Origin of the sequence: Corynebacterium meitnerae (assembly GCF_027570075.1) — a bacterium.
Lineage (GTDB): Bacteria > Actinomycetota > Actinomycetes > Mycobacteriales > Mycobacteriaceae > Corynebacterium > Corynebacterium meitnerae.
Genome location: NZ_JAKMUS010000006.1, coordinates 54932 through 110090, shown reverse-complemented (window position 1 = coordinate 110090; position 55159 = coordinate 54932). Strand labels below are relative to the sequence as shown.

Below are 55159 nucleotides of genomic sequence, written 5' to 3'. Positions count from 1 at the left end.
CCAACGCTCCTCCACCGTCGCTGCTTTTTCGACCCAGGCGCGCTGGGCACGCTCGAGCATGTTGGCGGTGGCTGCCTGGTAGTCGATGCGCCAGCCAGCGTCGTTGTTGAAGGCCTGGCCGCGGTAGGTCCACCAGGTGTACGGCGCGTCCTCGGGGTGGAGGCGACGGGCAACATCGAACCATTGCGGGTCAGTGTTGGCGGCGCGGCGGTTGTCGCTTTCGTACTCGACGGCGCCGAAGAAGCCGGCCTCGTCCTTCGCATCGATATCCTGGGCCTCATCATCCGGGAAGGCGCCGAAAACAGCGTCCATGAAGGCACGCTCACCAGGCAGGAAGCCGGAGGACTTCGTGTTGCCCTTCCAGTTCTTCAGGTCCTCGCGGCGGTGGCAGATATTCCAGTCGCCGCCAATCACCATGTCCTTGTTCGCCGCAGCCCACTCGGCCAGCAGCGGCTCAAACACATCGAGGAAACGCCACTTCTCGTCCTGCTTCTCAGTGCCAGTGCTTCCCGACGGCAAGTACAGCGACGCCACCGTCGTCCCGCACTCCAAACGGCCTGAAATGTAGCGGCCGGAATCTTCGAATTGGGGGATGCCCACGGCGACGTCGATAAGCGGTGTGCGCGACAAAATGCCCACCCCGGCGCGACCCTTTGCGGCGGCCGGCGCGACATAAAGGTGCCAGCCGGCCTCGAGTGCCGGCGCGAGCGCGGCCTGAGACTGCTCCTCCGTGGCGCGAACTTCCTGCATAAGCACGACATCTGCCGAAGTGGTCTTCAGCCACTCCAACATGCCCAAGTTGTTTTCATTGCGCACCTTCGTGGCCGCGCGGATCCCGTTGACGTTGACTGATGCAATGGTGAGGCTCATGCCCGATCACCCTACCTGTGCCACGGTAACGCCGGGGATTGCCCAGCCCCGAGGGCACGATGGGCACGCTCACAGGCAAAGAGGTACGCTAGTGGGTCGAAACAAAGATCAAGATAGAACCATAATTTGTAGAGGTGACCCATGGCCAAGATCATTTGGACGAAGACGGACGAGGCACCACTGCTGGCAACGTACTCACTGAAGCCCATCGTGGAGGCTTTCGCGTCAAACGCAGGCGTAGACGTAGACACGTACGACATTTCCCTAGCCGGCCGCATCCTCGCACAGTTCCCGGACTACCTGAACGAAGAGCAGCGTGTTCCGGACTACTTGGCACTGTTGGGTGAGCTGTCGAAGACGCCGGAAGCCAACATCGTCAAGCTGCCGAACATCTCCGCATCGCTGGTGCAGCTGAAGAACGCCATCAAGGAACTGCAGGACGCTGGTTTTGCCATCCCGGACTACCCGGTGAACCCGCAGACCGACGAAGAGCGTGACATTCTCAGCCGCTACGACGCGGTGAAGGGCTCCGCTGTGAACCCGGTCCTGCGCCAGGGCAACTCTGACCGCCGCGCACCGCGCTCCGTGAAGAACTTCGCGCGCAAGAACCCGCACTCCATGGGTGCTTGGTCTGCAGACTCGAAGACGAACGTGGCCACGATGGATGCCAATGACTTCCGCCACAACGAGAAGTCCGTCATCCTTGACCGCGATGACACGCTGACGCTGAAGCTCACCGGCGCTGACGGCCAGGAGAAGGTCTTCCGCGATGACATGTCGGTGGACAAGGGCGATGTCGTGGACGCGACCTTCCTGTCCGCTAAGGCTCTGGATGCCTTCCTGCTGGAGACCGTGAAGCGTGCCAAGGACGAGGGCATCCTCTACTCCATCCACCTCAAAGCCACCATGATGAAGGTCTCTGACCCGATCATGTTCGGCCACGTTGTCCGCGCCTTCTTCAAGGACGTGTACGACCAGTACGGTGAGCAGCTCATGGATGCTGGCCTCGACGGCGAGTCCGGCCTGGGCGCTATTTACTCCGGCCTGTCCGAGCTGGAGAACGGCGAAGAGATCCGCGCCGCCTTCGACAAGGCCATCGCTGAGGGGCCGGATCTGGCGCAGGTGAACTCCCACAAGGGCATCACCAACCTGCACGTGCCGTCTGACGTGATCGTGGACGCCTCCATGCCTGCCATGATCCGTAACTCCGGCCAGATGTGGAACGCCGATGACAAGCCGCAGGACACCCTGGCTGTCATCCCGGATTCCTCCTACGCCGGCGTGTACCAGGTGGTCATCGATGACTGCCGCGAGAACGGCGCCTACGACCCCACCACCATGGGCACCTCCCCCAACGTCGGCCTCATGGCCCGCAAGGCTGAGGAGTACGGCTCCCACGACAAGACCTTCAAGATGCCTTTCGCCGGCACGATGCAGGTCATCTCCTCCACCGGTGAGGTCCTGCTGTCCCACGAGGTTGAGGCTGGCGACATCTGGCGCTCCTGCCACACCCGCGGCAACTCCATCGAGGACTGGATCAACCTTGCTGTTGACCGCGCACGCAAGTCCGGTATGAAGACCGTGTTCTGGCTCGACCCGGCACGTGGCCACGACGCCAACATCCAGAAGCTGGCCGAAGCACAGCTAGCCACCATGGACACCGACGGCCTGGATATCTCGTTTGCCTCCCCAGAGGAAGCAACCAAGATCACCGTTGACCGCATCCGCCGCGGCGAGGACACCATCTCCGTCACCGGTAACGTGCTGCGTGACTACAACACTGACCTGTTCCCCATCCTCGAGCTGGGCACCTCCGCCAAGATGCTGTCCGTCGTCCCGCTCATGGCTGGTGGCGGCCTGTTTGAGACCGGTGCTGGTGGCTCCGCCCCGAAGCACGTCCAGCAGGTACAGGAAGAAAACCACCTGCGCTGGGATTCCCTGGGCGAGTACCTCGCGCTGACCGAGTCCTTCTTCCACGAGGAAGACAAGCACGGCAACACCCGCGCTGGCATCCTCGGCCGCACGCTGGACCGCGCCATCGAGCGCTACCTGGATGAGGGCCGCTCCCCGTCCCGCAAGGCAGGCGAGATCGATGACCGTGGCTCCCACTACTACATCGCCGCCTACTGGGCTGATGAGCTGGCCAAGCAGGACGAGGATGCAGAACTCGCAGCAGGCTTTACCGCGATTGCTAAGGACCTCGCCGACAACGAGGCCAAGATCACCGAGGAACTCCTCGCCGTCCAGGGCAAGCCAGCCGATCTCGGTGGCTACTACTGGCCGAACGATGAGAAGACCACCAAGGTCATGCGCCCGTCGGAGACCTTCAACCGGATCATCGACCGGACTGAGGACAACTAGCTCCGTTTGCGTGAGTTAAGCGAAAGGGTGTGCCCGCTCGGCAGTGTGGCCGGGTGGGCACACCCTTTGCTCATTCGCCCCTTCTACGAGAAATAACCCTTCATGTACTCCTGAGAGCCGATACCCACCGAGTCGAAGAACTCGGCCATGTCGACTTCTTCCTGGAAGTACTCCAGCTCGCCCTCATCTCCGCTGGTCTCTGCTTCCCTCAAATCGCGCATCGCGTCTTGGAGAGCATACGGTTGCCATACGGTGAGACCTAGCTTTTCAAAGACATAGCTCGACGGCGCCTCCTCCTCATTGACCCTGGCACCATCATTGGATGCCATGAGCATCTCCGCACAGTCGATAGCGTTCATGCGCGAGAGGATGTGCCCTTCCCACTCAACGTCAATGCCGTCCTTCTTCGGGTTGGTAGCAAATTCCATGAACTCAACCCCGCCCCGGCCAACATGCACCTGAATACGCGCGGCGTTGAAGTACAGAGTGGTGTCAGTTGAACCTCTTTCGGGCTGCCCTAGCACCGCGCAAGCCTGCTCAGCGCTATCGCCGAAACGGACAGTGCCATCACCGAAAGGCGCTTGGAAATGGGCTCCTTCATGTGAGATCAAACGGATCGAGACTGGCATCGATTCTCCTTCGGAACGAACAGATTTTTTTCCGACGATACCTTTCATCATGAAGCCGTGCGCGGTCTCGACCTCACCCGCTACGCGAGATTTAAATTCACCCGCCCCAAGCTGGCACAGCACTTAAATAGACAGCTTGGTCCACTTTTTCCGTTTTCGTAAGAACCGACCACACCACAACTGCTTGCGCCCTCCACGGGGGACTCCTACTTTTGTGGGCATGTCTCAGTACGACAACACTGCCGTTAATGATTGGTCCTTCAACACCCGCGCCATCCACGCGGGCCAAGGCGTCGACTCCGATACCGGCGCACGCAACCAGCCGATCTACATGACCACGTCCTACGTGTTCGAGGACACCCAGAACGCACACGACCGTTTCGCCCTGACAAACCCGGGTCCGATTTACACCCGCATCACCAACCCGACCCAGGAGGCACTGGAGAACCGTCTCGCATCCCTGGAGGGTGGCGTGGCAGCCGTCGCTTTCGCCTCCGGCATGGCGGCAGAGGTCGCGGCAATCACGAACCTCGCTTCCGCCGGCGACCACATTGTCACCTCCCCACGCCTCTACGGCGGGACGGAGACTCTCTTTGAGGTCACTCTCCCCCGCCAGGGCATCGAGGTCAGCTTCGTGGACAACCCGGACGATCCGGAGAGCTGGCAGGCAGCCGTCAAGCCGAACACGAAGGCGTTCTACGGCGAGACCTTCGGCAATCCGATCGCGGATGTGCTGGACATCCCGGCTGTCGCGGAGGTCGCCCACCGCAACCAGGTACCACTCATCGTGGACAACACCATGGCCACCGCCGCACTGGTCAGGCCGTTGGAGCTCGGCGCGGACATCGTCATCGTGTCCACCACGAAGTTCTACACCGGCAATGGTGCAGCGCTCGGTGGCGCGCTTATCGACGGCGGCTCCTTCGACTGGACCGTCACCCGCGACGGCGAACCGGTCTTCCCCTACTTTGTTAACCCGGACCCGGCCTACCACGGCCTCGTCTACTCCGACCTCGGCCCGGCGGCTTTCGCCGTGAAGGCCCGCGCCGGCATCCTGCGTGACACCGGTGCCGCGATCTCCCCGTTCAACGCGTGGGTGACGCTGCAGGGGATTGATACGTTGGGGTTGCGCGTCGAAAAGCACAATGCAAACGCACTGAAGGTGGCTGAGTACCTGGCCGCGAAGGACGAGGTCGCACACGTCAACTTCGCGGGCCTGCCGTCGTCGCCGCACTACGCCACGAAGGAGAAGCTCGGCCTGAAGTACACCGGCTCTGTCCTCTCCTTCGACCTGGCCTCCGACGATCCGTCCGCTGCGCGCGAGAAGGCATGGGCGTTTATCGACGCCCTCAATCTCCACTCCAACCTCGCCAACATCGGCGACGTGCGCTCCCTCGTCGTCCACCCGGCATCGACCACGCACTCCCAGTCGAACGAGGAAGGCTTGAAGCGCGCCGGCATCACGCAGGCCACGATCCGCCTGTCCGTGGGCATCGAGGATGTTGAGGACATCATCGCTGACCTCGAGCGTGGGTTTGCTGCTATCTCATGATCACCCTCCCACCCGAAGGTGAACTAGCCACCCAGCGCATCGGTGATCTGACCACGGAGGCCGGCGCGGTCATCCGCGATGTGGAGATCGCCTACCAGCGTTGGGGCGAGTTCAGCGGCGACCCCCATGGCCGCAACAACCTCATCATCGTCGAGCATGCTCTGACGGGTGATTCGAATGTGGCCAACTGGTGGGGCGATCTCATCGGCCCTGGTGCACCGCTGGACACCGACCGGTTCTGCATCCTGTGTACCAACGTTCTTGGTGGCTGCTCTGGTTCGACTGGCCCCTCGAGTGAGCACCCGGACGGTGGTGCGTGGGGGTCTCGCTTCCCCGCTATTTCCATCCGCGACCAGGTACGCGCCGAGGCGATGTTCCTGGAAGCGCTGGGGATCAACAGCATGCACGCCGTCATCGGCGGCTCCATGGGCGGTGCGCGCGCCCTCGAGTGGACGCTCATGTACCCGGACTGGGCCAATTACTCCTGCGTCATCGCAATGTCCGCACGCGCATCTGCCTGGCAGATCGGCATTCAGACCGCCCAGATTTCCTCCATCGTGCGCGACCCGGACTGGCAGGGCGGCGACTACTACGGCACCGGCTCCTCCCCCGACGCGGGTCTGGCTGCCGCGCGCCGCATCGCCCACCTGACGTACCGCGGCGAGCAGGAGATCGACGAACGCTTTGGCACCATGGCCCAACCCGGCGAAAACCCACTGGGCACCCACCGCGACGAACACCAGCGTTTCGCCGTGCAAAGCTACCTCGACCATCAAGGTGAACAGCTGGTCAAGCGTTTCGACGCCGGCTCCTACGTCACCATCACCGAATCCCTCTCCCGCCACGACATTGGCCGCGGCCGCGGCGGACTCAACCGTGCCCTGGCACAGATCAACGTGCCCACCATGGTCGTGGGCGTGGACACGGACATCCTGTACCCGTTCCACCAGCAGGAACACCTGTCCCGCAATATCGGGAACCTACTGGCCATGAACAAGATTGTCTCCCCCGTCGGCCACGATGCCTTCCTTGTGGAGACCCGCCAGATGGGCCACATCCTGCGCAATTTCATCGCGCTGGCCGACCAAACCCCCTCGGCCACCGACCTGGCCAAGCAGCGCGGTAACTACGAGATCTAGCAGTTACGGGATGAGCTCAAGCGCCACACCGAGAGCGAAGTAATTTGTGTACGCACGCTTATCCAAACTGGCTAAAGACGCTTCATTTTCCAGCGCAGTAAGCGCAACAAGGCCGTCGTAGACTGCACCACCCTTGATTCCGACATTCGCTAAACGTTGGTGCACCTCCTGCGAAGCGGCTTCCGGAAGACAAAGAACCGTCTCAAAGGTCCCGTCTATGACTCTCACCGCATCGGCTTCCGTGAATCGACTGTCGCCAGGCAGTCTGGTCAGCACGGAATATGTCTCGGCGAGGGAGTGCGCACAAAGGGCAAGACTCTTTCCTCTCGCCCAACGCCTTACTCGCTCGTGACTGCTGTGATTTTGCAAGAGGAGCGGAACTGCCGCACTCGTGTCTAAAGCGATGACGCCCATTACATTCGTCCCGCATCAATGAGCGCCAGGATGTCCTCGTCCGTCACTGGCTGCGAGCCTCGTCCGACCAAACGTCCGTCTTCGGTCTCCACGACTTCAGCCGTCCGGCCACCGGGGATGATGGTGATTCCGCCCCCGTACGCTGATACATCCACGGTTGAACCAGGCGTCAGACCAAGGGCTTCGCGCAGAGCTTTAGGCAGTAAAATCCGTCCACCAGAGTCAATCGTTGCTTCCATGGGAACAGGCTACCATCTGGCTCCCACACCGAGCAGGGGCCGCTAGCTCCCCAGCGCGTCCACCGACACCGCCAGCCAGACGAGGGCGGCGCCGGTGAGTCCGGTGAAGATGGCGTCGAAACGCCTGGAGCGCACCGCGAGCAAACCCATCACCTGCGAATCGCAGGTCAGGCGGCAGGCGGTCAGCCACAACATCGCCGCGCCCAGGGTGAACGTCGCACGGCGCCAGTGTTCCGTCACGGAAAACAGGGTGGCCACCACGAACCCGAGTACGAACAACGCCACCATCACCTGCTGCACACGCACAGGCAGCTTTGATGGTGGGTTGTAGATGTCGTGCGGGTTGTCCAGACTCGGCGGCGGACTGGACGGTTGGTTACTGTGCGTCGGCAAGGCGCTCGGCACGCTCCACGATGTTGCGCACCAGGAAGGTGCGGGTCATGGGGCCAACGCCGCCCGGGTTCGGGGAGACCCAACCGGCCTTTTCCCAGACGTCGGGGTGGACGTCGCCGGTGGTTTTGCCGTCGACACGCGAAACGCCCACGTCGAGCACCGCGGCGCCTTCCTTGATCATGTCGGCGGTGATCATGTGGGGCTTGCCGGCGGCGGCGATGATCACGTCGGCGCGGCGCGTCTCAGCGGCGAGGTCCGTGGTGCCGGTGTGGCACAGGACGGCGGTGGCGTTGACGTCGCGCTTGGTCAGCATGAGGCCGATCGGGCGGCCGACGGTCACGCCGCGGCCGATGACGCACACGATCGCGCCGTTCAGGTCCACACCGAAACGCTCCAGCAGCGCCAGCGACCCGTTCGGGGTACACGGCAGCGGTGCCGGCTCGTTGAGCACGAGGCGACCCAGGTTGACCGGGTGCAGGCCGTCGGCGTCCTTGTCCGGATCGATAAGGCCCAGCACACGGTTCTCATCCAGGTGCTTCGGCAGGGGCAGCTGCACGATGTAACCGGTCACGGCCGGGTCGTTGTTCAGCTCCTCGATCACGGCGTCGAGTTCTTCCTGCGTGCAGTCGCCCGGAAGTTCCTTCATGATCGACGCGATACCCAGCTGCTCGCAGTCCTTGTGCTTCATGCGCACGTAGTTCTGGCTTGCCGGGTCCTCGCCCACCAGCACCGTGGCCAGGCCCGGCGTGATGCCGTGTTCATTCTTCAAGCGCGTGACACGCGCTTGAAGGTCCGCGAAAATCTCCTCGCGGTAGAGCTTTCCATCCAATTTGATCGCAGTCACGGCCACCATCTTAGACTTTGATGTGTGCTTCACGTGATCTTCGACAACCCCGTCATCCCGCCGAACACCGGCAACGCCATCCGCATGTGCGCGGGCACGGGTGCCACGCTGCACCTCGTGCGCCCTCTTGGGTTCTCGCTCGATGACAAGCATTTGCGCCGTTCAGGGCTGGATTATCACGATCTCGCGCATGTTGAAGTCCACGATGACATCGAGAGTTGCTTTTCGCTTATGCACGGCAACATCTACGCCTTCACCACCTCCGCCACCCACCGCTACACCGATGTGGCTTTTCAGCCGGGGGATGCACTGCTGTTTGGCACTGAACCCACTGGCCTTCCCCATGAGCACTCCCACCATGAGCGCGTGACTGACCAGCTGCGCATCCCCATGCTGCCGGGGCGCCGGTCCATGAACCTGTCCAATTCCGCAGCGGTGGCTACGTATGAGGCGTGGCGTCAGTTGGGCTTCCCGGGTGGCGTGTAGCCGCGGCGGGCGGAAGCTCACGGGCACTCAGGGCTTCGACGAGCTCCCACGCCTCGTGGAGCTCCAGGTCCCGCGCCGTCATCCGGACCGGGCCTGGTACGAGATCAAAGCGGACGCTCGCCACCTTAAGAGCGCGCTGAACTGGGCCAATGCGTAGCGTGACCTCCTGAATGTGGGGCACTTCCACGAATTCCACCCGCCGGCTCAACAGGCCGTGGCTGGTGGTGGCATAGGTGGTGTCCCCGAAATCCCCGATCGGGGTGAGGGCAAGGGCTTGGCCCGACGCATCAATCGGTGAGGCCACACGTGCCCGGCGCGGGGACTTCAGGTCCCAGTCCGGGCTGACAATCAGTTCGCGTGGCAGCGGACTGATGGCCTCGATGAGCTGGAGGGCTTGCTCGTAGGACCCCACCGGCAGCAGCCGCGATGTGCCGGATGCTTTGTTGGATTCACGGCCATAACCGGCAATATTCACGGTGACCGTCCACCACCCAAACAGTCGCCACAGCACCGGCTGGGACAGGCTGATCGCGTGGATGCGGTCCAGCGGCACCGCTTGGGTGCGGCGGTTGGCCAACCCATAGGACAGGTGCAGCACGTCCCCGTCAAGGGTGGCGTTATAGCGCCAAGACTGGTCGATCTGCCGCCAGATTTGCGGGATGAACCCCACGATCACCGGCAGAATCACGGTCACCGAAAAATCGGTGACGGTGGGGATGAGGGACCAGGTGAGGGCGAAGAGCGTCGATAAGCGAAGCCCTGCACCCACGAGCGAACGCGCAACGGGAATGGGTGGGACGAGGTAGTCTCCCTGCGGTTCCTCGGGCGGGGCGATCTTCTGCAGGATCTCGGCGCGGATGGCCTCGGCTTCGGGGCGGGTGAGGTAGCCGATTTCGATCGCGGAGTTCGAGCCGCCAGCCGCTTCCACGCGCACCTCGGCGAGCCCGAAGAGGCGCGGGGCGAAAGGCTCCACCACGTCCACCGCCTGGATGCGGTCATAGCGCGCGGACCGCACCTGCGTGGAGATGACACCGCGGCGCAACTCCAGCTCATCCTCCCCCAAGCGAAAACCCGTGCGCGCCCACCAGATCTGCGACACCGCGAAGACCAGTGCAAGCGCCCCCACCACCGAGCCTGCGATCTGCCCGAACAACAGGGCCGTGAACTGCTGATCCCGCAGCACGTCGGCCACGAAAGTAGCAAAATTGAACACCACGATCGTGGTCAGCGCCACCACCGTCGCCCACACGCGCAGCAGCGGGGTGAGGCGGTGAACCCGACGGTACTCGGTCACAGGCCACTCATCCGTTCGCGCGCGTTGATGGCCAGACGTTCACGCAGCGCGTCCGCCTCGGCGGCGGGCAGACCCGGGATCGTCGCATCCGACGTGGTCGACGCGGTGTGAAGGCTCACGCCCTTGAGGCCCAGGAGCCGCGTGAACGGACCACTGGTGACATCCACGAACTGGATGCGGCCATACGGCACCAGCGTGAATGTCTGGCGGAGTTTGCCTTTAGTGATCAGCAGCTCATCTTCGGTTTCCCACCACGCCGTGTTGCGCACGCGCAGGGGGATCATGATGAGTTGGAAGACGTACCAGACGCCGATAGTGGCGGCGCCTGACCACCACCAACCCCCGACGATGAGCTGTGGCACGACGAAACACGCCGCCAACACCAGCGCCCACAAGGTCTGGGAGGCATACCGCGCGATGATAAGCTTCCGCGACACCGGATTCATCTCCGCCGCCGTGGTGGGCAAGGTCAGCACCGGCTCATCGGCGCGGGCATGACGCCCGCCCTGGGCAGAATCGGCACTGTTCATGGGTACACACCCTACCGGGCAGACACGTCACCGGTCAGTCGCGCCACTGGGGCCAGGAACTGTGGGCGCGCCACCGCTACCGCCGCGGCGACAACCACCAGCGACACCAGGAACATGATCAAGCCCGTCCAATCCCCCGCGTACTCATTCGGGTCAACCGAACCGCGCGCCGCGTACATGGTGTTTAGGTTGCGCAGCACACCCGTGGTGAACACCAAGCCCACATGCACCACGATGAACACGAGGAAGTACACCATCACCGGCATGTGCAACGCACGCGCCGCCGGCGCCGGGAACAGCTTGTTCGCCGTCTTCCACTCGTTGCGCCACCACATGCTCATGCGTGCGCCCGACGCGATCGCGAGCGGCGCCGCCACAAATACCGTGACAAAGTACGCCAGCTGCTGCAGCGCGTTGTAGTACACCCAGCCGTTATCCGTCGGCCAGTCCAAGCTCAGGTACTGCAGGCCCGCCGACACCGCGTTCGGGAACACGTCCCAGCTCGTGGGCACAATGCGCATCCACTGGCCCGTCGCGAACAGCAGCACAACAAAAATGAGGCCGTTAAGCACCCACAGCACATCCAGCAACAGGTGGAACCACAGCATCAGGCTGATCTTCTTCCCACCATTCTTGGGCCGCCAGTACGCCTCCGGTTTCCGCTGCGTACGCACCTGCAGGCCCGTCCGGATGATCAACACCATCAGGAACATGTTGAAGAAGTGCGCCCAGTTCAGCCACGCCGGAATCCCCACCGGCACACTCTCCGGCATCGGCGCGGGGCCCGGGTAGGCCGCGAGGAAAGACTGTCCAGCGTCAGAGCTCAAAAAGCTTCTCGACGCCCACACCCCCACCCCCAAAACCCCCACCCCAACCAGTGCCCACAGGAGCACACGCTTCAGCGCTGCGCTCCGGGTCGGGTCTTGGGCAGGCTGCTGTTCAGTCTTCTGCGCGGGCTGCTCGGACTTCACTGGCGCGGGGGCCGGCGCTGGGGCCGCTGGCGCTGCGGGTGGCGCTGGTGGTGCCGGCGGTGCCGGTGGTGCAACAGCCGACGGTGGCGCAGGAGCTGCAGGTGGTGCCGGCGGAGCGGGAGGTGTCGGTGCTGCTGGCGCAGCAGGAGGCGCGGGCACAACAGAACTCGGCGCAGGCGGAGCCGGCGGTGCCGGTGGCACTGGTGGTGCCGGTGGCGCCGGTGGTTGCGGAGCCGCGGGCGGGCTAGGCACCGCCGGAATGTCCTGGGACGATGCTGCCTTCGGGATATTGTTGCTAGTCATCGTCGCTTAGATTATCCAAGCAAGGTGATTGGACGGAATCAGGCTGCTTTCAATGTCCCGTTTATATTCGTGCGATATCCCATCGCCGGCAAAGACGTTCCAACCCAACCGCGAAAGACCAAGAACAAGGAAACGAGGTACTACATTTGGTACTATGCGCCTATGGGTTCAAGCATTGAACAACTCTTAGCAAAAATGCGCTCGACCCCCATCGAACATACGGTTCGTCGAGTTAAAGAAGGTATGCGATCACTACTTTGATGAGGCACGAAACCGGGGAGGGTCGCACCTTATTTATAAGACTCCGTAGCCGGGCGATCCACGGGTCAATATCCAAGATAAAGGCGGCACCGCCAAGCCTTATCAAGTCCGACAAGTTTTAAGTGCTATCGATCGACTTGAGGAGAATGCACATGAACGCTGACAAGTACACCTACCAAATCGGCTGGTCACAAGAAGACGAGCAGTTCGTGGCCACTGTCCGGGAATTCCCGTCGCTGTCTTGGCTGGAAGACTCCAGGGATGAGGCTGAAAAAGGCATCGTATCTCTCGTTGAAGAAGTCCTAGTCGACCTCCTGGAGAGCGGCGAGCCAATCCCGCAGCCACTTGGCATGCGGGAGTTCTCTGGGCGTTTCAATGTTCGGATTTCGCCGTCACTCCACCGCAAGCTCGTGCTAGAAGCCGAAAATGAAGGAATCTCCCTGAACGCACTGGTAACCCAAAAACTAGCTTCTGTCTAAGCACACTCCCAGCGGTGGCGGGTGAAGGATTCGACAATCACTTGACACAAAGCGCACACTCGATAGACAAAAGGCTAAAAACACATCTACCAGCACTTTTAATTTTTTGGGTTGACGGGTGCATGTAAATCCTTCACCGCGCCCTTTTTAACGGAAGTCGCGGGACCCGCGGGAGAGCCACTCCCCCATGTCGAGGGGTTCGAGTTTGTCGGCAAGAATACTGGCGGCACCGGAGGCATTTTCGACGATGCCGCGCACGATAAGGGCCTTCGCCGTGCGGGCGAGGAGTTTCTGCCGCTTCCACAAGCCGGTGGGAATGACCACGTTCATGAGGCCGGTTTCATCCTCCATACCCAGGAAAGTAACGCCGGCGGCGGTCGTGGGCCTTTGGCGGTGGGTGACCACGCCGGCGATGCGGATTCGGGTGCCGTCGGGAACTTGCTTGAGCCCGCTAGCTGGCACGATGTTTAAAGAATCCAAGTGCGCACGGACCATCTCCACCGGCATGAGTCCGGGCGTGACGCCGGTGGTTGCGATGTCAGCGGCCATGAGTTCGAAGGAGTTCATGCCGGGGAGGGAAGGCGCGCTAATCGCCGAAAGACCTGGCAACATGCCTTCGCGCTCAGTGGCAGCGACGCCAGATTGCCAGAGAGCTTGACGGCGGTCCACCCCAAAACACCCCAACGCCCCCGCCCGGGCAAGCGCCTCGACGTGTTCCACGGTGAGATCCGCGCGGCGGGATAGGTCCGGGATGTCTGTGAAAGGCTGAACTGCCTGGGCTTCTTCGATCCGCTCGGCTGCTTTCCCACCAAGGCCTTTGATCAGGTTCAGCCCGACGCGGATGGTGCCGGAGTCGATGCAGCGGGCCTCCACCCCGGACTCGTTGACATCAACGGGTAGGACAGTGATGCCATGGCGCCGCGCATCCTGGATGAGGGACTGCGGCGAATAAAAGCCCATCGGCTGCGCACGCAGCAGACCCACGCAGAATTCCGCTGGGTAGTAGTACTTGAACCAGGCAGAAAAGTAGACCAGCGAGGCAAAAGACTGAGAGTGGGATTCCGGGAAACCGTAGGCAGCGAACGCCACGATCTTCTGCCAGAGGCTCTCCGCAACGTCCTGCCCAATCGAGTTGGTCGCCCAGCAGCCCGAGAAAAACCGCGACTTGAGTGCCGCCATCTTCGCCGGTGACCGTTTCGACCCCATCGCACGGCGCAGCGAGTCTGCTTCTGACCCGGTGAAACCGGCGGCGTCAACAGCAATCTGCATGAGCTGCTCCTGAAACAGCGGAATGCCCAAGGTTTTGCCGAGGGAGCGCTCCAACACCGGGTGGTCATAGGTGACTGGCTCCCGCCCATCACGCCGGCGCAGATATGGGTGGACGGAACCACCCTGGATCGGCCCCGGCCTGATCAGGGCCACCTCCACCACCAGGTCAAAGAACCGGCGCGGTTTCAGGCGCGGCAGGGTGTTCATCTGCGCGCGGGATTCCACTTGGAAAACGCCGATGGCGTCGGCGCGGGAGAGCATTTGATACACGGCAGCGTCGTCAAGCGAAAGCTCCCACAGACGCACCTCGCGGCCGGTAGTCTCGCGCACGAGGTCGATCATGTGGTGCAGCGCTTCGAGCATGCCCAGGCCCAGCAGATCGAATTTGACCAGGCCGGCGGCGGCGCAATCATCCTTGTCCCACTGCACGACCGAGCGGCCTTCCATGCGCGCCCATTCCACGGGGACGACATCGGCGATGGGACGGTCGCAGATCACCATGCCGCCAGAATGAATCCCCAGGTGACGCGGCTGCCCTTTGAGTTGCGCGGCCAGCTCAGCGACACGCTCAGGGGGCTCCGCCAAGCCTTTCGACCACGCATCCGCCGCACCCTGCGGGTACCCAAGCGCACGGGCAGCATCGCGCACCGCCCCCTTCGTGCGATACGTGATCACGTTAGCTACCTGCGCCGCATTATCCCGACCGTAGGTGCGGTAGACGTACTGGATGACTTCTTCACGGCGGCCGGACTCAATATCAATGTCAATGTCCGGCGGGCCGTCGCGGTCCGGCGACAGGAAGCGCTCAAACAGCAGCTGCGCACCAATCGGCTCCACGTTGGTGATGCCAAGCGCAAAGCACACCGCGGAATTCGCCGCCGAACCACGCCCCTGGCACAAGATGTTGGACTCGCGGCAGAAATCCACCAGGTCATTGACAATGAGGAAGTAGCCGGGAAAACCTAGTTGCTCGATGACGCGCAGCTCGCGCTCAATCTGTTTAAGGGCTTGTTCTTGCAGGTCCGCAGGCCGCGAGGCGTAGCGCTGACGGCCACGCTCAGCCACGAGGTGGGTGAGCCAGCTCATCTCGTCGTGTCCCTCAGGCGTGGGAAATCGCGGTAGTTCGGGCGCCACCAGATCAAGGGTGAAGGCGCATTCTTCCGCGAGTTCCACGGCCGCCGCGATCAGCTCCGCGCCATCCGGCACCATCGCCGCGAGTTGCTCGCCCGAGCGCAACCACGGCGCGCCCATCGGATGCAGGTCAGCGGATGCCGCGCCGATTGTTTCTCTGCGCCCCAACGCTCTCTTCGCCCCCGCCAACCTCGCCACATCCCGCGTGGCAGCACCCGGGGCGGCGGTGAGGATTTCCCGCAGACCGGGCGGTCTAGCGGCGCGCAGGAGGGCGTGGTGGTCTGCGTCTTCTGGCACCATCGTCGCCTCATATTCCTTGACCACATTGGCAGCGCCGAAGCATTCCACGAGTTCATCGAGGTGATCCGCCCACCGCCAACCCGCCAACACGACGCATGTTCCCGCGAGCGCTTCCGCCATCGCCGGCAGTGGCGGATAGTGCACCACGCCTTTCTCCCCGGAGGCCATGTGGGCGTCCGCCATGAGGTGGGACAGGCGCCGGTAGCCCTCCGGACCACGCGCGATCACTGGCAATGGCGCGTGGGACAGGCCGAGCTCTGCCCCAAACACCGTGGGCATGCCCACCTCCGCAGCGGCTTCGGCGAATTTCACGGCACCGTAAAAGCCATCGCGGTCCAACAATCCAAGAGCGCTCAGTCCAAGTTCATGGGCGCGGGCGACAAGTTCTTCCGGTTCGCTAGCACCACCGGTGTCGCTGAGGAAGCTGTAGGTGGATACGGCGTGGAGTTCAGCGAAGGGAATCGCGGCCAAGCCACGTGCCCCAACCGAAGGGGGCCGGGAGGGGCGTGAGGGACGTTGAAGCCTGTAAACCGGCACAACAGCAGGCCCTGGGCGGCCGGAGAGAATGCGCTCCAGCTGCGCCCAGGACAAAGCTTTGCCACCGTTGAAACGCACGCGCTTATCGTACACACATTCGACACCATGCGTCGAATGGGTGTTTGATTTTATGCGCGAGAAGACCAAGCATGAAAGCAAAACTAGACTAAGCGGTACGCACAGTGATAGGTTTTCCCAGACACTCCAACCCCCTACTAAGAAAGCGCAGGAAGCGACATGCGTCTTAACCGTGTTATCGCAACCGCCGCAGCCACCATTCTGGCAGCTACCGGCCTCGTTGCATGCTCCTCTGACTCCTCTGACTCCGCCGCTCCGAAGGACGGCGAGAACCAGGTCATCCGCATCGGTACGACCGACTCTGACCAGAAGGCTTGGCCTGTTTTCATGGACAAGGCAAAGGAGGCTGGCATCGACCTCGAGCTGGTTCCTTTCTCTGAGTACACCCCGGTGAACCCGGCTCTGGCTGAGAACCAGATCGACGTCAACAAGTTCCAGCACATCCTGTACCTGGCTCAGTACAAGGCGTCTTCCGGCAAGGACCTGCGCATCATCGGTTCTGCTGAGATCAACACCCTCGGCCTGTTCTGGAAGGACCACGATTCCCTCGACGGCATCGAAGGCGAGAAGGTTGCCATCCCGAACGACCCGTCTAACCAGGGTCGCGCGATCAACGTGCTCGTCCAGGCCGGTCTGATCACCGTGAAGGACGGCGCTGACAAGCTGAATCCGACTCCGGCTGACATCGACAAGGAAGCATCCAAGGTTGAGGTCACCCCGGTCGACGCTTCCCAGACCCCGACGGCTTACAACCAGGGCGACCCGGCGATCATCAACAACAACTGGCTCTCCCGCGCCGGCATCGACGCGTCCACCGCTGTCGCTTCCGACGACCCGAACTCTGAGCTGGCTGAGCCGTACATCAACATCTTCGCTGTCCGCGCAGAGGACATTGATAACCCGACCTACGAGAAGCTCGCCGAGATCTGGCAGACCCCTGAGGTCACCGAGGCTCTGAACGAGGACTCCAACGGCACCGCCGTCCAGGTTCGGAAGTCCAAGGAGGACCTGAACAAGATCCTCGACCGCCTCGTCGAAGACGCAAAGGACGCGAAGTAAACCCTTATGTCTCGCACTGGCACCCGGATCGAATTCCGGGACGTAAACAAGGTCTTCCGCTCGAAGAAGGGCACTGATGTTGTCGCTCTCGATGACGTCAACCTGACCGTCGAGCCGGGGGAGATCCTGGGCGTGATCGGTTACTCGGGTGCCGGCAAGTCCACCCTGGTCCGCATGATCAACGGGCTGGACACCCCAACATCGGGGCAGATTTTGCTGGATGGAACGAACATCGTGGGCATGCCGGCGAAGCAGATGCGTGCTGCGCGCCGTTCCATCGGCATGATTTTCCAACAGTTCAACCTGTTCAGCTCGCTCAATGCTGCGGGCAATATTGAATACCCGCTCAAGATGACGGAGATGAGCGCCGCCGAGCGCAAAGCACGCGTGGCGGAACTGCTCGATTTCGTCGGCCTGTCCGACCGTGGCACGAACTACCCGGAGCAGCTCTCCGGTGGCCAGAAGCAAAGGGTTGGCATCGCTCGTGCGCTCGCCACAAGCCCCTCGCTTTTGCTTGCCGACGAAGCCACCTCCGCCCTCGACCCCGAAACCACCCAAGAAGTCCTTGATCTACTGAAGAAGGTCAATGAACAAACCGGTATCACCATCGTGGTCATCACCCACGAAATGGATGTCATCCGCGCCATCGCCGACAAGGTCGCCGTGATGGAAGGTGGCAAGGTTGTGGAGCACGGCTCCGTCTACGAGGTCTTCTCCAACCCACAAACGGATGTGTCCAAGAGGTTTGTGGCAACGTCGCTGAGGAACACCCCGTCGAAAAGCGAAGAGCGCGAACTGCTTCACTCGGGTGAAGGACGCCTGTTCACCGTGGAGCTCACCGCGAACTCCGGTTTCTTCTCCGCGGCTGCGAAACTGCAGGAAGAAGGCGTGGGCCTCGACGTCGTGCATGGCGCTGTGACCACGCTGCAGGAGCATTCCTTCGGCAAGATGACCGTCCGCCTCACCGGCGACGACGCTGCGATCGAAGAGTTCTACCGCACCATGCAGTCCACCACGCACATTCGCGAAATCACTGGCACGCAAGGAGATGTGGCCTAAATGATCGAAACACTTCTTGCAGCCGGCATGGACTGGGAACGTCTCGGCCCCACCTACTGGCAGGCGCTGCTGGACACGCTGTTCATGGTGAGCATCACCATGCTTGTCGGTGGGTTCTTCGGCCTCGTCCTCGGCTTGTTCCTCTACACCACCCGCCCCGGCGGCGTGCTGCAGAACCGGCCGATCTACTGGGTTCTGAACATCCTGGTGAACTTCTTCCGGCCGATCCCGTTTATCATCATGATCGCGATGCTCTACTCCGTCACCCTCGCGGTGGTGGACACGACGATTGGCCGTGAAGCCGCGACCTTTGTCATGTGCGTGACCGCGACGTTTACCGTGGCGCGCATCGTGGAGCAGAACCTCGTGGCCATTGACCCGGGCGTCATCGAAGCGGCCCGCGCGATGGGCGCTGGCCCGTGGCGCATCATCCGCACCGTGATCATCCCGGAGGCTCTCGGCCCGCTGATTCTGGGGTACACTTTTATCTTCATCGCGGTGATCGATATGTCCGCCATGGCCGGCTACATCGGTGGCGGCGGCCTCGGTGACTTCGCCATCGTCTACGGCTATCGTGCGTACCAGCCGGCCGTGACGTGGGTGGCTGTGATCACCATCGTGATCATCGTGCAGCTGGCCCAGCTTCTGGGCAACTGGCTCTCGGCGAAGGTGATGCGCCGCTAACCGGGTTGCTAGGTAGGTTGGGCCCCATGAAGGTTGCAGTTTTTGACTTCGATGGGACCCTCCACCACCCGGGCGCCGGCATCGCCGCCGCCGACATTGCCGCACTACGTGCCTGGCGTGAAGCCGGGCACGTTGCCATTTGTGCCACCGGCCGGTCCCGCAGCAAACTCGCCCGCGGGCTCGCCGGCGCTGAGGGGTTGTTTGACTTCCACGTGCTGTCCAACGGCAGCGCCGCCACCACCGTGGATGATCAGCTGCTGTACACCCACCCGGTGCCCAACCATGTGCTCGTTGAAGCCGTTGCGCGCTTTGGTGCCACCCCGGGGCTGGCGGTGTGCGGCACGACGTGGGGTGACAACGATGCGATCTTCGCCGATACCACCGCCGACCTCTCCGTGGAGGACGGGCGTGACCTCATCGCCGGCTTCACCACCATGAGCGCAGATGACATCCCCGACCACGACTTCGCCCTGCTGGTGTTCTGGCTGCCCCACACCGCTGCTACAACCCCGGCCAACACGGCGGAAATCATCGCGTGGGCCGAGGCTCACCCCGAGATCAACTACGCCCGCAATGCCAACTTCGTCGACGTCATGGCGCCGGGGCGGGACAAAGCCGCCGGGATCATCGACGTTCTGGCACACCTCGGCCGTGACCGCGTCGACGTGGAGCTGTACACCTTCGGCGATTCATGGAATGACCTGCCCATGCACGCCATTGCCGACGTCTCCCACAGCTTCCCTTACTCCCCCGCTGACGTGCAGTCCGCCAGCGACCACGTCATAGAGTCCGTGGGAGAGACACTGCTGAGTTACCTCGCAGCGCCCTCCACGCACTCCAGCGAATCCACCTGCCAGTAGCGGCCCTGCTTCGGCTCATCGCCGCACGAGGAGATCACCCCGGAGGCAGCGTGGGTGGAGAGGGTGACGGTGTGGGCGCGGGTGCCGTCGATAAGCACGATGCGCGCATGATCCTCGCCGACCTCCTCCGATTCGACGGAGAACTGCCCATAAGAAACATCCTCGCCCTGGCGCTGCAGGTGCGCGGCAACCGCAACCTCCGCGGCCTGTGCGGGCGGCGACATCAAGCCGCTGCCGCGGTTACCCGGCACGAAATACTGCGCGCGCATCGCCGCAGCCAGCATGGCCTCCGTCGCCTCCAGGTTCATGCGGCCGAAGCTGTAGCCCCACGGCAACAGCAACAGCGCCGGCGCGAAACGGTGACCCTTGACGTGGGAGGTCTCCCACACCACATCGCCCGTGTTCTTGAACGGGTAGCGGCGCTCCAGCTCCGCTACGAGCGGGCGGCCCTTCACCGCGCAGCAACGGTCGCGCTTCGCGTGCGTGCACACGAGCAACAGCGGATTGACGCGCGCCTGCCCACCATTGAGGCCCGGGCCCGACAGGTCCAGGTCCAGGATCGCCTCCGGCCCATCCACGTGCAGCACTTCCGTCAGCCCGATGTCGGAGAACACCAGGTACAGGTGGTGCGACTCAATCACGCGCCCTTCGCGCGTTGGGTGGCGGATGAGTTGAAGCGCCGCGTTGTACTTCTTCATGCGCGCTTTGAGCTTCTCGGTGAGCTCCGCGCCGAACGTGCCGCCGTCCAGGACATCGTGGCTCCATGGGCCCGGTTCTTCATAAAGCACGTAGACCGTGGCCTGTTTTGCCGTCCCTGGAAGCGGCTCCACCTCAACATCGGAGCACAAAGTGAAGGAATCGGCAGGCATGGCACTAAGGGTAACCTATCTTCGGCGGGACCTGTAGTGTGTGCAACGTTTTGGTCTCAATCTGCGGATTGGGCTGTTTTCATTTTTGTGTTCTCACGGTTGTTATTAGGGTATTTCGCATGATTGCATCCCGGCTCGCATGCGCCGCTGCCTCAGGCACGGTCGCTTTTGTGCTCGCGGGATGCATGCTTATCGACGCCCCCAGCACCCCCCCGCCCCGACCTCGTCGCCGGCACCGGCGGTGCCGTCAACCCCATGGAACCGGAGGACCTTGAGCCGTTGGGCGCGATGAACTCCTCACCCAAGACCACCCGGCCGGCAGCACCAGCGCGTCTTGCGGTGACCGATATTGAGGTGAACAGCTACAGCGATTTTGATCGCGTCACGCTCACCATGAGCGGTGATGGTGAGCCGGGGTGGTTCGCGGACTACGTCCCCTCCCCCGTTCACGGTTCCACTGGGCAGCCGGTGAAGGTGAAGGGAGCGGCGTTCCTCAACGTGTCCATTGACGGCACGGTGTTCCCCGCTGATGTGGGCGCCGAAGCCTCCGCGCCCGAACGCGTCAATGGAGCCGGGAAGTCCAGTCCCGTTGCGGAGGTTGTCAACGCCGATACTTCCGGTGGCCGCACCCAGGTGGTCATCGGTTTGAACTCCCGCGCCCCGTTCAGCGTGGTGACGGTGCAGGATCCGACGCGTGTTGTCATTGACATCGCGCGCTAGCTGTACCTAGCTGTACCTAGGTATACATAGCCTCGACTCGCCACTGCTGCTTCGACCACACCAGCAGCCACCCCACTGGTTCTTGATCACGTGGCGTGCAGCCGATGACTTGGAGGCGGGCGACTTTGTGGGGCGTCTCCTCCCACCATTCGCCATCCACGGGCCACGGGCCTGCCCATCCTGTGATGAGGTACTTGTTGCCACCCCAGCTCAGGGCGTAAGGCTGGGAGGTGAGTAGCGCCTCTGCGGTGACGCCGATGGGGGTGGCGTGGGCATCAATCATCGTGACCCGTGATGCCGGGTGGTTTAAGCCACCGCCAATCCGCGCTGGCAAAGGTTGCGGGATCGCACCAGGCCAGGCGGCGTGGCTGCTCTCAGGGCCGCGTTCCCCAAAGGGCACGAGGGCAACGCGTTCTGCCACCCCGCGCCCGCCGACGAAGCGTGGCTGCACCACCGCATCGATTCCGAGCTGGGACTGCACGCGTTCCGCCACCCGGCGCGCCTGATCATCCCCCGTACCAGGCCCCGTGGCAGAACCGCTGCCCCACAACTGCCCCGCAGTATCCGGCTGCGCCACCTCCAACGGCTCAAGAATCAGGGAGGTGATTGCCCCGGCACCGCCGTGCGTCAACCAGCCGTCGAGCTGCCACCGCACCCGATCCGCCGTGGCCTCTTCCGTCAGGGCTTCGCGGGTGCGCCACGTGCGTTCCACGATCTCCCCGCCGTCTACTTCTGCCTTCACTTTGAGGCGAAGACAGTTCAGCCCCGCATCCGCGAGACGTTCATGCAGGCTCGCCGCCAACGCACGGGCGGCGAAGGCAGCAGCATCAACACGCTCGATGGGGTCTTCCGGAGACACTGACACGCTCAGGTCCGCCGACGGAATCTCCGGCGCTACCCGCCGGTTCGGCGCAGCACACGCAATGCGGTGGCAATGCAGCCCGGCGCGCCCAAAACGCGTGGATATGGCAGTGGACGGCAGCGCGGCGAGCTCACCAAGCGTGCCCACTCCCAGCTGCCCCAGGGCAGCGACGGTGTCTGCGTCCGCACCCAGGCTTGTCTCCGCCACCAGCATGCGCAGGGGAAGACCGGCGAGAAACGACGCCGACTGCCCCGCCGGCACCACCGCCGGGACACGCGCCGCGATGACAGCCGTGGCAATCTCATCAGCCACGCCGGCGAGGGCGTCGATGCCGCGGCGGGCGGCGGCGTCGATAAGCATCTCCGTCGCTTTTTCCTCGCTCCCGTGGAACGTGCCCGCGGCGGCGATATCCACGACGACGAGCCCTGGGCGCAGGACCTCCACGGACGCGGCAACATCATCGAAACTCGCCGCGAGCGCCGCGAACATGCGCCCATCCCGGTCCGGATTATCCTCCACCACCGTCAGATCCGGGCACACGGACTGAGCGTAACGCACCTTCATCCCACGCCGAATCCCCAGTTTGCGCGCCGCGTGCGACACCACTTTGATGCGATGATGCGCACCGATCGCCAACGGCTCCTCTAGCTCATCCCCCGCATCGAGCCGCGCCGCCTGGATCGGCCAATCCGGGAACCACACGGCCGCCACGCGCATCTACCGCACCACCCGCAAGGCAGGTGCCGGCGCGTCACCCACCGTGACCACAGTCGAGGCCGGGCGCGTGTTCTTCTGCGTGACCCGCACCCGCACGTCCATCCCCATGATGCGGCCAGTGCCGCGGCCGATACCGTGGAAGCCCACCACTTCCCCCGTCATAGACAGCGCCGGCGACGGCACCGTCGCCCCCACCAGCATGAGCGCGGCATGGCCCTTGCGCAGCTTGCCCAGCAACGGCCGGGCCCGCACCGGCGACAACTCCAGCGCAACCGGAGAACGGAACACCACCAGGTCAAGCCCTTCCACCAGTACCCCGGCCACGCCCAGCGGATCCACGCCGGCGTCCGGCACCGCGATGATGCGCTCCAGACCTGCCGCCGGCAGCGCGGCATAAGACAGCTCCGACCACCCCACCACACCCGCGTGTCCACCAGCAGCGGTAACATGGCGCAGCAACTCCACAACCAGCCCCGGCGTGTCGCTCAGGTGTGTGATTGCGCGCCGCGGAAGGCCGCCGGGAAGGACGGAGCCCAGGGGCCCGTCGATAGGCAGCAGGTCAAGACCTTGAACCGCACTTTCTTCCCGCGCACCCCCTCCCATCTGCGAAATCTGGGCGCGCAGCTGCGCAATTTGTTCGGCGCGCGAGGAAGCAAGTGGCACGGCAGCCAGATCAACCTTACGAACACTTGTTCCACTCACGCGAATTATTATGCTCCGCGTGGGCGACACGGTCAATCCCCGTGGTCGAACGTATTTTCTAGTCCAGTGAGTGCTGTGACGCCCACCGCGTCAACTGATGGCGGTTCGACGTTTGCGTCTTACGCAGCACATTCGACGCGTGCGTTTCCACCGTCTTCACCGAAATGAACAGCTCCGCCGCAATCTCCTTATACGTGTAGCCGCGCGCCAAAAGCCGTAGCACTTCGAGCTCTCTGCGCGTGAGCTTATCGGCGATCTCCCCCTCCCCCGCCTTCTCCGGCTCCCCCGCCGGATCCTCCACAACCCCGCCGGAGGCAAACGCATCGAGGACAAACCCAGCGAGGCGCGGCGAGAAGTACGCATCCCCACCATGCACCTGCATGACGGCTTCGGCGAGTTCCGGGCCGTTGATGTTCTTCGTCACGTACCCGCGCGCCCCCGCACGGATGAGAGCGATGACGTCTTCCGCTGCATCCGACACAGACAGCGCCAAGTACTTCGGGCCCGGCGCTTGCGTAATCACGGCGAGGCCACCGCCGTCCGGCATGTGTACGTCCAGGAGAACAACGTCGGGCTTCGTCTCCGCGATACCAGCAACGGCCTCGGCGACGGTGCCGGCATCGCCGACGACGTCAATCGCCGCAGTCCCAGAATCAGCACCAGCCAGCTCGGCGCGGACGCCGGAGCGGAAGACGGAGTGGTCGTCGACAAGAAAAACGCGAACTGGCTGCATAATCTCGACTTTACAGCGGCAACGTGAGTACCACTTCTGTTCCTTCGCCCGGGGCCGTTTTCACCGCGGCGGTCCCGCCGGCACTGTCCATGCGGCCGGTGATGGAATCGCGGATGCCGTGCCGATCCGCCGGGACAGCATCCACATCAAAGCCGGTTCCACGGTCACGAACGAACACGCTGAGCTCACCAGCGATGTGTTCCACGTACACGTCAATGGCGGACGTGCCTGAATGCTTCGCGGCATTCACCATGGCTTCGCGAGCTGCCAAGACGATGGGTTCCACGTGCTCCTCCAGCGCCAGGTCCTCACCGACGGTGACGGGCCGGATGCGCACATTAAACATGTCCTCGACCTCACCCGCCGCGGTGTTGAGGGCGGCGAAGAGGCTGGTGGGGGTGGCGGGGGCGTCGTAAAGCCAGGCGCGCAGTTCACGCTCCTGGCCGCGAGCAAGGCGCGCAACCTCCTCCGCATCATCCGCGCGCTTTTGGATGAGGGCGAGTGTCTGCAGCACCGAATCATGCAGATGAGCGGCAATAACAGCATGCTGGTCCGCCACCGCTTTCTCCTCGCGCTCCTGCACGAGCGAGCGGAATAGCCGCAGAATCAACGGCACCACCAGAATGCCCACGCCAATCACCGAGGCAAGAACCGCCATGATCACGCCAGTAATCCCACCGCGGTCACCCATCAGGGCAATGACCACGACACCACCCATCACCAACACCGCGCCACACGCCAACAGCACGACGGAACCGGTGGTGCGCATGTCACGGTCATAGGCCTGCCACGCCAACACCGCGCCAAGAGCCACCAGCGCGATAACCAGGAAGAACCAGCCGGCACCGCCTGCCGATAGGGCCCACAGCGCAAACGCCCCCACGATCATGAAGGCATGCGCAGCACCCCCGACGCGGTAGCGGTCAATCACCGGCTCCTGCGGCGTGCCCACCGGGCTGAACATCCACAGCGCCGCATACGCCAGAACTCCCATCCCGCCGAGGAAGGAGGTGAGGGTGAGGGCGAGGCGGACCCAGGTGACGTCGATACGCAAATGCGCCGACAACCCTGCGGCGACACCTGCGACAACCCGCCCTTGCTCCACGCGCACAAAACGCGGGTAGGCACCATTGGAATAGGACATGCGCTTATCTTTGCATGCTTGTTCGCGGCGCGAATCAGGGTAAACCCTGAAATCCAAAAACCAGGGTCATTCCCGATACCGCTCCGCGCCCCTGCATTTCATACTGGAACCATGAACGAGACACTGAAGGAAATGTGGGACACCCGCCCTCCCCGCATCCCGAAGAAACAGGGCGGAAACGCAATCATCGCCGGCATCTGCGAAGGCATCGCGGTGCGCTACCGCATCGACGTATTGCTCGTCCGCGTCGCTTTCGTCGCCTTGTCCTTCGTGTTCGGCGTTGGCCTGTTCACCTACATCCTGTGTGGTTTCCTCATGCCGCGCTTTGGCATGGCAGCCAGCCCCGCGGAGGTGATCTCGCGGCCGAATGAAGAACTGACGGACGCGGAGCGCGATGACCGCACCACCGGCTGGGTGCTGCTGGTTTTGCTCATCATCTTCTTCCCCACCTTGTCCGTGGGCGCTGGCGGCGAGCTGGTGTTCTCCGCCATCGGTGGTCTGGCTCTTGCTGCGGTGGCGTGGTGGGCACTGCACCAGCGCACGCCGGTCCCGCCGGCTGGGCTCGTGGTCCCGCCTTCTCCGCAGAAGCCGCGGGAACCGAAGACACAGCCTGAGCCGCCGGTGACTGCGCGGTTCACACCACCGGAAGGCTACGAACACCCGGCTGGCCCCGAACCCGCGGCCCCCACTCCCCCGGCGTGGGACCCGTTGGGCGCGGCGCCAGGGCTGTGGCACCTGCCGGACCCTGCCCTGGAGCCGGCCCCAGAGCCGGAGCCTAAGAAGAAGAGTTCGCGCCTGTGGCTGTGGATCCCGGTGGCACTGCTCGTCGCGGCACCCCTCGTCTTTGGAGTAGGCGTCTCCGACCGCATCGGCGAAGTGCATCTGGCATACGAGGATGCTCAATCCATCCCCGACGTCAACAACCTCGTCGGCGAAATGAACGTTGACCTCTCGAACCTGGCACCACTCAAGGAGCCGAAGACCGTCAACTTCAACAACGGCATCGGCGAGATCAACATCCTGCTGCCGAACAACGTGCCGGTTGAGGTGCACTGCCAGACCTCCATCGGCGAAACTACCTGCCCTTCAGGAAAGCACAACGCGGACAAGGACGGCGAGCTTCTCACTATTAATGTGAAGCACCGCATCGGATCCGTGTCCGCGCAGTTTGCTGAGTAAACCCCAGGCTTACTCCCACTCGATGGTTCCCGGCGGCTTGGACGTGATGTCCAGGACCACCCGGTTGACGTCCTCCACCTCGTTTGTGATGCGGGTGGAGATCGTCTCCAGCACCTCGTACGGCACGCGCACCCAGTCGGCGGTCATCGCGTCCTCGGAAGCAACCGGTCGCAGCACAATCGGGTGGCCGTAGGTGCGGCCGTCACCCTGAACACCGACGGAGCGAACGTCTGCGAGCAGGACCACCGGGCACTGCCAGATCTGATCGTCCAGGCCAGCGCGGGTGAGTTCCTCGCGGGCGATGGCATCGGCCTTGCGCAGGGTCTCTAGGCGTTCCGACGTCACCTCACCGACAATGCGGATACCCAGGCCCGGGCCCGGGAACGGCTGGCGGTTCACAATAACCTCCGGCAGACCCAGCTCCCGGCCAACAGCGCGGACCTCGTCCTTAAACAGCAGGCGGAGCGGCTCGACAAGCTCGAACTCCACATCGTCCGGCAGGCCACCCACGTTGTGGTGGCTCTTGATGTTCGCGGTGCCGGTGCCGCCGCCGGATTCCACAACATCCGGGTACAGGGTGCCCTGAACGAGGAAGCCCACGTCCTCACCCTCCAGCACGGAGGCCACGGCTCGCTCGAAGGAACGGATGAACTCCGCACCAATCGCCTTACGCTTCGCCTCCGGCTCCGTCACGCCGGCGAGCTTGCTCAGGAAGGCGTCACGCTCATCCACCGTCACCAGCTTCGCGCCGGTTGCGGCCACGAAGTCCTTCTCCACCTGCTCGCGCTCGCCCTGGCGCAGCAGACCGTGGTCAACGAACACGCAGGTCAAACGGTCGCCGATCGCGCGCTGCACCAGCGCCGCTGCGACAGCGGAGTCCACGCCGCCAGACAGACCACAGATGGCGTGGCCGTCGGGGCCGATTTGGGCCGAGACAGCGTCGATAAGCTGCTCTGCAATATTCGACGCCGTCCAGGTCTGCTCGAGCCCCGCGATCTCCGTGAGGAAGCGGGTGAGCACCTGCTGACCGTGCGGCGAGTGCATGACCTCCGGGTGGTACTGCACGCCTGCCATACGCTGATCCGCATTCTCAAAGGCAGCGACCGGTGCACCCTCAGAAGACGCGGTGACCTCGAAACCTTCCGGCGCCTGCGTCACGGAATCGCCGTGGCTCATCCACACGGAATGCTGCTCCGACAGGCCAGCGTGGAGGACGCCACCACACACATCCATCTTCGTGCGGCCATATTCGCGCGAACCCGTCTTGGCCACGGTGCCACCCAGCGCCTGAGTCATCACCTGGAAGCCGTAGCAAATGCCGAACGTGGGCAAGCCCAGCTCGAAGATGGCCGGATCGAGCTTCGGCGCACCGTCCTCATACACAGACGACGGGCCGCCGGACAGCACGAGCGCAACCGGGTCCTTAGCTTTCAATTCTTCAGCCGTGATCGTGTGCGGCACGACCTCAGAGTAGATGCGCGCTTCACGCACGCGACGGGCAATGAGCTGTGCATACTGCGCGCCGAAGTCCACAACAAGGACTGGGCGCGGATGCGCGTTAGCAGTTGGAGAGGTAGTCACGGATTCAAAGTTTAACGCATGGCCTGAATAGACTGAACCGCCATGACCGCTCCTTCTCCAACCTCACCGCTTGGCGTTGCGTGCATCATCGGCTCGTGCATTTCGCTGCAGCTTGGGGCGGCCCTGGCGGTTGAGTTGTTCCCGCACGCCGGCAGTTGGGCAACGGCATCGTTGCGCCTGCTTCTCGCGGCGGTGATCCTTCTCGTGGCAAGCCGTCCGCGCTTTTGGGCTTGGACTTCGGATCAGTGGCGCGCCGTGATCTCGTTTGGGTTGACCATGGGGTTCATGAACGGCTGTTTCTACACAGCGATCGAGCGGATCCCCCTCGGCACCGCAGTGACCATCGAGTTCCTCGGCCCGCTGACTCTCGCCGCGTTGTTGTCGCGCTCCGTGCGCGACGCGATCTGCGTGGCCCTTGCGCTCACCGGCATGCTGCTGCTGGGCATCAATTCCTACAACGGCTACCCACTCGACCCGGTTGGTGTTGCGTTCACGCTGACAGCGGGTGTGTTCTGGGCGCTGTACATTCTTGCATCCAAGCGCGCGGGCAGTTCGGTGCCTGGCCAGGGTGGTCTCGCGGTGGCTCTGTTCATCGGTGGCCTGGCCCTCATGCCGCTCGGCTGGCAGGGTTCGCTGACCATCATGTCGGACACCCACCTCTTCGGCATCGCGCTGGGCACCGCGGTTCTTGCGTCGCTCGTGCCGTACTCGCTGGAGCTTATTGCTTTACGACGCCTCACCCCCAACACCTTCGCCATCTTCCTCGCCCTCGAGCCCGCCATCGCCGCATTCTTCGGCTGGCTGCTGCTGTCGGAGCACATCTCGGAAATGAAGTTCACGGCGATCCTTCTGGTGATCGCAGCCGCGGTCATTCAGGCAATGCAAGGACGCGGTAAGAAAAGAGCTCAACCCGTGTAGAGTGATTCCTATGTCCGTAAACGACCTGTCTACCTCGACCCAGAACTACCTAAAGGTGATCTGGAGTCTCACGGAATGGTCGGCTGAACCCGTCACCGCAACGTTGATCTCCCGGCAGACGGGTTTGCGCATATCCTCGGTGTCTGACGCGATGCGCAAGCTAGGTTCGCAGGGGTTGATTTCCCACGCACCGTACGGCTCCGTGGAGCTGACGGACGAGGGCCGCACCTACGCCGTGGCCATGATCAGGCGCCACCGGCTCATCGAGACGTTCTTGGTGGACGCCCTCGGCTACACCTGGGACCAGGTCCACGACGAGGCCGAGAACATGGAGCACGCGGTCTCCGATTTCTTCGTCGCTCGGCTCGACGAGTTCCTGGGCCACCCGGAGCGCGACCCGCACGGAGATCCCATCCCTGCCGCGGACGGTACCGTCCCCGCGTTGGATGCCCGCAGCCTCACGGACATGGCCGCGGCCATGGAAAAGGGCACAGAAAAACTCCGGGTCACCGTCGAAAGGATTTCGGACTCGGACCCGGAGCTGCTCAAGCACTTCGAGGAAAACGGCATCGTCGTCGGCGCCGTCCTGACGGTCACGGAAGGTGCGCCGTTCTCGGAGGCGCTGGAGGTGACCGTCGATAAGGCTTCTCAGGCCGTGCCGCTGGGCAACATCGCTACGGATGCGTTGTTCGTCTCCACAGCCTCCCCTACTTCGGCGTAGACAGGCTTCTTCCTCATCAGCTTCGTGATGATGCCCTGGCTCGGACTAAACAGATACACCAGTAGGAACACCACGCCCTGCGCCACGACGATGAGCCCGCCCGGCGACGCATCCAGGTAGTAGCTGGCGTACAAGCCAACCACAGAGCATCCCGCCGCCATAACCGGCGCGATGATCAGCATGTGGCTGAACGTGTTAGTCAGCAGGTAGGCGGTCGCGCCGGGGATGATCAGCATGGCCACCACGAGGATGACACCGACGGCCTGCAGCCCAACCACGCATGTCAACGCCAGCAGCGCGAGCAGCACCGCACCGATCATTTTCGGGCGCAGCCCGATCGCGTGAGCGTGGATCGGGTCGAAGGCAAACAGAGTGAAGTCGCGTCGCTTGAGCAGGAGGATCGCTAGCGTGATGGCACCCAGCACGAGGATTTGCGCGAGGTCAGCTTTGGACACACCGAGCAGGTTGCCGAAGATGATGTGGTTCAGGTCGGTGTGCGATGGCGTCACCGAGATGAGCACAAGGCCGAACGCGAACAGCGTGGTGAAGACGATGCCGATCGCGGCGTCTTCTTTCAGGCGGCTCGTGTCGCGCACCACGCCGATCAAGCCGACCGCGAGGAAGCCGAAGATCACGGCCCCCACAGCAAAAGGCGCGCCGAGCAGGTATGCCACCACCACGCCGGGGAAGACTGCGTGGGATACCGCGTCGCCCATGAGTGACCAGCCGATGAGCACGAGCCAGCACGACAACACAGCACACACCACCGACGCGATGAGGCTGGTGGCGAGGGCTCGCGTCATGAAGTCGTAGGCAAAGGGGTCAAGGAGGAAAGACATCATTGGTTCATCACATCCAGGCCGAAAGCGGCAGCGAGGTTCTCTGGTTTCAGGACTTCCGCGGGCTGCCCATGCACGAGCACGCGGCGGTACAGCAGGAGCGCCTCATCCGCCAGGTCAGGCAGCGCGGGCAGATCATGGGTAGACACGAAGATCGTGGATCCGCTCGCCGCCATCTCACGGAAGAGCCGGGTCATCGTTGCTTCGCTTCGCTTATCGACGCCCGCAAACGGCTCATCCAACAACATAATCTCCGCCCCCTGCGCAATACACCGGGCGACGAATGCCCGTTTGCGCTGGCCACCGGACAGTTGCCCGATCTGGCGGTCGGCGAATTCGGTGAGCTCCACGCGTTCCAGCGCGTGCTCCACCGCTTCCATGTCTTTGCGGTGTGGTCGGCGGGTAAAACCCATCTGGCCGTAGCGGCCCATCATGACCACGTCGCGGACACTGACCGGGAAGTCCCAGTCCACTGCTTCGCGTTGGGGGACGTAGCCGAGGACGCCGGAACGTCGTGAAGCAGCGGGGTCCTGGCCGTTGATGGCCACGGTGCCCACGTCAGGCCGGATATGGCCCATGATCGTTTTGAACAGCGTCGATTTACCGGAGCCATTCATCCCGACGAGCCCGCACACGCGCCCCGGCGCGATGTCCAGGGTGACGCCGTCGAGAGCAAGCACGCTCCCATAGTGGACGGTGACATCACGCACCGAGATTGCTGCTGTACCCTGCTGGCTCATTGCACTACTTCTTTCCTGTCAGAGCCTTGGTGATCACGTCTGCGTCGTGCTTGATCAGGTCGAGGTAGGTCGGCACCGGGCCACCCTCTTCCGAGAGCGAGTCCACGTAGAGCGTGCCACCGTAGGTTGCGTTGGTGGCCTCGACCACGCGCTGCATCGGTGCATCCGAAACAGTGGACTCACAGAAGACCGCCGGGACGTCGTTTTCCTTCACGAACTCGATAGCGCGGGAAATCTGCTGCGGAGTCGCCTCGTTCTCGGAGTTCACCGCCCAAATGAAGCGCTCCTCCAACCCAGCATCACGCGCCATGTAGGAAAACGCACCTTCACAAGTCACCAGCGCACGGCGCTTCTCCGGCAGCTGGGACAGCTCCTCCACCATGCCGTCGTGGACCTCCTGGAGCTGATTCTTGTAGTTCTCGCCGTTGCTCTCAAAGTCTGCGGCGTGCTCCGGGGCAAGCTCGGAGAATGCCTTGACCATGTTGTCCACGTAGGTCTTCACCTCAAGCGGGCTCATCCACGCGTGCGGGTTGGGCAGGCCGGCGCCTTCGTCCTCGGTGATGTCGATCGGGGTGATGCCCTCCGTCACGGTAACGTGCGGTGCGTCGCTGTCCTCCACGAACTGTGAGAACCAGTTCTCCAGATTCAGGCCATTATCCAGGATGAGGTCCGCGTTGGTCGCGCGGCGAATATCCGCCGGGGTCGGCTCGTAGCCGTGGATTTCAGCGCCCGGCTTGGTCAGGGACTCAACCGTGAGGTGCTCCCCCGCCACATTCTGCGCGATGTCCTGGATGACCGTGAAGGTGGTCAACACCGTCGGCTTCCCCGAGGCCTTCCCCGTAGCCTCCTCCTCCGCCGGTGCACAACCCACCAGCAGCATTGCCGCTGCCGCAAACGCTGCGAATCTCCGTGCTATAGCCATTTTCATCTCCCATCAGAACGACATTCCGTCATTGCAGTTTCTAAAGTACGTCTTGCCGTACTTTTATTTTCGTAAGACTACACCGCTTGACGAAGGTAAGCCAAACCAAAGAAAACCGCCCGGCGGAAAACCCACCAGGCGGCCGTAGAAGGAGCGCGGAAAACTACTGCGAGACGGTGATACTCACCTTCTGGAAGCTCTTGATGTCCGTGTAGCCACACTTCGCCATCGCACGGCGCAAACCACCGACGAGGTTGTAGCCACCCCACGTGCTCGTGGACGGACCATGCAGCACGGTCTCCAGGCTCGGACGATCAGCACCGCTCGCGGCAATGATGTCCTCGCGGGATGCGCCACCATCACTCGCCAGACCTGCCTCAACCCAGCCGTAGCCGTACTCGGTCTGAGTGATCAGGCCGCGCGGGAAGCGCGGGTGCGCGCTCTGAGACTGCCAGTAGAAGCCGTGTCCAGCAGCCTCGGCCGCAGCAGCGAGCGGCTGCCCCAACATGACCGCATCCGCACCACAGGCAACGGCGCGGGCGATTTCACCGCTAGTGTCAATGTCACCATCGGCGATCACGTGGACGTAGCGGCCCTCAGTCTCGTCGAGGTACTCACGGCGCGCCGCCGCAACATCGGCGATCTGGGTAGCCAGGTTGGAATCAATACCCAGCGCCAGCGGCGAGGTGGTGGAGCCCTGTCCCACGATGATGCCGGTCGCACCAGCGCGCATCAGGTGCAGTGCAGTGGTGTAATCCGACACACCACCGGCAATGACAGGCACCTCGAGGGAACCAATGAACTCCTTCAGGTTCAGCGGCTCCCCACCCTCCTGGACATGCTCGGCGGAGATGTTCTCACCATGGATGAACAGCATCTCCGCACCAGCCTTCACCACAATCGGCGCCAGCTCGCGAGCGTTCTGCGGGCTCACACGAACAGCCACGGTCACGCCAGAGTCACGCACCTGAGCAATGCGCTCAGACAACAGATCAGTGTCAATTGGCGCCGAGTGCAGCTCCTGCAGCTCCGCCACGCCCGGCTGACGGAAGCCATGCACGTCCTGGTCAGCGAACAGGATCGGCTCGATGACCTTCTTGATCGACGCATCCAGGTCCGCGTGGCGGCCCCACAGGCCCTCAGCGTTGATCACGCCGAGGCCGCCCTGCTTGCCCATCTCAATGACAAATTCGGGGCTGGCCAGAGCGTCCGTCGGGTGGGAGACGAGGGGGAGGTCGAAGGTGTATGCGTCGATATGCCAGCGCAGATCAACATCCTTCGAGGAGCGCGTGCGGCGCGAAGGAACAATATTGATCGCGTTCAGGCCGTACGCACGACGCGCCTCGCGGCCAATGCCAATTTCAACGTAGTCGCGCATCTATTAACCCCTGTAGTTCGGTGCTTCGACGGTCTGCGTGATGTCGTGCGGGTGGGACTCACGCAGGCCAGCGGTGGTGATCTGAACAAAGCGCTTGGTCTGCAGCTCCTCAATGGAGGCGGAACCCGTGTAGCCCATCGCTGCACGCAGACCGCCCACGATCTGGTGGGTGATGGCATCTAGCTCACCGCGGTACGGCACGCGACCTTCGATGCCTTCCGGCACGAGCTTGTCCTCGCTGGTCACGTCTGCCTGGAAGTAGCGGTCCTTAGAGAAGGAGCGCTTCTCACCCGTCAGACCACGGCCCTGCATCGCACCCATGGAACCCATGCCGCGGTAGCGCTTGTACTGCTTGCCGCCGACCACGACGATGTCGCCCGGCGCTTCCTTCGTGCCAGCCAGCATGGAGCCAAGCATGACGGTGGACGCGCCGGCAGCGAGTGCCTTAGCCACGTCACCGGAGTGCTGCATGCCGCCATCAGCGATGACCGGAACGCCAGCAGCGTGCGCCGGCACCGAAGCCTCCAGAATCGAGGTGATCTGCGGAGCACCCACACCAGCCACAACGCGGGTGGTGCAGATGGAGCCCGGGCCAATACCCACCTTGATAGCGTCCGCGCCAGCCTCAATCATCGCGGCAGCAGCTTCGCGGGTAGCCAGGTTGCCACCGATCACATCGACGTGGTCACCGAAGTCCTTCTTCACACGCGCGACCATCTCCAGGACGCGATTGTTGTGTGCGTGGGCGGAGTCGACGACGAGGGCGTCCACGCCAGCGTCGACAAGCAGGCCCGCGCGATTGTAGGAATCCTCGCCCGTACCAACACCTGCCGCAACGAGCAGGCGCCCCTCGCTGTCCTTGGACGCGTTCGGGTACTGCTCCGTCTTCACAAAGTCCTTCACGGTAATGAGGCCCGTGAGCTTGCCTTGCTTATCGACGATCGGCAGCTTCTCCACCTTATTCTCACTCAACAGCTTGAGCGCCTCGTCCTTGCTCACGCCATCCTGCGCCACCACGAGCGGCATCGGCGTCATGACCTCGGACACTGGGCGGGAGAAGTCAGCCTCAAAGCGCATATCGCGGTTGGTGATGATGCCCACCAGCACGCCCTGCTCATCCACCACCGGCAGACCAGAAATACGGAAACGTGCGCACAGCGCATCCACATCGCTGATGGACATGTCCGGAGTAGCCGTTACCGGATCCGTAACCATGCCGGACTCCGAACGCTTCACCACATCAACGTGCTCGGCCTGGTCTTCCGCCGACAGGTTGCGGTGCAGCACACCAATGCCACCCTGACGCGCCATCGCGATGGCCATGCGGGACTCCGTCACCGTGTCCATTGCTGCCGACGCAATCGGCATACCCAAACGAATGTTGCGGGTGAACTGCGCCGAGGTATCCACCTCACCCGGAACGATGTGAGACTCCGCCGGCAAAAGCAGCACGTCGTCAAAGGTTAGGCCGCGAAGCAGCACCTTCGACGGGTCATCCCCGCCGGTATGTACCCTCTCGCCGGAATCATTAGAACCGAAGATGTTACCCATGTCGCTCCCTTGCTGTTTCTCGCTTCCGCTTATAGCCAGCAAGCATAGTGCGTTTCGGCCCACTCCCCCAATGAGAGCACATGACCCCGAAATGGCCCCTTGTTAGAGCCTTGCCTAGGCTGGGGGCATGTTCTTCGACTCGATGATGCCTCGTGACCCGTTCGCCGACGACCCCAACGACCCGGCGTCCTTCATCGAGGACGACGAGGTTCCCCAGCCCCTCACCCCAGAGGAGCGCGAAGCTGTCCTCCGCGATCTCGCCCAGACCCGCGAGTTCAAACTTGTTCTTGAGCCTCGCGGCATCCTCGGCATCACGTTCCTCTGCGAGGACTGCGAAGAAATGCACTTCTATGACTGGGACATCATGATCAACAACATGGTCGCCATCCTGAACGGCGAGCTCCCCCCAGTGCATGAGCCGAGCGCCCAGCCAAATTTCCAGGCCTATGTGCCCTGGGATTACGCGCTGGGCTACTTGGACGGCCTCGACGCGCGGTAGATCCCTTTATTACTGCGAAGACTGCTCCGACTCACCCGGCGCCAAGCTAATCGTGGTCGTCGGCGCTGCCGGTGAACTCTGACGGGTGCTCGACGACGCCGTAGGGGTACCGGTGGTCGTGGTTCCGCTCGGCTGCTCCGTCACCACCACGGTCACAGTCGTCGGCTCTGCCGTCACGGTGACCGTAGCCGGCACCGGCGGTGCGGGCTGCTCCGGCTCAGGTGTGACCACAACGGTCTCACGCGGCGCAGACGGCGCTGCGGTGCCGCGCTCAAGCTTCATGGACTCACGCAGCTGATCAATCATCTGCTTGGCGCCAGCCAGATTGCCACTTTCGGTCATGTTCTCAATCTCGTCGAGCTTGGTAGCCAGCTCAACAACATTCTGACGCTCACCGAAGACAGCCTGGGACGGCCCCCACAAAGCGGAGTCCGGGGTTGCGTTGTACAGGGCAGCGCCGGTGCCAACAACAGCAACGGTGGCGGCGGCAGCGCCAACCAGACCAGCCATCCACGGGCTCGTCCGGAATCGGCGCGCATCCTTGGCCGCGCGACGCTCAGCGAGGGAGGTGACGGGAGCGACGGGGGCCACCGCTTCGTCGACAAGCGGGGCGTCCGGCATGGGCGCTTCCACCTCATCCCGCAGACCCAACAGCAGCGATGCGAGCTCATCGGCACCATCCGACGGATCAATACCGCGCGACAGCGAAGTCAGGAAGGCATCATCTGCCAGAACATCCTGCTCATCATGGCGGCGATGACGGCCGGACATCGACGTTGGTTCCATTGACTACCCTCCCTAAACTTCCTCTTCGAGCGCCTGCCGGAGTGTGGCAAGCGCCCTGTGTTGCGCTACGCGGACTGCGCCCGCGGTACTGCCGACGATCTCCGCTGTTTCCTCAGCAGACAACCCGACAAACACTCGCAGGACGACAATCTCTCTTGCCTTATCACTTAGAAGATCGAGCAAAGCCCTCACTCTGTTACTTCCCGCTGTTACCATCGCCGCATCTTCGGGGGTAGCGCCGGAAAATTCCTGGTCAGGGACTTCGTCGGTAGGGCTCGTTTTATCGCGTGCCAGCGCCCGGTGTGCGTCCGCAACCTTGTTGAAAGCAATGCCATACACGAACGCCATGAATGGCTTGCCGGTGTCTTGGTACTTCTCCACACTCGTGGCTACCGCCAGGCAGATTTCCTGGGCAACATCCTCCGCCGTTGGGGTGCGGCTCGAATTAATTCGCGCACGGGCATACCGCAGCACCATCGGGTGCACGATCTTGATGATCTCCTGCAGCGCCCCACTATCCCCTTCCTGCGCCAAAGGGACGAGTTCAGCGAGACGGACGTCAGAGTCGGATGTGGCCACGACGTCTCTCCTTATTACTCGTGCAGCGGGCAGGGGCAGGCGCAAGATGCCTGCATCGGCAATAGCTTACGCTGCAAGGCTGCGATCCCCCTAAACCTCCCACACCCTGTCGCCAGGGTTATTACGAAGACGTCACCAACAATTCACCAATGTTTTACTTCCAAACATATCCGCATGTCAGCGTGGCCGAATTGTCGTGCCCCCGCTCACATCTAACTGGGTGAAACCTGGCAGAAACCCATTGTTCACCATCGACCGGCACACTGCGCGGGACAACGTTCGACTTCACACACGGAGATGTACATGCCTGCGATTTCCATGACTCAGCAGCTTCCCGGCCCGAATGCGGATTTCTGGGATTGGCAACTTCATGGCGCATGCCGGGGCGAGGCGTCTGAGGTCTTCTACCACCCTGACGGGGAACGTGGACGCGCCCGCGCAAACCGCGAGAATCGCGCGAAAGCCATCTGCTTTTCGTGCCCTGTCCTCGAGCAATGCCGTGCCCACGCCCTTGCTGTCGCTGAGCCGTACGGCATCTGGGGCGGCATGAGCGAGTCCGAGCGCCAGGCCGCACTGCGCCGCGTCAAGGTCGCCACAAACTAGCTTTTCGCTTATCGACGTTTCAAAACCCCCATCCCTACTTAGACTGCCTTAACCCCCTGTTTGGTTCCATAAATTTTTTAATTGTGGGAAATCTCAAAAACCCTTTACCCAGGGGTTTTAGCGCAGTTACCGTCGGGGGCATGAAAACTTTTGATGATCTAATTAGCGTCCATAGCTCTTTAGGGATTGATTCTTTAGAGCACTTTGATAAATCACGAGCCCTCGATGCCGGTATTGAACCGGCCGTGGTGAACAACTGGAAGATGGTCCATGAGGCCTACTACGGCGAGAATCTGTCTTCCGCCAAGCAACAAAAGGCGCGCGATAAAGCGCGGGCTTTGGGTTTGAGTCTGGGGTTACTCGCACAGATTGAGCGCGCGGTGAAACACATCTCCCACGCCACCCGGCGCCATAGCTACCGGATGAAAATGCTGAGTGCTGCCGCGCGCGTCTCGCGCACCTGCGCAGCTCTCCTTGCCCTAGCCAAGCGCATCGTGCCGGCCAAGGAGAAGACCCCGCCGCGTGAGCAGGCCACCTTCGGCGCCCCGAATATGGGGAAGACCACCGTGACGCTGACGATGGATGAGCGCACCGCCGCCGACCTGAAATTCGCGGCCTACCAGGACATTGATCCTTCGAAGCCGATTGGCCCACAGCTGTTAAGGGCAATCATCGCGCTCTTAAAGGGCGGTGGTGGTGTCGCGGAAGCGGCCCCCAGACCTTTGTTGCTCGTCGGCCTCGACCAACACGTGCAGATCCTGAACCGCGAAGGCGATGAAGTCCTGCTGGGCATGACAGATGGCACCACGATGACGGGCGCGGAGTACCTCAACCGCTTCATCGCCACCGCGGACAACCACCTAGAAGCTGCGATCTTCCATCCCGCCGAAGGCGCCATCAACCTCTACCGCGGGCAGCGCTTTGCCAACCAGAAGCAGCGGGATCTGGCCAAAGCCACCTCCCCTGTGTGCGCGTTCGTGGGCTGCCACCAGGCGGCAGATCTCTGCGAAACGCACCACATCACTGCGTGGAAGAACGGTGGGGAAACGAACCTGAACAACCTGGCGCCGCTGTGCCGCTATCACAACCGGGTCAACGACGATGATCCTCACCTCGCCCACCACGGCCACATCGAGATGCTCACCGGCACACCCACGTGGATCTCCCCCAAGGGCTACCCAGTGGTCAACACCACCCACCCGTACGGAGCGATGCAGACGGTGTTCCCCGAGGTTGCTCAAGCCGCCTGAACAAACGAAAAAGCGCCCCCCGGGGGGAGCGCTTCGCGCATAAGCAAATGCTTAGTGCTGGTGACCAGCCTCTTCCTCTTCAGGCTTGTTCACAACGGAAGCCTCGGTGGTGAGAACCATGCGGGCCACGGACGCAGCGTTGACCACAGCGGAGTGAGTCACCTTCACCGGGTCGATGATGCCCTGCTCGATGAGGTTGCCGTACTCGAGCGTGGCGGCGTTGAAGCCTTCGCCGTTCGGCAGCTCAGCGACCTTGGACACAACCACGGAACCGTCCAGGCCCGCGTTCTCTGCGATCCAGTAGGCCGGCTTCACCAGCGCACGAGCAACGGTGAGCACACCGGTCTTCTGCTCGCCCGGGTAGCTCTCAGCGAGCTCCTCGAGCTTCGCAGCGATCTGCACGAGAGCAGAGCCACCGCCGGCGATGATGCCTTCCTGCGCAGCCGCACGGGCAGCGTTGATGGCGTCCTCGACGCGCAGCTTGCGCTCGTTGACCTCGGTCTCCGTCGGAGCGCCGACGCGGATGACAGCGACACCACCGGACAGCTTGGCCAGGCGCTCTTCCGCCTTCTCCTTGTCCCAGGTGGAATCGGTGTTCTCGATCTCGCGGCGGATCTGCTCGCGGCGGTTCTCCACTGCCTCAGCGGTACCGGCACCGTCGACGATGACGGTGTCGTCCTTGGTCACGGTGACGCGGCGGGCGCTGCCCAGCACGTCAAGCTCCGCGTCCTTGAGGTTGACGCCGACCTCCGGGTCGATGACAGTCGCTGCGGTGACCACAGCAAGGTCATCCATGAAGGCCTTGCGGCGCTCACCGAAGTACGGCGACTTCACCGCGACAACCTTCAAGGCACCACGGATGGAGTTGACCACGAGGGTCTGCAGCGGCTCGCCCTCAATGTCCTCCGCGATGATGAGCAGCGGACGGGACGTGCCCACAGCCTTCTCCAGCAGCGGCAGGAACTCCGGCAGAGAGGTGATCTTGTTGCGGACCAGCAGCACCTGCGGGTCCTCGAGGACGGCCTGACCGGCCTCCGGGTCCGTCATGAAGTACGGGGACAGGAAGCCCTTCTCAAAGGAGATACCTTCGGTGACGTCCACGTAGGACTCGATGGACTGGGACTCCTCAACGGTGAGGACACCGTCCTTGCCCACCTTGTCCATGGCGCCGGCAACCATCTCGCCGACGACGGAGTCACGGGAGGACACGGTGGCAACGTTGGCGATCTCCTCGTTGGAGGACACCTCGGTCGCGCGAGCCTTGAGCTCCTCAACGACAGCCTCAGCTGCCGCGGAGATACCCTTGTTCAGCTCGATCGGGTTCGCACCAGCGGCAACGTTGCGCAGACCTTCATTGATGATGGCCTGGGCGAGCAGCGTCGCGGTGGTGGTGCCGTCACCGGCAATGTCGTTGGTCTTCACAGCGACGGACTTGACCAGCTGCGCACCGAGGTTCTCGAAAGGCTCCTCGAGGTCGATGTCGCGGGCGATGGTCACGCCGTCATTGGTCACGAGTGGACCGCCGAACGCCTTGTCCAGCACGACGTTGCGGCCACGGGGGCCGAGCGTCACGCGGACCGAGTCGGCGAGGATGTCCACACCGTGCTGGATGCCCTCGCGGGCCTCCTGGTCAAATGCAATAAGTTTTGCCATGAGGGATTAATCCCGCCTTTTTACTTCTCGACGACGGCCAGCAGGTCACGCGCAGACAACAGCAGGTACTCCTCGCCGTTGTACTTCAGCTCGGTGCCGCCGTACTTGGAGAAGATCACGGTGTCGCCTTCCTTGACGTCCACCGGAATACGGTGCTCGCCCTCATCGTCCCAGCGGCCCGGGCCGACAGCGATGACGGTTGCTTCCTGCGGCTTCTCCTGAGCGGAGTCCGGGATAACCAGGCCGGAGGCGGTGGTGGTCTCAGCTTCGACGATCTGAACCAGGATCTTGTCTTCCAGAGGCTTGATGTTGACGTTTGCCACGATTGAACCTTTCGTGAAAGTTGGATTCATTACACGGTTTCTCGGTGCGCAGCCGTCGTCGCGGGTGAACAAACTGTGCCCAAAACCTGGTTAGCACTCTACCCATGAGAGTGCTAAACGACAACAATGGGGCGCCCCAGCCCCACGCGAGTGGCTAGTCCTGCACTGTCCTCATGTTGAGCGCGGCGTTGTACCAGAGTTCGTACTCCTCCGGGAAGTCCTCCTGGTAGTTGAGTACGGCACGGATGGCGTCCTTGATTTGCTCGACAACACCGTCATCGATGTTGCTTCCATCAACACCAACAAAGATCACTGAGCCGGAGATCGCCGACGCGGGGTCTTGCAGGAAGCTCGCGTTATCCGTCGCCGCCAGATTCGCCGCCATGGACGCAACCGGGTTCGGCTCTTCGCCTTTCTCGCGCGCTTCCGGGGAGTAGATCGCCTCATACTGCGTATCGCTTTGCGCGAATGCCACGCGGGTTCTCTCCAGGACCCGTGGGCCGAGGATGTCGCTCGCGTGATCAACATCAAAGATGATCCTGCGGTAAGTGAGGTCCGGGTTCAACAGGAAACCGAAGCGTTCATGATCACGAGAGCTCATGACAGGCTATGTCCTTTCGGGAAAGAGTTTTTACGCGAATGTCACGTTAACCCGAAACCATGGACTTTGCTGGGTGAGTTTTAGGAATGCACCAAAGGGGTCTCTACCTCGAGCGCTGTGTCCGTTGGGGTGTCCCAGCCGGACGGTTGCGCGCCCTCGTGGATGAGTTGGGCGGCAAGCGCCGCGATCATCACTCCGTTATCCGTGCACAGCGCGAAGCGGGGGACGCGCAGTTCAATGCCGTGTGCGCTACAACGCTCCTGTGCGAGTTCCCGCAGCCGCGAGTTTGCAGCCACTCCCCCGCCCAGCAACAGCGTGCGCGCACCAGTATCTTCGCAGGCCATGATGGCTTTTGCAGTGAGCACATCAACGACGGCTTCCTGGAAAGACGCGCAGACGTCCTCAACGCTGATCACCTCGCCGGCTCGCTCGGCCGCCTCAACGTAGCGCGCGACCGCGGTTTTCAGGCCGGAGAAAGAGAAGTTGTAGCGGTGCTCGCCGCGCAGGTCATCTGCACGCGACAGTGCGCGCGGGAAGGAGATGTTCGGCTCGCCGCGCTGCGCAAGCTTATCGACGACAGGTCCCCCCGGATACCCCAACCCCAACAGGCGGGAGACTTTGTCGTAGGCCTCCCCGGCGGCGTCGTCAAGCGTGCTTCCAAGCTCCTTCATCGGCTTGCCCACCGCGTCGACTTCGAGGATCTGGGTGTGGCCGCCGGAGACGAGCAGAGCGATCGAGTGTGGCAACTCATCAGCACCATCAAGGTTGGCCACGGCCACGTGCCCGCCAAGGTGATTCACACCGTAGAACGGAACGCCCCACGCCGCGGCGTAGGCCTTCGCGGCTGACGCACCAACCAGCAATGCTCCCGCCAGACCAGGCCCAACGGTCGCCGCAACCGCGTCCGGTTTAGTGATGCCCGCTTCCGCCAGCGCCTTCTCCATCACCCGCGGCATCGCCTCGAGATGAGCGCGCGACGCAATCTCCGGGACAACGCCGCCGAAGCGGGCGTGCGCCTCCATCGAGGAAGCCACAACATCGGCGAGGATCTCCATCGTGCCGTCCGGACGCAGGTCAATGACGCCCACACCTGTTTCGTCGCAGGAGGATTCGATCCCGAGAATGATCATTGCTCTGACCCCTGATTCCGTTCGGCTCGTTCTGATACGGAGTGGCGCATCATCGTGTACGCGTCCGCCCCGGTAGAGGGATAGTATCCCTTGCGCACTCCTACCTCGGCAAACCCGTAACTCTTGTACAGCGCGATGGCAGGTTCATTGTCGGTGCGCACTTCGAGGAACATTTGGGCGTCATACATATCCGCGGCGTGCACCAGCTGATCCATGAGTGCGTGGCCAATGCCGCGCCCCTGAAACTCCCGCGCCACCGCGATCGTGTGCACCTCAAATTCCGGATCCTCGCGTGGGCCCAGACGGGCGACACCGGCGTAGCCGGCTAGGACCTGCCCATCGCCTTCACCTGCGAACGCCCCCACATAGAAGGTGTACGGGTGCGCGAGTTCCGCGAGGAACACGTCGCGGGACCACGGGCTTTCAGCGACGAAGAGGTCCGCTTCGATGGCAGCAGCCGCAGCAGCATCGGCGGGCCGGAGTTCACGGATGTGCACGGGCTTACTCCTCGACTGCAGATACGCGTGGGATCGCTGGGGACAGCGGTTTCGGCGCAGGTTCCTTCGCATCCGGGCGGCGCAGGTAAAGCGGGACGAGCGGTTCACCCGGCGCACTCAGGTCCCCCACCGCAGCACGCGCGGCGGCAACGAGCGCGGCTGCACGCGGCGCCTCGTACGTCACGGTGCCAGCCGCAGACACGAGTTCCTCCGGCAGTTTGTCGCGCAGGTTCTCCGGGACAGACACGACATCCACAGGAGTCACCTCCAGCTGGCCAGGTGCAATCACATCTGGCCCCGCGACACGTTCGCCGTCGGAGTAGCGCGCCCAGTACACCTCGCGGCGGCGGGCGTCGGTGAGGATGAGGGAGGAGCCGCGCATAAGCAAAGCAACCGCATCATGCGTGCACACGCCGTGGACTGGCACACCGAGGGCTTGCCCGAACGCGGACGCGGTGGCCATGCCCACACGCAACCCGGTGAACGGACCGGGGCCACACCCCACGACGATCGCTTCGATGTCGGTGAATGCAAGGCGCGCGGATTCGAGCAGCTCCATCACGGTCGGGACAAGCAGCTCATTGTGCGAACGCGTCGGCGTCACTGCCTCCGCGAGTGTGTCCCCCGTCTGCGCATCAACGATGCCGGCCACCAAATCCGTGGTTGCCGTATCAAGCGCGAGAACAATCATGCTGTATCTGCTGTATCTGCTGTATCTACTGGATGCGCGGACCGAAGTGCCACATGCCACCGGCGTAGTGGACCGGGAAGCCCTGCTCGGTGCTGAAGATCTCCTGGAAGTAGTTCTCACCACACAGGTCCATCACGTTGCTCGGGACAGTATCAATCGCGGTGGCGTTCGCGCTCGGATCCTCAAACAGGAGGACGTAGTTGTTGCCGCTCTCCAGGTCGATCTGGTCCGCGAGGTCGCCGGCAGCCTTCAGCTTCAGGTCAACCAGCTGCTGCGGCTCGTTGCTGCACACCGGCACGAAGCCCTGGACGTCCTGGCCGTAGACGTAGCGCAGGTCAATGATCTCGGCAGCGACGGCGTCGCTCTCCGACGGCTTCATGCTCGACAGCGTCGCTGCCAGCGAGCCCGAAGCTTCCACCTCGCCGAGCGGCTTTGCCTCGGAAGCAGCGTTCGAACGCGGAGTAACAAAGATCAAGGCTGCGAGGACAATCACCCACAGCGCGACGACAATGGCGGTCCAGCCTTTTTGGCTTGCAGTCAGCTTTTGCATGGGAACAACCCTACTCCGACGGCGCCCAGGAGATAATGCGGGCCTGCGATTCCGGGTCTTCCAGGGCACGGGTCTCACGGTCAAGGGTGACCAGCAGGTAGCGCGATGACAGCTGTTCAACCAGGCCACCGCCCCACTCCGCCACGACGACGGCGCTGTCGAGCTCGGAGTCAAGGTCAAGCGCATCAAGTTCGCCGAGCGGGTCAACCGTGCCGGTGCCGCCGACGCTGTCGAGGAGCCGGTAGGCATCCACGTGCACGAGCGCGGGTCCGCCCGTTGGGTTTTTATGTTCGCGCGCGATGATGAAGGTCGGGCTGGTCACGCGCCCTTTCACACCCATGCCACGCGCGATTCCTTGCGTGAGGGTGGTTTTGCCGGCGCCGAGCGGACCGTCGAGAATCACCACATCGCCCGCCTCCAGCGCCTGGCCGAGCCGCTCGCCGAACGCATGCGTGTCCTCAACGGTTGCGCATTCGACGGTTCCTGGGGCATCAAACGGTTGCTTCATGGCTCTCCTGCTTATCGACGAATTCCCTCACCACACGCCCACCCGGCCTACACACCACTTCGTAGTGGATGGTGCCCACCCGGCGCGCCAGCTCAGCAGCACTCATGCCACCTTCGCCGAAGATGATTGCTTCATCCCCGACATTAATGCCGGTGTGGTCGGGGCCGAGCCACACGATGAACTGGTCCATGCACACGCGGCCGACCTGCGGGTAGCGGTTGCCACCAATGGTCACTTCGATGTGGTCTTGCCACGCGCGTGGAAGTCCGTCGGCGTATCCCACGGGGACGATGGCAGTCCAGCCATCTTCCGGTGCCGTCCAGGTCAGGCTGTAGCTGGCGCCTTCGCCTTTGCTGATGCGTTTCACGGCGGTGATGCCGGCCGACCACGTCATGGCTGGCTGGAGATCAGCACCTGCGCCTGTGCCCTCCACCGGGTCGAGCCCGTAAAGCGCGATGCCAGGGCGCACCATCCCGAAGGCATTCTCCGGACCGGTCAGCGTGCCAGGCGAATTAGCCAGGTGGTTCACCGGCACCTCCAGCCCGTGGGCCCGGGCGAGATCAATGGCGCGCTGAAAAGTGTCACGCTGCACGCGGTTGTGCGGGTTGTCCGGCTCATCGGCGCAGGCGAAGTGCGACATCAGCCCGCGGACGTCGAGTTCGGAGCCGGCGGCGAGGTCGAAGGCTTCTGCCCAGTCCTCCTCATCAATGCCCGACCGATTCAGGCCGGTGTCCACGATGAGGTACACAGGGCGCTTCTCCCCCTGTTCCAGGAGCCAGCGGAGGTGCTCCATGCCGGGCACCCCTACCTCAATGCCCGCAGGGATCTCTTCCCCCGGCTGCCAGATCCAGGCCAACACCGGTTTGTCGGTGAGGGGGCGGATCTGGGCGGCTTCGGCGAACGTCGCTACGCCAAAAGCGTCTGCGCCAGCGGCGTCCATGACTGGGATGACGCGCTGCGCGCCATGGTTGTACGCATTCGCCTTGACCACGCACATGAGCTTGGCATCACCCGCCACTCGCTTCATCACAGCGGTGTTGTGCGCAATCGCACCGAGGTCAATGGTCAAGGTGGCGGGACTCATGGCTGCTATTGTGCCAGCCGCCACCCATCACACCAGATGCAGGACACCCAGACCCGCCAACAAGGCGGCCACTGCCCACGTCGCACCAGCGGATACGGCCGCAGAATTCTGCCGCGCCGCCTCAAACACGCGGCCGGCCGGGCTCTCTGGATAGCGGCGAACCCAGGCGACGAGGAAGGCACACAACGTCGGCAAGCTCAGCGCCACTGTCGCGTACAGAACCAAGAAGGCATAGCGAGTCCCCACCGGCACACCGGCCGTGGAGAGCACAGCCAAGCCCCCATAGAACGGCACCGACGTCGCCGACTGGATGATGCCCAGCACGAAACCCACCAACACCGTCGTCCCCGACGGAGTGCGCAGCGGCCGCATGATGCGCTCCACCAGCCCGGAATTATCACCGCCACGCACAGCCAGCACGGCGGTAAGCAAGCCAGTGGCGATCAGCAGAATGCCAAACACTGGCCCTTCGACGAAGCGATGAACAACATCGCCCAGCCCGTCGAAAACAACGAGCATCAAAAATGCCAGGGACGCGACACCGAGCCAGTCGCCGGCGATAAGCAACGCCGCTGTCACACCAAAGCGACGCGCAACAATGCCCACCGCGACGAGCACCCCGATCAACAACAGGTTGATCGAGTCAATGAACGCGAACCCGAGAGCGGCAAGCACTACTCGACCGTGACCGACTTAGCCAGGTTGCGCGGCTTATCGATGTCATCGTTGCCACACTCACGCGCAATGAACGCCGCGAGGAACTGCAACGGCACCGTAGCCAGCAACGGCTGCATGATCGTCGGCGACTGCGGAATCCGAATGAGCCAGTTCGCGTACGGCTCCACCGCGGTGTCGCCTTCCTCCCCGATGACAATCGTCTTCGCGCCACGCGCCCTGATCTCCTGGATGTTGGACACGATCTTCGAGTGCAGCTGCGGCAAACCGCGCGGGCTCGGCACGATGACCACGACCGGCAGATCGTCCTCGATCAACGCGATCGGGCCGTGCTTCAGCTCACCCGCTGCGAAACCTTCCGCGTGGATGTAGGCGAGCTCCTTCAGCTTCAGCGCGCCCTCAAGGGCGATCGGGAACCCGACGCCACGGCCCAGGAACAGCATGGTCGGCACTGCACCCAGCGTTGACGCGATCTGCTGCGCCTGATCATGGCTAGACAACGCTTCCTCGATCTTGGCCGGGATCGCCTCAAGCTCATCCCAGATCGCGCGGATCTCATCCGGGTACTTCGTGCCCTTCGCCTGCGCGAGCGCCAGACCGACGATGTAATTCGCTGCTACCTGCGCGAGAAATGCCTTCGTCGACGCCACACCGATCTCCGGACCAGCGTGCGTGTACAGCACCGCGTCCGACTCGCGCGGAATCTGGGAGCCATTCGTGTTGCACACCGCGAGCACCTTCGCGCCCTGCGTCTTCGCGTGGCGCACGGCCTCAAGAGTGTCCGCAGTCTCACCGGACTGGGAGATCGCCAGCACGAGCGTGCGCTCATCCAGCACCGGGTCGCGGTAGCGGAACTCAGACGCCACCTCGATCTGGACCGGGATGCGCACCCAGTGCTCAATCGCGTACTTCGCGGCCAGACCCGAGTGGTATGCCGAACCGCACGCCACCACGAAGACCTGGTCGAAGGACTGCAGGTCACGGTCGGAGATCGTGTTCTCATCCAGCACTACGCGCTGCCCATCCCAGTGGCCAGCGAGCGTATCGCGGACGGCGGCGGGCTGCTCGTAGATCTCCTTCATCATGAAGGAATCAAAGCCACCCTTCTCCGCAGCTTCCAAGTCCCAGTCGATGGTGAACGGCTTGCCTTCGCTCGGCGTGCCGTCGAAGTTGAGGACCTCGTAGGAATCCTTCGTGATCACCACGACGGAGTCAGACTCCAGCTCCACCGCGTCCTTCGTGTACTCAATGAAGGCAGCGACGTCGGAGCCAAGGAACATCTCACCGTCGCCCACACCCACGATGAGCGGGGTCGAGCGGCGTGCCGCAATGATCGTGTCCGGGTGGTCAGCGTGCGTAAACAGCACGGTGAACGCGCCCTCAAGGCGGTTGAGCACGCTTAACGACGCCGCCTTAAAGTCACCCGCCGTCTCCCCCTCGTTGTACGCCTTCGCCAACAGGTGCGCCGCTACCTCAGAGTCCGTGTCAGACACCATCTGAACACCATCGCGCTCCAGCTGCTCGCGCAGCGGTGCGAAATTCTCAATGATGCCGTTGTGAACAATCGCCGCCTTGCCGTCAAAAGAGACATGCGGGTGCGCATTCTCATCGGTCGGACGCCCATGAGTAGCCCAACGGGTATGACCAATGGCGGTAGTGCCGGCCATCACGCCTGGCCCCATCTCAGCGATCCGGTCCTCAAGATTCTGCAGCTTGCCGGCACGCTTAGCCACGTTAAGGCGACCGTTGCCGAGGACGGCGATGCCGGAGGAGTCGTATCCGCGGTACTCCATTCGTCGCAAAGCTTCCAGCGCAATGCCGAGCGCTTGCTGCTTACCTACGTATCCCACGATTCCACACATGCGGACCACATTAATCTATGAAGCAACAACGCCCTAGTAGGTCCGCCCGTGGCGCGGGACCGGATGCAGTAGTGTTGGTGGCGTGTCTGCGAACCTGAAGAAGCTCAGTGAACTGTCCAAGCGAGGCCCCCACCGTGTCATGGAGGGCGACCTCGGCTTCACCGGCCTACCCGGCAAGGTCTACGTGCCTGCTGAAGGTAAAGCTGTTCCCGGTATCGCTTTCGGCCATGACTGGATGAAGAGCGTCGGCGACTACCACAAGACGCTGCGCCACCTGGCCAGCTGGGGCATCGCAGTTGCCGCGCCGGATACTGAGCGGGACCTGCGCCCCAACCACGCTGGGTTCGCTGCTGATCTCGTGTCCGCGCTGCAGATCCTCGCTGGTGTGAAGATGGGCAACGGCAACGTGACCATCTCCCCCAACAAGCTTGGCATCGCCGGCCACGGCATGGGCGCCGGCTGCGCTGTGTTGGCCGCTGAGGACAACCCACAGGTGAAGGCCGTCGCGGCGATCTACCCCGCTGATGTTGCACCGTCGTCCATCAAGGCGGCGCGTGGTTTGTTCAAGCCGGGCATGGTGATCGGCCCTGATGATGATTCCGATGGCATCCTCGGCTCCGGCAACCCCGCCAAGCTTGCCTACAACTGGTCCGGCCCGGTGGTGTACCGCACCGTGAAGAACGGTAACCAGCAGGCATTCAGTGAGGACTCCCTGGCGAAACTGCTGCTGGGCACCGGCCGCACCAAGACCAGCGTGCAGGAAACCGTGCGCGCCCTGATCACCGGCTACTTCCTCCACCAGCTGGGTGGGGAAAAGGTTTGCAGCGGCTACTCCGAAGAAGATGCAAGTGGCAAGGGCGTGGAGTCTGTCTTTGGTCACGATCTCGCCGAGCAAGCCGGCCTGGCTGACGGTGGCGCCATCAGCCTGTTCTAGCCAGCAGCGCTACTCAGCGCTACCCAGCACTACTCAGCGTTGTCTGCTGGGCCTTCTTTCCGCAGCACTCCCTGGATTTTGCCTGGCCGGAATCCCCGGTAAACCCCGCGCGGGGTCATTGGTGGTGGTTTCGGAATGTTCATTTCCTTGGCTAGGGCCTGCTGTCGCGCCAGTTCTTCCATCTGGCGTTGCGAGTGCTTGAGAACCTTCTCAAACTCAGCCATCCGGTAGGCCGTGCGGCGCCGGAACTGCTCTGCGTAATCACTGAATTCCATTACCAGGTCCTCGTCTTTCGTGTGCGGTGGTGATCTTCTTTGGGTTCAGCGCCGTTGTCGGCGGCAGGTTCGGCAGGTGCTGCGGCTGCTGATTCAGCAGCCGCCGGAACACTTCCACCCTTCGGTGGCGGTGGTGGCTCCTGCATGTGCGCCAGCTTTTCGGGCGGTGTTTCCGGCTCCGGTTGGACTGGCAGGCAGTCCTCTTCCTTCGGTTTCGGTGCCGGCTCAGGCTCTGGGGCTGGCTCAGGCTCTGGGGCTGGGGCGGGCGGCTCGCATTCGATCTTTGGCAAGCATTCCTCGATCGTCTGCTTGAAGCACTCCACCCCCGCTGCGAACTGCTCCAGCAGGCAGATACTCGCAGGCCCAGGCTGTGGTGGCGTGGGCAGCTGCGGAATCTGTGGCGGGCAAATGTTGATATTCGTGTTGATATTCGTGTTGATATTCGTGTTGAAGTTCACATTCAGCGCCCCACTGCCAACTCCACTGCCAACTCCACTGCCAACTCCGATGGCCGACGCAGGGGCGGTAGGAAGGTCAACGGATCCAACGGAAGGCGCCGGAGCAGGAGCCGGTGCGGGAGCAGGTGTGGGAGCCGGCGCGGGGGCAGCAGGCGACGTCGGCAGCGGCGCTGGCGGGCACGGCGGTGGAGTCTGGGCTTTCGGCGGGCAGTACTCCTTGGGCGCCGACGGAGGCGTGTCACTCTCAACACAGAGCTCATCGAGGCGCTGGTAGCAACACCCGATGGACTCATTGCGGTCCTCCACGGTCTTTTCAATGGAGAAGAGCCCGTCCACGATCGGCCCCAAGGCGAGGGCACCGATGCGGACCAGCGGGTGAATCTTCAACAACGAAATGAGGCTCAAGACCACCTGGATGATTTCGTTGATGCCGATCTCCGCGTCATCGTTGATCTCCTTGACGGAATCAACGCAGCATTGGGTTTGAACGCAGAGCTCATCAAGCGCGTCAGAATGCTCAGCCTGCTCGGCGTCCTGGGCTTGCTCGTGGCCAGAAATACCCACGTCTTCCAGCCAGGAGGACTCACCGCTACTGCCACCACCGAAAAGGAATGGTGCGAAGGTGCTCAGCACGCCAAGCAGACCACCACCCAGACCACCCAGACCACCCAGCCCACTGCCCTTGCCGCCACGCGACGGCACAGGGTTAACACGCCGCACTTGCCCCGGCAGCGTGGACGTATCCATCCCATTGGTCCAATCCAGCTTGGCGGAGATGGTGTTGACGTGGGATTGGATGCGGGAGACGTCGGCAAGCGAAATACCTGGAACTGTGGCGACCTCGCGCGCGATGGCATCCAGGCCTTCTTTGACCTGCGCATTACTCATGAGTGTTAAACCCCCCTGCGTTCGTGCCGTCAACCGACGACACATCCCCCGATAACGCGAGCATAGACTCGTACTGCGCAACGCGCGACCGCAACCGCACGAGAGTCCGCTCATACACACTGTTCACGGACGCGGCGACGGCCTCCCCGTGGCTTATGAACCCTTCCCCGAACATTGCCGGATTGATCTCCGGTTTGTTGGCCACGAGCTCTTTAATGGCCTCGTTGTACTGCTCAATGGCAGTGCGAATACGCTCCCGGAAATCATCCGGATCGAGCTCTAAAGGCGTGCTCAATTGAATCCCCCCGCTTGGTCGAGCCGCCTATGGCAGGCGGCAGTCTTTATCTTCCATAGACTTAGACTGCCTTAACCCCCTGTTTGGTTCCCTCGAATTCCAAACTTTTTTCAGCGGGGGTACCTACGCGGCCGCAACCACCGCGGCGAGGCGTCCTGCGACCCGACGGGCCTGCTCTTCTTCCGCAGCCTCAACCATGACGCGGAACAGCTCTTCCGTGCCGGATGGGCGCAGCAGCACGCGGCCGCTGGAACCCAGCTCAGCTTCGGCTTCGCAGATGGCCTCCTTCACCCCAGCATCGTCGAGAATGCGGGTTTTATCGGACACAGGCACGTTGATGAGCACCTGCGGCAGAACCGTCATCACGCTCGCGAGTTCCTTGAGGCTCTTGCCGGTTTCCGCCATGCGCTGCATGAGCATCAGCCCACACAGCGTGCCGTCGCCGGTGGTGGCGCGCTCCGGGATCACAACGTGGCCGGACTGCTCGCCGCCGAGAGAGAAGTCGCCGCGGCCAAGCTCCTCGAGCACGTAACGGTCGCCGACCTTAGTCTCGCGCACCTCGATGCCCTCGCGCTCCATCGCGAGTTTCAGGCCAAGGTTGCTCATCACAGTCGCCACCAGCGTGTTTTTGCGTAACGACGACTTCTCCTTCATATCCACAGCCAAAATCGCCATGATCTGATCCCCGTCAACCACATTTCCTTCGGCGTCGACGGCGAGGCAACGGTCCGCATCACCATCGTGAGCCAGTCCCAGGTCAGCGCCGTGAGCCACCACTGCCTTCTGGGTCTGCTCAATGTGGGTGGAGCCAGCGTTGTCGTTGATGTTGAACGCGTTCGGCTGGTGGAAAATCGGGATAACTTCCGCGCCCGCTGCCGCGTACGCATCCGGCGCAATCCGGGACGCTGCACCGTTAGCGCAGTCCACCACGACCTTCAGGCCGTTCAATGGCGTGGTCACTGATTCCTTCAAGTGCTCCAGGTAGCGCTTGAAAGCATCCGGGGACTCTTCCAAGATGCGGCCAATGCCGGTGCCGGTGGGGCCCCCCTCGTCGAGGTCAGCCATGGCGCGTTCGATGCGGTCCTCCACATCGTCGTCAAGCTTCTTGCCCCCTGCTGAGAAGAACTTGATGCCGTTGTCCGGCATGGGGTTGTGCGACGCGGAGATCATCACGCCGATATCTGCGCCGTAATCATCGGTGAGGAATGCCAGGCCCGGCGTAGGAATCACGCCCACGCGCAGCACGTCAACGCCTTTCGACGCCATCCCAGCCGCCATCGCCGCCGCCAACATCTCCCCCGACACGCGCGGGTCACGGCCGATGATCGCCGTGGCGCGACGCTGCTTGGAACGCTTCGTCTCCGTCAGCACCGTTGCTGCTGCCTGTCCGAGCTTCATCGCCAGTGGGGCCGTCAACTTCTCATTAGCAAGGCCACGCACACCGTCAGTTCCAAAAAGTCGAGTCATAGCCACCAAGTATGCCTGCCCCACCCCATGCAACGCGAAAGCGCCACCACCCCACAGCGGGGATAGTGGCGCTTCAACTGCGCTGAGAGCAGCGATTAACGCTTGGAGTACTGCGGTGCGCGACGGGCCTTGTGCAGACCAGCCTTCTTGCGCTCAACAGCACGAGCGTCACGGGTGAGGAAGCCAGCCTTCTTCAAGGTCGGGCGCTCAGCCGGGTTGTAGATGTTCAGCGCGCGAGCAATAGCCAGACGCAGTGCGCCAGCCTGGCCGGTCGGGCCACCGCCGCCGATGTTGGCCTTGATGTCGAACTGGCCTTCACGCTCCAGCAGAACCAGCGGGGACAGGATGTCCTGCTGGTGCAGCTTGTTCGGGAAGTAGTCCTCGATGTCGCGGCCATTGATGGTGATCTTGCCCTCGCCCTCAACGACGGTCACGCGAGCAATAGCGCGCTTACGACGACCGACGGTCTGGATCGGGCCCTCGTGGTACGCCGGGGCCTCAGCCACAACGTCATCCTGGGAATCAGACTCGGCAGCGACTGCGTCACCGATGGTGTAGTTGAACTCCTCGGTAGCCGCGGTTGCAGCGTCGATGTCGGTCTCGCCAGCGAGATCGCTAGCGGTATCTGGGGTGATGTTCGGCTCGGTCATTACTGCGCCACCTGCTTAAACTCGAAGGTCTCCGGCTTCTGCGCCTCGTGCGGGTGCTCAGAGCCGACGTAGACGTGAAGCTTCTTAATGGACTGACGGGAGAGGCGGTTGTGCGGCATCATGCCCTTGATTGCCTCCTCGATGACACGGTCCGGACGCTCGTCCAGAGCGCGGCCGAGAGTGATGGAACGCAGGCCACCCGGGTAACCGGAGTGACGGTAACGCATTTCACGCTCACGCTTGTTGGAAGAAATGTGGACCTTGTCAGCATTGATGACAATGACATGGTCGCCGGTGTCGACGTTCGGTGCGAACTGCGGCTTGTGCTTACCGCGCAGCAGGTCAGCTGCGGTGGAAGCAAGCTTGCCCAGCACCACGTCGGTAGCGTCGATGACGTACCACTTACGGGTAATGTCACCGCTCTTCGGGTGGTAGGTAGACATTCATGACTCCTTGAAGTCTTAAATCTAGAAGGCTGCCGGCCATGGCGCGCTCCCTTAAGTTCCCTCCCCTATCCGGCGGCCGGTGGAGACCCGGTGAGGTGGGCCAGGCATAACTATGCCCGGTAAGAAAACACACAGGCCATAAACTTTAAAGCACTGGCCCCCAAAAACCCAAAACACCGGGGAACGGATTTTCTCCGCTCCCCGGCGTTTTATGACCATCTATCGCACCTGCCCCAACAGAATTGGGTCAGAATTACGTATTCGTAGCTGCCGTATGAATCACCCCTTCCTAAGCCCAGCTGTTTGCCGCAGCAGTGTTGACGGCCTTCATGCGCTGGTTGCCCTCTTCAACCGCGCGACCAATGGTGGACAGGATCACAGCGAGCTCCGCCGCAGCGGCATCCCACTTGGCTTGGTGCTGCTGGTAGCTCATAGCGGAGTCACCTTCCCAGCTGGCCACCATCGGCTTGATCTGGGCCTTGAGGTCTTCCAACTGGCCTTGGATGGTGCGGGACGATGTCTCGATGTCTTCGGCTGCGCCCGACAGGGACGCAAAGCTGTACTTAATGATGGACATGGTGTGGATCTCCTTAGTCTTCAGTCGTCTTCAGTCGTCTACGTGGTGTGCGAGTGTCAGCGGCTTACAGCGCCAGTCCAGCGGACCCGACAGAGGAGAAGGACTCAGAGTTCGTCGCCTCCACGTGCTCGAAGTTGCTGGCGTTGTCGCGGATGTTGTCTGCGATGCCGCGCAGGGCTTCGCTGAGACGGCGCTCAGCGTCGTCGAAACGGCGCATGAGGCCGTCGAAGCTTGCCTGTGCCTCGCCGGTCCAGTAGCTGCGGGTGGATTCCGCGACGTCCTGGAGACGGTTGAGTTCCGTGTTCACCGCGTCATTGGTCGCGTCCACGTTGTTCGCGGACGTGCGCATGACGTCGGCTTCTGTCCTGAATTGGTCGTTACTCATCTTTCCCCCCGATTGGTGGTTATCTGACTTGGTTGACGTGGTTCGGCTCCCCGATTGGCGCCTTACCTATCTACTTAGACTGCTTCAGGGCCCCATTTGGTTCCCTCACAATCCAAATTTGTGCGAAAAATTATTCCGCACGCGGCCTACCTGCACTTTTAACTAGGGCGGGTTG

Annotated in this window: 61 protein-coding genes (2 of these 61 cut by a window edge); 18 read left to right on the top strand and 43 right to left on the bottom strand. The window is 62.7% G+C overall.

Annotation, left to right across the window (positions count from 1 at the left end; genetic code table 11):
* Window positions 1-870: the 5' portion of an exodeoxyribonuclease III gene (locus L8U60_RS05515; RefSeq protein ID WP_269965366.1), read on the bottom strand. 36 nt of this gene lie to the left of the window's left edge; only the first 870 of its 906 coding nucleotides appear in the window; it begins with the start codon at window positions 868-870; the stop codon falls past the left edge of the window.
* A gap of 141 nt (window positions 871-1011) precedes the next feature.
* Between L8U60_RS05515 and L8U60_RS05510 the strand changes: the two genes are divergently transcribed.
* A complete protein-coding gene (locus L8U60_RS05510; protein ID WP_269965365.1) occupies window positions 1012-3231 on the top strand; it encodes an NADP-dependent isocitrate dehydrogenase in 2220 nt (739 codons plus the stop codon).
* An 83-nt stretch (window positions 3232-3314) separates the two neighbouring features.
* On the opposite strand, the gene L8U60_RS05505 is transcribed toward L8U60_RS05510, so the two are convergent.
* A complete protein-coding gene (locus L8U60_RS05505; RefSeq protein ID WP_269965364.1) occupies window positions 3315-3860 on the bottom strand; it encodes a hypothetical protein in 546 nt (181 codons plus the stop codon).
* Between the two features lie 220 nt (window positions 3861-4080).
* Here L8U60_RS05505 and L8U60_RS05500 point away from each other — a divergent pair, with 220 nt between their 5' ends.
* Both L8U60_RS05500 and metX read left to right on the top strand, forming a co-directional pair.
* Window positions 4081-5412, top strand: coding sequence for an O-acetylhomoserine/O-acetylserine sulfhydrylase (locus L8U60_RS05500; protein WP_269965363.1), 1332 nt, complete (start codon window positions 4081-4083; stop codon window positions 5410-5412).
* Window positions 5409-6551 (top strand): homoserine O-acetyltransferase MetX, encoded by a 1143-nt coding sequence (gene metX / locus L8U60_RS05495; RefSeq protein ID WP_269965362.1) that lies wholly within the window; start codon window positions 5409-5411, stop codon window positions 6549-6551. Before L8U60_RS05500 ends, metX begins: the two co-directional genes overlap by 4 nt.
* A 3-nt stretch (window positions 6552-6554) precedes the next feature.
* Here the strand turns inward: metX and L8U60_RS05490 are convergent, their stop codons facing one another.
* The 4 genes from L8U60_RS05490 to L8U60_RS05475 are packed head-to-tail and all read right to left on the bottom strand — an operon-like array spanning window position 6555 to window position 8450.
* Window positions 6555-6965, bottom strand: a complete 411-nt coding sequence (locus L8U60_RS05490) for a PIN domain-containing protein (RefSeq protein WP_269965361.1) — start codon at window positions 6963-6965, stop codon at window positions 6555-6557.
* Complete coding sequence (locus L8U60_RS05485; RefSeq protein ID WP_269965360.1) at window positions 6965-7204, bottom strand: AbrB/MazE/SpoVT family DNA-binding domain-containing protein; 240 nt, start codon at window positions 7202-7204, stop codon at window positions 6965-6967. Before L8U60_RS05485 ends, L8U60_RS05490 begins: the two co-directional genes overlap by 1 nt.
* Before the next feature lie 42 nt (window positions 7205-7246).
* Entirely contained in the window at window positions 7247-7597 is a 351-nt protein-coding gene (locus L8U60_RS05480; RefSeq protein WP_269965391.1) for a DUF3017 domain-containing protein, read from the bottom strand.
* Window positions 7581-8450: a bifunctional methylenetetrahydrofolate dehydrogenase/methenyltetrahydrofolate cyclohydrolase gene (locus tag L8U60_RS05475; protein ID WP_274708497.1), complete on the bottom strand. Its 870-nt coding sequence runs from the start codon at window positions 8448-8450 to the stop codon at window positions 7581-7583. The genes L8U60_RS05480 and L8U60_RS05475 overlap by 17 nt, the downstream gene beginning before the upstream one ends.
* Before the next feature lie 75 nt (window positions 8451-8525).
* On the opposite strand from L8U60_RS05475, the gene L8U60_RS05470 reads away from it, so the two are divergent.
* Window positions 8526-8927: a tRNA (cytidine(34)-2'-O)-methyltransferase gene (locus L8U60_RS05470; RefSeq protein ID WP_269965390.1), complete on the top strand. Its 402-nt coding sequence runs from the start codon at window positions 8526-8528 to the stop codon at window positions 8925-8927.
* Here L8U60_RS05470 and L8U60_RS05465 read toward each other — a convergent pair.
* The 3 genes from L8U60_RS05465 to L8U60_RS05455 form a co-directional block, all read right to left on the bottom strand.
* The gene (locus L8U60_RS05465) at window positions 8881-10221 is read right to left on the bottom strand and encodes a PH domain-containing protein (RefSeq protein ID WP_269965358.1); all 1341 of its coding nucleotides are present in this window, start codon (window positions 10219-10221) and stop codon (window positions 8881-8883) included. The genes L8U60_RS05470 and L8U60_RS05465 overlap by 47 nt on opposite strands.
* A complete protein-coding gene (locus L8U60_RS05460) occupies window positions 10218-10667 on the bottom strand; it encodes a PH domain-containing protein (RefSeq protein WP_269965389.1) in 450 nt (149 codons plus the stop codon). The genes L8U60_RS05465 and L8U60_RS05460 overlap by 4 nt, the downstream gene beginning before the upstream one ends.
* A gap of 95 nt (window positions 10668-10762) precedes the next feature.
* Entirely contained in the window at window positions 10763-11722 is a 960-nt protein-coding gene (locus L8U60_RS05455) for a cytochrome b/b6 domain-containing protein (RefSeq protein WP_269965357.1), read from the bottom strand.
* Between the two features lie 38 nt (window positions 11723-11760).
* On the opposite strand from L8U60_RS05455, the gene L8U60_RS05450 reads away from it, so the two are divergent.
* The gene (locus tag L8U60_RS05450) at window positions 11761-11970 is read left to right on the top strand and encodes a hypothetical protein (RefSeq protein WP_269965356.1); all 210 of its coding nucleotides are present in this window, start codon (window positions 11761-11763) and stop codon (window positions 11968-11970) included.
* 468 nt (window positions 11971-12438) lie between these two features.
* Complete coding sequence (locus tag L8U60_RS05440; protein ID WP_269965355.1) at window positions 12439-12765, top strand: type II toxin-antitoxin system HicB family antitoxin; 327 nt, start codon at window positions 12439-12441, stop codon at window positions 12763-12765.
* 147 nt (window positions 12766-12912) lie between these two features.
* On the opposite strand, the gene L8U60_RS05435 is transcribed toward L8U60_RS05440, so the two are convergent.
* Entirely contained in the window at window positions 12913-16095 is a 3183-nt protein-coding gene (locus tag L8U60_RS05435) for an error-prone DNA polymerase (protein WP_420840152.1), read from the bottom strand.
* Window positions 16096-16239: 144 nt separating this feature from the next.
* Here L8U60_RS05435 and L8U60_RS05430 point away from each other — a divergent pair, with 144 nt between their 5' ends.
* The 4 genes from L8U60_RS05430 to L8U60_RS05415 are packed head-to-tail and all read left to right on the top strand — an operon-like array spanning window position 16240 to window position 19742.
* Window positions 16240-17139, top strand: coding sequence for a MetQ/NlpA family ABC transporter substrate-binding protein (locus L8U60_RS05430; protein WP_269965353.1), 900 nt, complete (start codon window positions 16240-16242; stop codon window positions 17137-17139).
* A gap of 6 nt (window positions 17140-17145) precedes the next feature.
* Entirely contained in the window at window positions 17146-18198 is a 1053-nt protein-coding gene (locus L8U60_RS05425) for a methionine ABC transporter ATP-binding protein (RefSeq protein ID WP_269965352.1), read from the top strand.
* Window positions 18199-18882, top strand: coding sequence for a methionine ABC transporter permease (locus L8U60_RS05420; RefSeq protein WP_269965351.1), 684 nt, complete (start codon window positions 18199-18201; stop codon window positions 18880-18882). It abuts the gene before it with no gap.
* A 26-nt stretch (window positions 18883-18908) separates the two neighbouring features.
* Window positions 18909-19742, top strand: a complete 834-nt coding sequence (locus L8U60_RS05415) for an HAD family hydrolase (protein ID WP_269965350.1) — start codon at window positions 18909-18911, stop codon at window positions 19740-19742.
* Here the strand turns inward: L8U60_RS05415 and L8U60_RS05410 are convergent.
* Window positions 19694-20611: a sucrase ferredoxin gene (locus L8U60_RS05410; RefSeq protein WP_269965349.1), complete on the bottom strand. Its 918-nt coding sequence runs from the start codon at window positions 20609-20611 to the stop codon at window positions 19694-19696. The two genes, L8U60_RS05415 and L8U60_RS05410, sit on opposite strands and share 49 nt — an antisense overlap.
* Window positions 20612-20734: 123 nt before the next feature.
* Here L8U60_RS05410 and L8U60_RS05405 point away from each other — a divergent pair, with 123 nt between their 5' ends.
* Window positions 20735-21331, top strand: a complete 597-nt coding sequence (locus L8U60_RS05405; RefSeq protein ID WP_269965348.1) for an AMIN-like domain-containing (lipo)protein — start codon at window positions 20735-20737, stop codon at window positions 21329-21331.
* 16 nt (window positions 21332-21347) lie between these two features.
* Here the strand turns inward: L8U60_RS05405 and L8U60_RS05400 are convergent, their stop codons facing one another.
* The 4 genes from L8U60_RS05400 to L8U60_RS05385 are packed head-to-tail and all read right to left on the bottom strand — an operon-like array spanning window position 21348 to window position 25489.
* Window positions 21348-22910 (bottom strand): DNA polymerase Y family protein, encoded by a 1563-nt coding sequence (locus tag L8U60_RS05400; RefSeq protein ID WP_269965347.1) that lies wholly within the window; start codon window positions 22908-22910, stop codon window positions 21348-21350.
* The gene (locus L8U60_RS05395) at window positions 22911-23612 is read right to left on the bottom strand and encodes a hypothetical protein (RefSeq protein WP_269965346.1); all 702 of its coding nucleotides are present in this window, start codon (window positions 23610-23612) and stop codon (window positions 22911-22913) included.
* Window positions 23613-23670: 58 nt separating this feature from the next.
* Window positions 23671-24345, bottom strand: a complete 675-nt coding sequence (locus L8U60_RS05390; RefSeq protein WP_269965345.1) for a response regulator transcription factor — start codon at window positions 24343-24345, stop codon at window positions 23671-23673.
* Between the two features lie 10 nt (window positions 24346-24355).
* Window positions 24356-25489 carry an ATP-binding protein gene (locus tag L8U60_RS05385; protein ID WP_269965344.1) on the bottom strand — a complete coding sequence of 378 codons (1134 nt, stop codon included), beginning with the start codon at window positions 25487-25489 and terminating at the stop codon, window positions 24356-24358.
* 111 nt (window positions 25490-25600) lie between these two features.
* Here L8U60_RS05385 and L8U60_RS05380 point away from each other — a divergent pair, with 111 nt between their 5' ends.
* Window positions 25601-26668, top strand: coding sequence for a PspC domain-containing protein (locus tag L8U60_RS05380; RefSeq protein WP_269965343.1), 1068 nt, complete (start codon window positions 25601-25603; stop codon window positions 26666-26668).
* A 9-nt stretch (window positions 26669-26677) separates the two neighbouring features.
* Here the strand turns inward: L8U60_RS05380 and guaA are convergent, their stop codons facing one another.
* Window positions 26678-28249, bottom strand: coding sequence for a glutamine-hydrolyzing GMP synthase (gene guaA, locus L8U60_RS05375; RefSeq protein WP_269965342.1), 1572 nt, complete (start codon window positions 28247-28249; stop codon window positions 26678-26680).
* A gap of 42 nt (window positions 28250-28291) precedes the next feature.
* On the opposite strand from guaA, the gene L8U60_RS05370 reads away from it, so the two are divergent.
* Together L8U60_RS05370 and L8U60_RS05365 are read left to right on the top strand one after the other, a co-directional pair.
* Window positions 28292-29167 (top strand): EamA family transporter, encoded by an 876-nt coding sequence (locus L8U60_RS05370; protein WP_269965341.1) that lies wholly within the window; start codon window positions 28292-28294, stop codon window positions 29165-29167.
* 10 nt (window positions 29168-29177) lie between these two features.
* Window positions 29178-29888 (top strand): metal-dependent transcriptional regulator, encoded by a 711-nt coding sequence (locus L8U60_RS05365; RefSeq protein ID WP_269965340.1) that lies wholly within the window; start codon window positions 29178-29180, stop codon window positions 29886-29888.
* On the opposite strand, the gene L8U60_RS05360 is transcribed toward L8U60_RS05365, so the two are convergent.
* The 5 genes from L8U60_RS05360 to guaB form a co-directional block, all read right to left on the bottom strand.
* Complete coding sequence (locus L8U60_RS05360) at window positions 29816-30730, bottom strand: metal ABC transporter permease (RefSeq protein ID WP_269965339.1); 915 nt, start codon at window positions 30728-30730, stop codon at window positions 29816-29818. The two genes, L8U60_RS05365 and L8U60_RS05360, sit on opposite strands and share 73 nt — an antisense overlap.
* Window positions 30727-31467 carry a metal ABC transporter ATP-binding protein gene (locus L8U60_RS05355; RefSeq protein WP_269965338.1) on the bottom strand — a complete coding sequence of 247 codons (741 nt, stop codon included), beginning with the start codon at window positions 31465-31467 and terminating at the stop codon, window positions 30727-30729. The genes L8U60_RS05360 and L8U60_RS05355 overlap by 4 nt, the downstream gene beginning before the upstream one ends.
* Window positions 31468-31471: 4 nt before the next feature.
* Window positions 31472-32389, bottom strand: a complete 918-nt coding sequence (locus L8U60_RS05350) for a metal ABC transporter substrate-binding protein (RefSeq protein WP_269965337.1) — start codon at window positions 32387-32389, stop codon at window positions 31472-31474.
* A 163-nt stretch (window positions 32390-32552) separates the two neighbouring features.
* Window positions 32553-33767 (bottom strand): GuaB3 family IMP dehydrogenase-related protein, encoded by a 1215-nt coding sequence (locus tag L8U60_RS05345; RefSeq protein ID WP_269965336.1) that lies wholly within the window; start codon window positions 33765-33767, stop codon window positions 32553-32555.
* Between the two features lie 3 nt (window positions 33768-33770).
* Entirely contained in the window at window positions 33771-35318 is a 1548-nt protein-coding gene (gene guaB, locus L8U60_RS05340) for an IMP dehydrogenase (RefSeq protein ID WP_269965335.1), read from the bottom strand.
* Window positions 35319-35445: 127 nt separating this feature from the next.
* Between guaB and L8U60_RS05335 the strand changes: the two genes are divergently transcribed.
* On the top strand, window positions 35446-35817 hold the full coding sequence (locus L8U60_RS05335) for a DUF5319 domain-containing protein (RefSeq protein ID WP_269965334.1): 372 nt from the start codon (window positions 35446-35448) through the stop codon (window positions 35815-35817).
* Window positions 35818-35826: 9 nt separating this feature from the next.
* On the opposite strand, the gene L8U60_RS05330 is transcribed toward L8U60_RS05335, so the two are convergent.
* Window positions 35827-36603, bottom strand: coding sequence for a hypothetical protein (locus tag L8U60_RS05330; RefSeq protein ID WP_269965333.1), 777 nt, complete (start codon window positions 36601-36603; stop codon window positions 35827-35829).
* A 12-nt stretch (window positions 36604-36615) separates the two neighbouring features.
* Window positions 36616-37182, bottom strand: coding sequence for a sigma-70 family RNA polymerase sigma factor (locus tag L8U60_RS05325; RefSeq protein ID WP_269965332.1), 567 nt, complete (start codon window positions 37180-37182; stop codon window positions 36616-36618).
* 318 nt (window positions 37183-37500) lie between these two features.
* On the opposite strand from L8U60_RS05325, the gene L8U60_RS05320 reads away from it, so the two are divergent.
* Entirely contained in the window at window positions 37501-37785 is a 285-nt protein-coding gene (locus tag L8U60_RS05320) for a WhiB family transcriptional regulator (RefSeq protein WP_338026471.1), read from the top strand.
* Between the two features lie 140 nt (window positions 37786-37925).
* On the top strand, window positions 37926-39035 hold the full coding sequence (locus tag L8U60_RS05315; RefSeq protein ID WP_269965330.1) for an HNH endonuclease signature motif containing protein: 1110 nt from the start codon (window positions 37926-37928) through the stop codon (window positions 39033-39035).
* 51 nt (window positions 39036-39086) lie between these two features.
* Here the strand turns inward: L8U60_RS05315 and groL are convergent, their stop codons facing one another.
* The 11 genes from groL to glmS all read right to left on the bottom strand — a co-directional run bounded on the left by groL (window position 39087) and on the right by glmS (window position 48609).
* Window positions 39087-40688 carry a chaperonin GroEL gene (gene groL / locus L8U60_RS05310; RefSeq protein WP_269965329.1) on the bottom strand — a complete coding sequence of 534 codons (1602 nt, stop codon included), beginning with the start codon at window positions 40686-40688 and terminating at the stop codon, window positions 39087-39089.
* 20 nt (window positions 40689-40708) lie between these two features.
* Window positions 40709-41011: a co-chaperone GroES gene (groES, locus tag L8U60_RS05305; protein WP_034664178.1), complete on the bottom strand. Its 303-nt coding sequence runs from the start codon at window positions 41009-41011 to the stop codon at window positions 40709-40711.
* A 154-nt stretch (window positions 41012-41165) separates the two neighbouring features.
* Window positions 41166-41612, bottom strand: coding sequence for a hypothetical protein (locus L8U60_RS05300; protein ID WP_269965328.1), 447 nt, complete (start codon window positions 41610-41612; stop codon window positions 41166-41168).
* An 80-nt stretch (window positions 41613-41692) separates the two neighbouring features.
* The gene (gene tsaD, locus L8U60_RS05295) at window positions 41693-42742 is read right to left on the bottom strand and encodes a tRNA (adenosine(37)-N6)-threonylcarbamoyltransferase complex transferase subunit TsaD (protein ID WP_269965327.1); all 1050 of its coding nucleotides are present in this window, start codon (window positions 42740-42742) and stop codon (window positions 41693-41695) included.
* Complete coding sequence (gene rimI / locus L8U60_RS05290) at window positions 42739-43239, bottom strand: ribosomal protein S18-alanine N-acetyltransferase (RefSeq protein ID WP_269965326.1); 501 nt, start codon at window positions 43237-43239, stop codon at window positions 42739-42741. The genes tsaD and rimI overlap by 4 nt, the downstream gene beginning before the upstream one ends.
* A 4-nt stretch (window positions 43240-43243) precedes the next feature.
* Entirely contained in the window at window positions 43244-43930 is a 687-nt protein-coding gene (tsaB, locus tag L8U60_RS05285; RefSeq protein ID WP_269965325.1) for a tRNA (adenosine(37)-N6)-threonylcarbamoyltransferase complex dimerization subunit type 1 TsaB, read from the bottom strand.
* A gap of 25 nt (window positions 43931-43955) precedes the next feature.
* Complete coding sequence (locus L8U60_RS05280) at window positions 43956-44480, bottom strand: hypothetical protein (RefSeq protein WP_269965324.1); 525 nt, start codon at window positions 44478-44480, stop codon at window positions 43956-43958.
* 10 nt (window positions 44481-44490) lie between these two features.
* Window positions 44491-44988, bottom strand: coding sequence for a tRNA (adenosine(37)-N6)-threonylcarbamoyltransferase complex ATPase subunit type 1 TsaE (gene tsaE, locus L8U60_RS05275; RefSeq protein ID WP_269965323.1), 498 nt, complete (start codon window positions 44986-44988; stop codon window positions 44491-44493).
* A complete protein-coding gene (alr, locus tag L8U60_RS05270; protein WP_269965322.1) occupies window positions 44972-46072 on the bottom strand; it encodes an alanine racemase in 1101 nt (366 codons plus the stop codon). The genes tsaE and alr overlap by 17 nt, the downstream gene beginning before the upstream one ends.
* Window positions 46073-46099: 27 nt before the next feature.
* Window positions 46100-46747: a sulfite exporter TauE/SafE family protein gene (locus L8U60_RS05265; RefSeq protein ID WP_269965321.1), complete on the bottom strand. Its 648-nt coding sequence runs from the start codon at window positions 46745-46747 to the stop codon at window positions 46100-46102.
* Entirely contained in the window at window positions 46747-48609 is a 1863-nt protein-coding gene (glmS, locus tag L8U60_RS05260; RefSeq protein WP_269965320.1) for a glutamine--fructose-6-phosphate transaminase (isomerizing), read from the bottom strand. Before glmS ends, L8U60_RS05265 begins: the two co-directional genes overlap by 1 nt.
* Window positions 48610-48691: 82 nt before the next feature.
* Between glmS and L8U60_RS05255 the strand changes: the two genes are divergently transcribed.
* The gene (locus L8U60_RS05255) at window positions 48692-49543 is read left to right on the top strand and encodes a dienelactone hydrolase family protein (RefSeq protein WP_269965319.1); all 852 of its coding nucleotides are present in this window, start codon (window positions 48692-48694) and stop codon (window positions 49541-49543) included.
* 29 nt (window positions 49544-49572) lie between these two features.
* Here the strand turns inward: L8U60_RS05255 and L8U60_RS05250 are convergent, their stop codons facing one another.
* The 9 genes from L8U60_RS05250 to L8U60_RS05210 form a co-directional block, all read right to left on the bottom strand.
* Window positions 49573-49818 carry a hypothetical protein gene (locus tag L8U60_RS05250; protein WP_269965318.1) on the bottom strand — a complete coding sequence of 82 codons (246 nt, stop codon included), beginning with the start codon at window positions 49816-49818 and terminating at the stop codon, window positions 49573-49575.
* A complete protein-coding gene (locus tag L8U60_RS05245) occupies window positions 49818-51164 on the bottom strand; it encodes a hypothetical protein (RefSeq protein ID WP_269965317.1) in 1347 nt (448 codons plus the stop codon). The genes L8U60_RS05250 and L8U60_RS05245 overlap by 1 nt, the downstream gene beginning before the upstream one ends.
* Complete coding sequence (locus tag L8U60_RS05240; RefSeq protein ID WP_269965316.1) at window positions 51157-51459, bottom strand: hypothetical protein; 303 nt, start codon at window positions 51457-51459, stop codon at window positions 51157-51159. Before L8U60_RS05240 ends, L8U60_RS05245 begins: the two co-directional genes overlap by 8 nt.
* Window positions 51460-51582: 123 nt before the next feature.
* Entirely contained in the window at window positions 51583-52926 is a 1344-nt protein-coding gene (gene glmM, locus L8U60_RS05235; RefSeq protein WP_269965315.1) for a phosphoglucosamine mutase, read from the bottom strand.
* Between the two features lie 95 nt (window positions 52927-53021).
* Complete coding sequence (rpsI, locus tag L8U60_RS05230) at window positions 53022-53576, bottom strand: 30S ribosomal protein S9 (protein WP_269965314.1); 555 nt, start codon at window positions 53574-53576, stop codon at window positions 53022-53024.
* The gene (gene rplM, locus L8U60_RS05225) at window positions 53576-54019 is read right to left on the bottom strand and encodes a 50S ribosomal protein L13 (protein ID WP_269965313.1); all 444 of its coding nucleotides are present in this window, start codon (window positions 54017-54019) and stop codon (window positions 53576-53578) included. The genes rpsI and rplM overlap by 1 nt, the downstream gene beginning before the upstream one ends.
* Before the next feature lie 292 nt (window positions 54020-54311).
* Window positions 54312-54593 (bottom strand): WXG100 family type VII secretion target, encoded by a 282-nt coding sequence (locus tag L8U60_RS05220; RefSeq protein ID WP_269965388.1) that lies wholly within the window; start codon window positions 54591-54593, stop codon window positions 54312-54314.
* Window positions 54594-54663: 70 nt separating this feature from the next.
* Window positions 54664-54984, bottom strand: coding sequence for a WXG100 family type VII secretion target (locus tag L8U60_RS05215; protein WP_269965312.1), 321 nt, complete (start codon window positions 54982-54984; stop codon window positions 54664-54666).
* 162 nt (window positions 54985-55146) lie between these two features.
* On the bottom strand, window positions 55147-55159 hold the 3' end of the coding sequence (locus L8U60_RS05210; protein WP_269965311.1) for a type VII secretion-associated protein. Its footprint extends 908 nt past the window's final position; the window shows 13 of its 921 coding nt (coding positions 909-921); the start codon falls outside the window, past its right edge — the gene reads right to left on this strand; its stop codon occupies window positions 55147-55149.

Excerpts from the sequence above, each read along its gene's own strand:
- L8U60_RS05510 (WP_269965365.1), top strand. The coding sequence starts at position 1,012 with ATGGCCAAGATCATTTGGACGAAGACGGACGAGGCACCACTGCTGGCA.
- L8U60_RS05505 (WP_269965364.1), bottom strand. The coding sequence starts at position 3,860 with ATGCCAGTCTCGATCCGTTTGATCTCACATGAAGGAGCCCATTTCCAA.
- L8U60_RS05500 (WP_269965363.1), top strand. The coding sequence starts at position 4,081 with ATGTCTCAGTACGACAACACTGCCGTTAATGATTGGTCCTTCAACACC.
- metX (WP_269965362.1), top strand. The coding sequence starts at position 5,409 with ATGATCACCCTCCCACCCGAAGGTGAACTAGCCACCCAGCGCATCGGT.
- L8U60_RS05490 (WP_269965361.1), bottom strand. The coding sequence starts at position 6,965 with ATGGGCGTCATCGCTTTAGACACGAGTGCGGCAGTTCCGCTCCTCTTG.
- L8U60_RS05485 (WP_269965360.1), bottom strand. The coding sequence starts at position 7,204 with ATGGAAGCAACGATTGACTCTGGTGGACGGATTTTACTGCCTAAAGCT.
- L8U60_RS05475 (WP_274708497.1), bottom strand. The coding sequence starts at position 8,450 with ATGGTGGCCGTGACTGCGATCAAATTGGATGGAAAGCTCTACCGCGAG.
- L8U60_RS05470 (WP_269965390.1), top strand. The coding sequence starts at position 8,526 with ATGTGCGCGGGCACGGGTGCCACGCTGCACCTCGTGCGCCCTCTTGGG.
- L8U60_RS05460 (WP_269965389.1), bottom strand. The coding sequence starts at position 10,667 with ATGAATCCGGTGTCGCGGAAGCTTATCATCGCGCGGTATGCCTCCCAG.
- L8U60_RS05440 (WP_269965355.1), top strand. The coding sequence starts at position 12,439 with ATGAACGCTGACAAGTACACCTACCAAATCGGCTGGTCACAAGAAGAC.
- L8U60_RS05430 (WP_269965353.1), top strand. The coding sequence starts at position 16,240 with ATGCGTCTTAACCGTGTTATCGCAACCGCCGCAGCCACCATTCTGGCA.
- L8U60_RS05425 (WP_269965352.1), top strand. The coding sequence starts at position 17,146 with ATGTCTCGCACTGGCACCCGGATCGAATTCCGGGACGTAAACAAGGTC.
- L8U60_RS05420 (WP_269965351.1), top strand. The coding sequence starts at position 18,199 with ATGATCGAAACACTTCTTGCAGCCGGCATGGACTGGGAACGTCTCGGC.
- L8U60_RS05415 (WP_269965350.1), top strand. The coding sequence starts at position 18,909 with ATGAAGGTTGCAGTTTTTGACTTCGATGGGACCCTCCACCACCCGGGC.
- L8U60_RS05410 (WP_269965349.1), bottom strand. The coding sequence starts at position 20,611 with ATGCCTGCCGATTCCTTCACTTTGTGCTCCGATGTTGAGGTGGAGCCG.
- L8U60_RS05400 (WP_269965347.1), bottom strand. The coding sequence starts at position 22,910 with ATGCGCGTGGCGGCCGTGTGGTTCCCGGATTGGCCGATCCAGGCGGCG.
- L8U60_RS05390 (WP_269965345.1), bottom strand. The coding sequence starts at position 24,345 with ATGCAGCCAGTTCGCGTTTTTCTTGTCGACGACCACTCCGTCTTCCGC.
- L8U60_RS05385 (WP_269965344.1), bottom strand. The coding sequence starts at position 25,489 with ATGTCCTATTCCAATGGTGCCTACCCGCGTTTTGTGCGCGTGGAGCAA.
- L8U60_RS05380 (WP_269965343.1), top strand. The coding sequence starts at position 25,601 with ATGAACGAGACACTGAAGGAAATGTGGGACACCCGCCCTCCCCGCATC.
- L8U60_RS05370 (WP_269965341.1), top strand. The coding sequence starts at position 28,292 with ATGACCGCTCCTTCTCCAACCTCACCGCTTGGCGTTGCGTGCATCATC.
- L8U60_RS05365 (WP_269965340.1), top strand. The coding sequence starts at position 29,178 with ATGTCCGTAAACGACCTGTCTACCTCGACCCAGAACTACCTAAAGGTG.
- L8U60_RS05360 (WP_269965339.1), bottom strand. The coding sequence starts at position 30,730 with ATGATGTCTTTCCTCCTTGACCCCTTTGCCTACGACTTCATGACGCGA.
- L8U60_RS05355 (WP_269965338.1), bottom strand. The coding sequence starts at position 31,467 with ATGAGCCAGCAGGGTACAGCAGCAATCTCGGTGCGTGATGTCACCGTC.
- L8U60_RS05350 (WP_269965337.1), bottom strand. The coding sequence starts at position 32,389 with ATGGCTATAGCACGGAGATTCGCAGCGTTTGCGGCAGCGGCAATGCTG.
- L8U60_RS05345 (WP_269965336.1), bottom strand. The coding sequence starts at position 33,767 with ATGCGCGACTACGTTGAAATTGGCATTGGCCGCGAGGCGCGTCGTGCG.
- guaB (WP_269965335.1), bottom strand. The coding sequence starts at position 35,318 with ATGGGTAACATCTTCGGTTCTAATGATTCCGGCGAGAGGGTACATACC.
- L8U60_RS05335 (WP_269965334.1), top strand. The coding sequence starts at position 35,446 with ATGTTCTTCGACTCGATGATGCCTCGTGACCCGTTCGCCGACGACCCC.
- L8U60_RS05330 (WP_269965333.1), bottom strand. The coding sequence starts at position 36,603 with ATGGAACCAACGTCGATGTCCGGCCGTCATCGCCGCCATGATGAGCAG.
- L8U60_RS05320 (WP_338026471.1), top strand. The coding sequence starts at position 37,501 with ATGACTCAGCAGCTTCCCGGCCCGAATGCGGATTTCTGGGATTGGCAA.
- L8U60_RS05315 (WP_269965330.1), top strand. The coding sequence starts at position 37,926 with ATGAAAACTTTTGATGATCTAATTAGCGTCCATAGCTCTTTAGGGATT.
- groL (WP_269965329.1), bottom strand. The coding sequence starts at position 40,688 with ATGGCAAAACTTATTGCATTTGACCAGGAGGCCCGCGAGGGCATCCAG.
- L8U60_RS05300 (WP_269965328.1), bottom strand. The coding sequence starts at position 41,612 with ATGAGCTCTCGTGATCATGAACGCTTCGGTTTCCTGTTGAACCCGGAC.
- tsaD (WP_269965327.1), bottom strand. The coding sequence starts at position 42,742 with ATGATCATTCTCGGGATCGAATCCTCCTGCGACGAAACAGGTGTGGGC.
- tsaB (WP_269965325.1), bottom strand. The coding sequence starts at position 43,930 with ATGATTGTTCTCGCGCTTGATACGGCAACCACGGATTTGGTGGCCGGC.
- L8U60_RS05280 (WP_269965324.1), bottom strand. The coding sequence starts at position 44,480 with ATGCAAAAGCTGACTGCAAGCCAAAAAGGCTGGACCGCCATTGTCGTC.
- tsaE (WP_269965323.1), bottom strand. The coding sequence starts at position 44,988 with ATGAAGCAACCGTTTGATGCCCCAGGAACCGTCGAATGCGCAACCGTT.
- alr (WP_269965322.1), bottom strand. The coding sequence starts at position 46,072 with ATGAGTCCCGCCACCTTGACCATTGACCTCGGTGCGATTGCGCACAAC.
- glmS (WP_269965320.1), bottom strand. The coding sequence starts at position 48,609 with ATGTGTGGAATCGTGGGATACGTAGGTAAGCAGCAAGCGCTCGGCATT.
- L8U60_RS05250 (WP_269965318.1), bottom strand. The coding sequence starts at position 49,818 with ATGGAATTCAGTGATTACGCAGAGCAGTTCCGGCGCCGCACGGCCTAC.
- L8U60_RS05245 (WP_269965317.1), bottom strand. The coding sequence starts at position 51,164 with ATGAGTAATGCGCAGGTCAAAGAAGGCCTGGATGCCATCGCGCGCGAG.
- glmM (WP_269965315.1), bottom strand. The coding sequence starts at position 52,926 with ATGACTCGACTTTTTGGAACTGACGGTGTGCGTGGCCTTGCTAATGAG.
- rpsI (WP_269965314.1), bottom strand. The coding sequence starts at position 53,576 with ATGACCGAGCCGAACATCACCCCAGATACCGCTAGCGATCTCGCTGGC.
- rplM (WP_269965313.1), bottom strand. The coding sequence starts at position 54,019 with ATGTCTACCTACCACCCGAAGAGCGGTGACATTACCCGTAAGTGGTAC.
- L8U60_RS05215 (WP_269965312.1), bottom strand. The coding sequence starts at position 54,984 with ATGAGTAACGACCAATTCAGGACAGAAGCCGACGTCATGCGCACGTCC.